At 73.5% G+C, this 57671-nt stretch carries 41 protein-coding genes and 1 tRNA gene (2 of these 42 running past the window's edge); 14 read left to right on the forward strand and 28 right to left on the reverse strand.

Annotated elements, in window-relative coordinates; translation table 11 throughout:
* Positions 1-470 carry the 3' end of an ATP-binding protein gene (locus tag ACSRUE_RS04735; protein WP_437762860.1) on the forward strand. Its footprint begins 1168 nt before the window's first position, so only the last 470 of its 1638 coding nucleotides appear in the window; its start codon lies off the left edge, out of view; it ends in the stop codon at positions 468-470.
* A gap of 6 nt (positions 471-476) precedes the next feature.
* Here the strand turns inward: ACSRUE_RS04735 and ACSRUE_RS04740 are convergent, their stop codons facing one another.
* The 11 genes from ACSRUE_RS04740 to ACSRUE_RS04790 form a co-directional block, all read right to left on the reverse strand.
* Entirely contained in the window at positions 477-1100 is a 624-nt protein-coding gene (locus ACSRUE_RS04740; RefSeq protein WP_437762861.1) for a methyltransferase, read from the reverse strand.
* Complete coding sequence (locus ACSRUE_RS04745; protein ID WP_441289980.1) at positions 1097-4291, reverse strand: efflux RND transporter permease subunit; 3195 nt, start codon at positions 4289-4291, stop codon at positions 1097-1099. The genes ACSRUE_RS04740 and ACSRUE_RS04745 overlap by 4 nt, the downstream gene beginning before the upstream one ends.
* Before the next feature lie 16 nt (positions 4292-4307).
* On the reverse strand, positions 4308-5666 hold the full coding sequence (locus ACSRUE_RS04750) for an efflux RND transporter periplasmic adaptor subunit (protein WP_441289981.1): 1359 nt from the start codon (positions 5664-5666) through the stop codon (positions 4308-4310).
* Entirely contained in the window at positions 5663-6919 is a 1257-nt protein-coding gene (locus ACSRUE_RS04755; protein ID WP_441289982.1) for a TolC family protein, read from the reverse strand. The genes ACSRUE_RS04750 and ACSRUE_RS04755 overlap by 4 nt, the downstream gene beginning before the upstream one ends.
* 164 nt (positions 6920-7083) lie before the next feature.
* Positions 7084-7473, reverse strand: coding sequence for a hypothetical protein (locus ACSRUE_RS04760; protein ID WP_441289983.1), 390 nt, complete (start codon positions 7471-7473; stop codon positions 7084-7086).
* 637 nt (positions 7474-8110) lie between these two features.
* Positions 8111-8192, reverse strand: a tRNA-Leu gene (locus tag ACSRUE_RS04765).
* A gap of 226 nt (positions 8193-8418) precedes the next feature.
* Positions 8419-9651 (reverse strand): ATP-binding protein, encoded by a 1233-nt coding sequence (locus tag ACSRUE_RS04770; RefSeq protein WP_441289984.1) that lies wholly within the window; start codon positions 9649-9651, stop codon positions 8419-8421.
* 57 nt (positions 9652-9708) lie between these two features.
* Positions 9709-11484, reverse strand: a complete 1776-nt coding sequence (locus ACSRUE_RS04775) for a carboxypeptidase-like regulatory domain-containing protein (RefSeq protein WP_441289985.1) — start codon at positions 11482-11484, stop codon at positions 9709-9711.
* Positions 11485-11967: 483 nt separating this feature from the next.
* Positions 11968-19884, reverse strand: a complete 7917-nt coding sequence (locus ACSRUE_RS04780; protein ID WP_441289986.1) for a hypothetical protein — start codon at positions 19882-19884, stop codon at positions 11968-11970.
* A 161-nt stretch (positions 19885-20045) separates the two neighbouring features.
* The gene (locus ACSRUE_RS04785) at positions 20046-21905 is read right to left on the reverse strand and encodes a S49 family peptidase (RefSeq protein WP_441289987.1); all 1860 of its coding nucleotides are present in this window, start codon (positions 21903-21905) and stop codon (positions 20046-20048) included.
* A complete protein-coding gene (locus tag ACSRUE_RS04790; RefSeq protein ID WP_441289988.1) occupies positions 21898-24039 on the reverse strand; it encodes a zinc-ribbon domain-containing protein in 2142 nt (713 codons plus the stop codon). The genes ACSRUE_RS04785 and ACSRUE_RS04790 overlap by 8 nt, the downstream gene beginning before the upstream one ends.
* Before the next feature lie 523 nt (positions 24040-24562).
* Between ACSRUE_RS04790 and ACSRUE_RS04795 the strand changes: the two genes are divergently transcribed.
* The 3 genes from ACSRUE_RS04795 to ACSRUE_RS04805 all read left to right on the forward strand — a co-directional run bounded on the left by ACSRUE_RS04795 (position 24563) and on the right by ACSRUE_RS04805 (position 26897).
* Positions 24563-25684 (forward strand): hypothetical protein, encoded by a 1122-nt coding sequence (locus ACSRUE_RS04795; protein WP_441289989.1) that lies wholly within the window; start codon positions 24563-24565, stop codon positions 25682-25684.
* A 190-nt stretch (positions 25685-25874) separates the two neighbouring features.
* Positions 25875-26192, forward strand: coding sequence for a YtxH domain-containing protein (locus tag ACSRUE_RS04800; RefSeq protein WP_437762872.1), 318 nt, complete (start codon positions 25875-25877; stop codon positions 26190-26192).
* A 294-nt stretch (positions 26193-26486) separates the two neighbouring features.
* On the forward strand, positions 26487-26897 hold the full coding sequence (locus ACSRUE_RS04805) for a hypothetical protein (protein WP_441289990.1): 411 nt from the start codon (positions 26487-26489) through the stop codon (positions 26895-26897).
* 207 nt (positions 26898-27104) lie between these two features.
* On the opposite strand, the gene ACSRUE_RS04810 is transcribed toward ACSRUE_RS04805, so the two are convergent.
* The 3 genes from ACSRUE_RS04810 to ACSRUE_RS04820 all read right to left on the reverse strand — a co-directional run bounded on the left by ACSRUE_RS04810 (position 27105) and on the right by ACSRUE_RS04820 (position 30447).
* A complete protein-coding gene (locus ACSRUE_RS04810) occupies positions 27105-27416 on the reverse strand; it encodes a hypothetical protein (RefSeq protein ID WP_437762874.1) in 312 nt (103 codons plus the stop codon).
* A gap of 526 nt (positions 27417-27942) precedes the next feature.
* Positions 27943-28656, reverse strand: a complete 714-nt coding sequence (locus ACSRUE_RS04815; RefSeq protein WP_441289991.1) for an HAD family hydrolase — start codon at positions 28654-28656, stop codon at positions 27943-27945.
* Positions 28657-28659: 3 nt separating this feature from the next.
* On the reverse strand, positions 28660-30447 hold the full coding sequence (locus ACSRUE_RS04820; RefSeq protein WP_441289992.1) for an AMP-dependent synthetase/ligase: 1788 nt from the start codon (positions 30445-30447) through the stop codon (positions 28660-28662).
* A gap of 179 nt (positions 30448-30626) precedes the next feature.
* On the opposite strand from ACSRUE_RS04820, the gene ACSRUE_RS04825 reads away from it, so the two are divergent.
* Positions 30627-32618 (forward strand): serine/threonine protein kinase, encoded by a 1992-nt coding sequence (locus tag ACSRUE_RS04825; protein WP_441289993.1) that lies wholly within the window; start codon positions 30627-30629, stop codon positions 32616-32618.
* Positions 32619-32641: 23 nt separating this feature from the next.
* Here ACSRUE_RS04825 and ACSRUE_RS04830 read toward each other — a convergent pair whose 3' ends face one another.
* From ACSRUE_RS04830 to ACSRUE_RS04845, 4 genes are all read right to left on the reverse strand, one after another.
* Positions 32642-33337 carry a hypothetical protein gene (locus tag ACSRUE_RS04830; protein ID WP_441289994.1) on the reverse strand — a complete coding sequence of 232 codons (696 nt, stop codon included), beginning with the start codon at positions 33335-33337 and terminating at the stop codon, positions 32642-32644.
* 117 nt (positions 33338-33454) lie between these two features.
* Entirely contained in the window at positions 33455-33814 is a 360-nt protein-coding gene (locus ACSRUE_RS04835) for a YXWGXW repeat-containing protein (protein WP_441289995.1), read from the reverse strand.
* Positions 33811-34773 carry a prepilin peptidase gene (locus ACSRUE_RS04840; RefSeq protein WP_441289996.1) on the reverse strand — a complete coding sequence of 321 codons (963 nt, stop codon included), beginning with the start codon at positions 34771-34773 and terminating at the stop codon, positions 33811-33813. Before ACSRUE_RS04840 ends, ACSRUE_RS04835 begins: the two co-directional genes overlap by 4 nt.
* Positions 34774-34783: 10 nt before the next feature.
* The gene (locus tag ACSRUE_RS04845; RefSeq protein WP_441289997.1) at positions 34784-35071 is read right to left on the reverse strand and encodes a hypothetical protein; all 288 of its coding nucleotides are present in this window, start codon (positions 35069-35071) and stop codon (positions 34784-34786) included.
* 62 nt (positions 35072-35133) lie between these two features.
* Between ACSRUE_RS04845 and ACSRUE_RS04850 the strand changes: the two genes are divergently transcribed.
* Positions 35134-36420, forward strand: coding sequence for a formylglycine-generating enzyme family protein (locus ACSRUE_RS04850; RefSeq protein ID WP_441289998.1), 1287 nt, complete (start codon positions 35134-35136; stop codon positions 36418-36420).
* A 42-nt stretch (positions 36421-36462) separates the two neighbouring features.
* Here ACSRUE_RS04850 and ACSRUE_RS04855 read toward each other — a convergent pair whose 3' ends face one another.
* The 5 genes from ACSRUE_RS04855 to ACSRUE_RS04875 all read right to left on the reverse strand — a co-directional run bounded on the left by ACSRUE_RS04855 (position 36463) and on the right by ACSRUE_RS04875 (position 41644).
* Positions 36463-36912, reverse strand: a complete 450-nt coding sequence (locus tag ACSRUE_RS04855; protein WP_441289999.1) for a YbjN domain-containing protein — start codon at positions 36910-36912, stop codon at positions 36463-36465.
* Between the two features lie 90 nt (positions 36913-37002).
* On the reverse strand, positions 37003-38193 hold the full coding sequence (locus ACSRUE_RS04860; protein WP_441290000.1) for a hypothetical protein: 1191 nt from the start codon (positions 38191-38193) through the stop codon (positions 37003-37005).
* Positions 38190-39254, reverse strand: coding sequence for an alpha/beta fold hydrolase (locus tag ACSRUE_RS04865; RefSeq protein WP_441290001.1), 1065 nt, complete (start codon positions 39252-39254; stop codon positions 38190-38192). The genes ACSRUE_RS04860 and ACSRUE_RS04865 overlap by 4 nt, the downstream gene beginning before the upstream one ends.
* A 42-nt stretch (positions 39255-39296) precedes the next feature.
* The gene (locus tag ACSRUE_RS04870) at positions 39297-39527 is read right to left on the reverse strand and encodes a TIGR04563 family protein (RefSeq protein WP_012241296.1); all 231 of its coding nucleotides are present in this window, start codon (positions 39525-39527) and stop codon (positions 39297-39299) included.
* A 134-nt stretch (positions 39528-39661) separates the two neighbouring features.
* The gene (locus ACSRUE_RS04875) at positions 39662-41644 is read right to left on the reverse strand and encodes an aconitase family protein (RefSeq protein ID WP_441290002.1); all 1983 of its coding nucleotides are present in this window, start codon (positions 41642-41644) and stop codon (positions 39662-39664) included.
* 229 nt (positions 41645-41873) lie between these two features.
* Between ACSRUE_RS04875 and ACSRUE_RS04880 the strand changes: the two genes are divergently transcribed.
* The 4 genes from ACSRUE_RS04880 (at position 41874) to ACSRUE_RS04895 (ending at position 47065) form a co-directional block, all read left to right on the forward strand.
* On the forward strand, positions 41874-43223 hold the full coding sequence (locus ACSRUE_RS04880; RefSeq protein WP_441290003.1) for a protoporphyrinogen/coproporphyrinogen oxidase: 1350 nt from the start codon (positions 41874-41876) through the stop codon (positions 43221-43223).
* On the forward strand, positions 43220-43963 hold the full coding sequence (locus ACSRUE_RS04885; RefSeq protein WP_437762888.1) for a glycosyltransferase: 744 nt from the start codon (positions 43220-43222) through the stop codon (positions 43961-43963). Before ACSRUE_RS04880 ends, ACSRUE_RS04885 begins: the two co-directional genes overlap by 4 nt.
* A gap of 94 nt (positions 43964-44057) precedes the next feature.
* Positions 44058-45839, forward strand: coding sequence for a glycerol-3-phosphate dehydrogenase/oxidase (locus ACSRUE_RS04890; RefSeq protein ID WP_441290004.1), 1782 nt, complete (start codon positions 44058-44060; stop codon positions 45837-45839).
* The gene (locus ACSRUE_RS04895) at positions 45818-47065 is read left to right on the forward strand and encodes an FAD-binding protein (protein ID WP_441290005.1); all 1248 of its coding nucleotides are present in this window, start codon (positions 45818-45820) and stop codon (positions 47063-47065) included. The genes ACSRUE_RS04890 and ACSRUE_RS04895 overlap by 22 nt, the downstream gene beginning before the upstream one ends.
* 45 nt (positions 47066-47110) lie before the next feature.
* Here ACSRUE_RS04895 and ACSRUE_RS04900 read toward each other — a convergent pair whose 3' ends face one another.
* Entirely contained in the window at positions 47111-48448 is a 1338-nt protein-coding gene (locus ACSRUE_RS04900; protein WP_437943574.1) for a S41 family peptidase, read from the reverse strand.
* A 385-nt stretch (positions 48449-48833) separates the two neighbouring features.
* On the opposite strand from ACSRUE_RS04900, the gene ACSRUE_RS04905 reads away from it, so the two are divergent.
* From ACSRUE_RS04905 to rpsT, 4 genes are all read left to right on the forward strand, one after another.
* A complete protein-coding gene (locus ACSRUE_RS04905; protein ID WP_012241290.1) occupies positions 48834-49421 on the forward strand; it encodes an RNA polymerase sigma factor in 588 nt (195 codons plus the stop codon).
* The gene (locus tag ACSRUE_RS04910; RefSeq protein WP_441290006.1) at positions 49418-50914 is read left to right on the forward strand and encodes a hypothetical protein; all 1497 of its coding nucleotides are present in this window, start codon (positions 49418-49420) and stop codon (positions 50912-50914) included. The genes ACSRUE_RS04905 and ACSRUE_RS04910 overlap by 4 nt, the downstream gene beginning before the upstream one ends.
* A 497-nt stretch (positions 50915-51411) precedes the next feature.
* Positions 51412-51600, forward strand: a complete 189-nt coding sequence (locus ACSRUE_RS04915; RefSeq protein WP_044967265.1) for a hypothetical protein — start codon at positions 51412-51414, stop codon at positions 51598-51600.
* 13 nt (positions 51601-51613) lie between these two features.
* Positions 51614-51898 (forward strand): 30S ribosomal protein S20, encoded by a 285-nt coding sequence (gene rpsT / locus ACSRUE_RS04920; RefSeq protein WP_012241287.1) that lies wholly within the window; start codon positions 51614-51616, stop codon positions 51896-51898.
* A gap of 385 nt (positions 51899-52283) precedes the next feature.
* On the opposite strand, the gene polA is transcribed toward rpsT, so the two are convergent.
* From polA to ACSRUE_RS04940, 4 genes are all read right to left on the reverse strand, one after another.
* The gene (gene polA / locus ACSRUE_RS04925; protein ID WP_441290007.1) at positions 52284-54986 is read right to left on the reverse strand and encodes a DNA polymerase I; all 2703 of its coding nucleotides are present in this window, start codon (positions 54984-54986) and stop codon (positions 52284-52286) included.
* Between the two features lie 33 nt (positions 54987-55019).
* Positions 55020-56369 (reverse strand): carboxypeptidase regulatory-like domain-containing protein, encoded by a 1350-nt coding sequence (locus ACSRUE_RS04930; RefSeq protein ID WP_441290008.1) that lies wholly within the window; start codon positions 56367-56369, stop codon positions 55020-55022.
* Between the two features lie 19 nt (positions 56370-56388).
* Positions 56389-56595 (reverse strand): hypothetical protein, encoded by a 207-nt coding sequence (locus tag ACSRUE_RS04935; protein ID WP_441290009.1) that lies wholly within the window; start codon positions 56593-56595, stop codon positions 56389-56391.
* Between the two features lie 86 nt (positions 56596-56681).
* Positions 56682-57671: the 3' portion of a S8 family serine peptidase gene (locus tag ACSRUE_RS04940; protein ID WP_441290010.1), read on the reverse strand. The gene runs 948 nt beyond the window's last position; 990 of the gene's 1938 nt are visible here — the last part of the coding sequence; the start codon falls outside the window, past its right edge — the gene reads right to left on this strand; the stop codon is at positions 56682-56684.

Genomic DNA, 57671 nt, shown 5'->3' on the forward strand with positions numbered 1-57671 from the left:
GGCGGCTCGTGGTGTCGCCGAGGGTGGAGCGCGGCGGGACGCTCGTCCGCGAGGCGCTCGACGCCGCCACGTCGCTCGCGGAGGCGAAGGGCTGCCGGGTGACGCAGGGGCCGCTCGACGCGGGCCTGGAGGTCCTCGCCGACCGGGATCGCGTGCTCCAGGTCTTCTCGAACCTGCTCGGCAACGCGCTGAAGTTCACGCCGAGGGGCGGCATCGTGAGCGTGGCGCTCTGCCGGGTCGCCGACAGCGCGCGCTTCTCGGTGGCCGATACGGGCCCGGGCATCCCGCCCGAGCACCAGCCGCACCTCTTCGATCGCTACTGGAAGGCCGCGCAGGAGTCGCGCACCGGGGCGGGGCTGGGCCTCTACATCGCGCGCGGCATCGTCGAGGCGCACCACGGGAACATGGCGGTCGAGAGCGCCCCGGGCCAGGGGACGACGATCCACTTCTCGCTGCCCCTGGCGAGCTGAGGGGCGTCACGGCGACGGCGGCGAGCCCCCTCGGCCGACGCCGGGCAGGAAGCGGCCGACCTTCGCGCAGTAGGCCGCGTACGCGCCGCCGTGGGCGCGCAGGAGGTACGGCTCCTCGACCAGGCGGACCTGCAGCTCGATCGCGATGACCAGCGCGACGAGCGAGGCGAGCGCGGCCGCGTTGGGGAGGACCAGCAGCAGCCCGAGCGCGGCCAGCATCATGAAGCTGAAGACAGGGTTCCGCACCACCGCGAACGGGCCTCCGGTCACGAGGCCCGTGCGCTCCGCCTCGCTGACGCCGATGCGCCAGGACGCGCCCATCGCGCCCTGGGACCAGAGCGTGCCGAGCGTCCCCGAGATCGTCATGGCCGCGCCGAGGCCGGCGAGGGGCAGGCCGGGATCGGCGAGGGGCCCGATCCAGGCCGCGAGCTCCGCGACGGGGGCCAGCGCTCCCAGGACGAGCGCGATCACGAAGAGCACGCCGCCGAGCCACGGCAGCGACCCGGGTGGCCCCGAGATGCCACGGAAGCCCGCCGATCCCGTCGCGCGGAGCTGCCTGAGCGAGCGCCATCCGAAGGCGAGCGCGAGGTAGATCCCGTAGAGAACGAGGGCGAGCCAGGGTCGGTTCATGTCGCGCTTTCCTGTCGATGGGTCAGCCGGTAGAGGACCGGCAGGACGAGCAGCGTGAGCGTGGTCGAGGAGAGGATCCCGCCGATGACGACCGTCGCGAGCGGGCGCTGCACCTCGGAGCCGGTGCCGGTGGCGAGCGCCATCGGGACGAAGCCGAGCGCCGCGACGAGCGCCGTCATGAGCACGGGGCGGAGCCGCGCGATCGAGCCGTGGAGCACGGCGTCGTCGAGCGCCTCGCCGCGCTGCCGCAGGTTCTCGATGAACGTCACCATCACGAGCCCGTTCAGCACGGCGACGCCCGAGAGCGCGATGAAGCCCACGGCCGCCGAGATCGAGAGCGGGAGCCCGCGGCCCCAGAGCGCGAGGACGCCGCCGGTGAGCGCGAGCGGGACGCCGGTGAAGATCAGCGCGGCGTTCCTGAGCGTCCCGACGGAGAGGAAGAGCAGGCCGAAGATCAGCCCGAGCGCCGCAGGGACCACCACGGCGAGGCGCCGCTGGGCGGCGAGCAGGTTCTCGAACTGGCCGCCCCAGGACATCCAGTAGCCCGGCGGGAGCTTGATCTCGGCGTCGATCCGCGCCTCGGCGTCGGCGACGAAGCCGCCGAGGTCGCGCCCGCGCACGTTGCACTGGACGACGACGCGGCGCTTGCCGCTCTCCCGGCTGACCTGGTTCGGGCCCTCCTCCACGCCGATCTTCGCCACCGCGCCGAGCGGCACGAACGCCGCCCGATCGGGCGCGCCGGCCGCCGCGGCGATGGTCGGGCCGCTCGGCCCGGTGGCGTGGCCCCCCTTGCTCCGGAGCGGGATCGGGAGCCGATCGAGCGCCCCGATGTCGCGGCGGATGGAGTCGGGCAGCCGGAGCACCAGATCGAAGCGCTTGTCCCCCTCGAAGACCTCGCCGGCGCTCACGCCCCCGATCGCGGCCTCGACGACCGCCTGCACGTCGGCGACGTTGAGCCCATAACGGGCCACCATGCGCCGATCCACGTCGATGGTCAGCACCGGCAGGCCCGTGACCTGCTCCACCTTGACGTCGGCGGCGCCCGGCGTCGCCTTGAGGAGCGCGCCGATCCTGCTGGCCTCCTTGAGCATCACGTCGAGGTCGTCGCCGAAGACCTTGACGGCGACGTCGCTCCGCACGCCGCTGATGAGCTCATTGAACCGGAGCTCGATCGGCTGGCTGAACTCGTAGTTCTGCCCTGGCAGCTCGTGGATGACCGCCTCGATGGCCTCGGCGAGCTCCTCCTGCGTCTTCGCCTTCTTCCACGCGCTCCGCGGCCGCAGCATCAGGTAGGTGTCGGAGACGTTCGGGCCCATCGGATCGGTCGCGACCTCGGCCGTGCCGGTCCTGGCGAAGACGTGCTCGATCTCGTCCGGGAACCGCTCCCTGAGGAGGCGCTCGAGCTGCGCCTGCATGGCCACGCTCGTCGTGAGGCTGATCGACGGGATGCGCGCCGGCTGGAGCGCGAGCGCCCCCTCGCTCAGCTTGGGGGCGAACTCGCTGCCGAGCCCCGCGGCGACCAGGCCGGAGGCGGCGAGGGCGACGCCCGCGATCGCGACAACGATCGGCCTGTGGGACAGCGCCCAGGCGAGCGCCCTCCCGTAGGCGCGCTTCGCGTGGTGAAAGAGGAGGTTCTCCTTCTCCGACACGTTGCCCCTGAGGAACAGCGCCACGAGCGCCGGGATGAACGTCATCGACAGGATGGTCGCCCCCGCGAGCGCCAGGACGACGGTCTGCGCCATCGGCCGGAACATCTTCCCCTCGATGCCGGTCAGCGTGAGGATGGGCAGGTAGACGATCGCGATGATGAGCTCGCCGAAGATCGTCGCCTGGCGGACCTCCTGGGACGCCTCGTAGGCGAGGCCGAGCCGCTCTTCGCGGGTGAGCACGCGGCCGAGCCGGCGCTGCTCCTCGGCGAAGCGCCGCACGCAGTTCTCGACGATGATCACCGAGCCGTCGACGATGAGCCCGAAGTCGATGGCGCCGAGGCTCATCAGGTTGCCGCTGATCTTGCTCTCGACCATGCCGGTGACGGCGATCAGCATCGAGAACGGGATCGCGAGCGCGGCGATGAGCGCGGCCCGGAGGTTGCCGAGCAGGAGGAAGAGCACAACGACGACCAGCGCCGCCCCTTCGAGAAGGCTGTTCCTGACGGTGCTCAGGGTGGCGTCGACGAGGTAGGTGCGGTCGTAGACGGTCTTGACCGTCACGCCCGCGGGCAGCGACTTGTTGACCGCCTTGATCTGGTCGTCCACCCGCCTGGAGACGGCGCGGCCGTTCTCCCCGACGAGCATGATGGCCGTGCCGATGACCGCTTCTTCTCCGTCCTCGGTGGCCGCCCCCGTGCGGAGCTCCTGGCCGACGCTGACCTCGGCGACGTCCTCGATCCGGATCGGCGCCTCGCGGTGGTTGCCGACGACGATGCCCCGGATGTCGTCCTCGCTCTGCACGAGGCCCGTGGCGCGGACGAGGTACTGCTCGCCCTTGTGCTCGATGTACCCTCCGCCCGCGTTGGCGTTGTTGGCCGCGAGGGCCTCGAGCACGTCGCGGAACGAGAGCCCGTAGCCGACGAGCTTCGCCGGATCCGGCGAGACCTGGTACAGCCGCTCGTACCCGCCGATCGAGTTGACCTCCGTCACCCCCGGCACGGTCCGGACCTGGGGCCGCACGATCCAGTCCTGGATCGTGCGTAGATCGGTCAGGTCGTACGGCTTGCCGTCGGGCCGCCTGGCGTCCGGCGCGGCCTCGAGGGTCCACATGTAGATCTCGCCGAGGCCGGTCGCGATGGGGCCCAGCTGCGGCTCGCCGAGCCCTGGCGGCAGGCTCTCCTTCGCGGCGCCCAGGCGCTCGGCCACGAGCTGCCTCGCCCAGTAGATGTCGGTGCCGTCCTCGAAGATCACCGTCACCTGGGAGAGCCCGTAACGGGACAGCGAGCGCACCTGCTGGACGCCCGGGATCCCGCCCATGGCCCACTCGATGGGGAAGGTGATCTGGCGCTCGACCTCCACGGGGGAGAGCGCCTTGACCGACGTGTTGATCTGCACCTGGACGTTGGTGATGTCCGGGACCGCGTCGATCGGCAGGCGGGTGAAGTTGTAGGCCCCGAGCGCGCCGACCGCGAGGGTGATGGCGACGACGAGGAAGCGATGGCGGATCGAGACGGACAGGAGCCGCGAGAGCAAGGTGAGCATGGGGTCCTCGCGCTCCTCAGTGCTGGTGTCCGGCCTCGGATTTGCCGAGCTCCGCCTTGAGGATGAAGCTGTTCTTGCCGACGTAGCGCTCGCCGGCGGCGACGCCGGCCTCGATCTCGACGACCGGCGCGCCGCGCCGCGGCTCGGCGGCGGGCCGCCCGCCCCCGCCCTCCGCCCCGCTCGTGCCACGGCGCCCGATCTTCACGGGGCGGGCCTCGAAGGCGTCGCCCTCCTCGACGAAGACGACGTCCTTGCCCTCGACCCGCTGGAGGGCCTCCTCGGAGACGACCACGGGCGCGGCCGCCTCCTCGACGGCGATGTCGGCGGTCGCGAAGAGCCCGGGGCGCCACGCAGCGCCCGGGCTCTGGAGGACGACGCGGGCCACGGCGGAGCGGCTCTGCTCATCGACGACCTGCCCCAGGTACGCCAGCGTGCCCTGCGCGCTCTGCTCGATCCCCTCGGCCTTGACCCAGGCCGTCTGGCCGATCCGCGCGCGGCTGAGGTCCTTGGCGTAGACGGTGACGTTGACCCAGATGGTGGACAGGTCGGCGATCACGAAGACCTGGGTGTCTTCCTTGAGCACCTCGCCGATGGCGATGTGCTTCTCGATGATGGTGCCGTCGATCGGGGCGATCAGCGCGTAGCCGCTGCCCTTGCCCGCGCCCGAGCCTGCGGCGGCGCTGAGCTTCTGGGCGGCGCTGCGGTGCTCGATCCGCGCCTCGGCGACCGCCTGCCTGGCCGCGAGGTACTCCTTCTCGGCCGAGATGCGCTCCTTCCAGAGCGCCTCGTGGCGCGTGAAGCTCGCCTCGGCGAGGGAGAGGCGCTCCTTGGCCGCCAGGAGCTCACGCTGGAGCTCGGCGAGCTCGCGGCTATCGAGCACGGCGAGCACCTCTCCTCGCGTGACCGTGTCGCCGAGCTGCTTCTTCACCTCGCGCGCCGTCCCCGGCACGCGGGGCGTGACGTGCGCGATGGCCTCCGCGTTGAGCGCGACCTCGCCGGGGAGGGTGACCGTCACCGCGACGCTGCCGGGTCCGGCGGTGAGCATCTCGAGCCCGGCGTTCTGGATCATCGCGGGCGACAGCTTGAGCTTGTCGCCGTGGGCGTGCGCCTCCCCGGGCTCGTCCGGCGCGTGCTCCTCCGCGTGGTCGTGGTCGTGGTCGTGATCGCGGTCATGGCCATCGCCGTGCGCTCCGTCCTCCTCGCCGTGCGGATGCCCGTCGTGCGCCTCATGGCCGGCCTCGCGGTCGTGCCCGTGGCGTCGATGCTCGAAGCGCACCGTGATGGCGACGGCCGCGGCGACGAGCGCCAGGACCGCGGCGGCGATCGCGGCGATCACCTTCGGGGAAAGCTCTATCTTTCGCGGAGGCGCGCTCATCGGGGCGCCCTCCCCGCGGCGACCAGGAGCTCGATCTTGGCCGCCGCGTGGGCGTGCTCGGCCTCCAGCAGCGCCGCCTCGGCGTCGATGACCTCACGCCGCACCAGGAGGACGCTCGCGAGATCCTTCTCGCCGAGCTCGTACCCTCGCGCCGAGATCGCGGCCGCCCGTTCCATCAGGGTGGCCGTCGGCGCCAGCGCCTGGAGGGCCTCTTTCGTCGCCTTGTAACGCGCGTAGAGCTGGGTGACGTGGCCCGCGGCGCCGGTCCTCGCGGCCTCGGCGCGGGCCTGGGCGACATCGATCTCCGCGGCGGCGGTCGCGGCGCCGGCGCGGTTGGCGTTGAGGATCGGCAGCGGGATCGCGAGGCCGAGCATGCCGATGTTCGCGCCGTCGTCGTGCTCGACCTGGGCGACGACGTTGACGGTGGGCCACCCGGCCGCCCGCTCGCGCTCCGCCCTGGCCCGCGCGGCGTCGAGCGAAGCCTCGGCGGCCCCGACATCGGGGCGCCGTGCCAGGTCCCCGAGGATCGACGCGAGCGGCGGCGGCTCGTCAGGCGGCACGAGGGGCCCCTCCACCGGGGGCAACGGCTGCGCTGCCCGCAAGGGGAGGCCGAGCTGGCCGAGGAGCGCCGCCTCGTCGGCGTCGCGTGTGCCTTCCGCCGCCTTCGCCGCCGCCTGGTCGCGCCCTTTCTGGAGCGACGCCAGGGCGACATCGACCTCCGGCACCTCGCCCGCCTTGCGCTGGCGCTCCGCGGCGGCGTGGAGCCGCTCTGCGAGCGCGACGCGGGCGCGGGCGAGCTGCACCTGCCGCTCGCCCCGGAGCACGAGGGCGTGCTGGAGCAGGGCGGCGAGCAGGACGCGGCGCCGGCCGTCCTCGGCGTTGATCTCGGCGGCGCGCTGCTCGGCCTTCGCGGCTGCGATGCGCTCGCCTCGCTGGCCGCCGAGCTCGATCGGCCATGCGAGGGACGCCGAAGCGGCCGCCGGCTTGCTCCCGTCGGGGTTGAGCCGAACGCCGCCCATGCCGGTCAGCACGGGGTTCTCGAGGGAGATCACGCCTGCAGCCGAGGTCGCGGCGCGGGCGACGCCCGCCTCCGCCGTGGCCACGCGCGCGCTCGGGGCTGCGCGGGCGAGGTCGGCGACGCGGGCGCGGGTGAGGGGCGGCTCTTCGGCGAGGGCCGCGGGCGGCGCGATCGACAGGACGTGCAAGGCGAGCGAGGCAGCGACGAACAGACGACGCACGGGGGAACGGAACATGGACGGACAGCCCTCGAGCGCGTGGAGCGCTCGCGCGAAGAACCGCGGTTGTGCCCGGTCAGGATCGCGTGAGAGGGCCGAGCTCACGGCGGCGGGGCGCAGGGGCGCTCAAACGCCTGTGCGCTGCTGCCGTGCTCGCGGGCGCGACACCTGACGCGGGCGCCTCAGGCGCGCGGGCGTCGGGGTGGCCGTTCGAGGCGGTGAGGGAGGCTGCGCCCTGGCATTTCCGGCAGCGCCGACGCGGCGATCTCGTACGCCTCCAGGAGGATGTAGGGCAGCGCGGCGCCGACGGACAGCGTCATGGGGATACGGCCACAAGCGCAGTCGCTGCAGCCGGGCGGACAGTCCTCGTGGGAGCTGTCCGGCGCCGCGTCCTCCTCGTGATGGGCCGACGACGCCTCGAGCATCGGGTGCTCGCAAGCGATCGCCATGCCGAGCGCCTGGAGGGTGTGGCCCTGCGCTATGAGACCGACGACGAGCAGCACCGGGAGCGCGGCGCGGATCCAGCGAAGGATCGCGCTGCGGTCACGATGGGGTCGCCGGAGGCGGAACATCCGATGTGAGCGTGGGGGAGCACGAGACGGGCGTCAAGGAAGGCGTTCGCGCGAGCCCGACCAGGCCGCTCGGCGACCGATGCAAGCCTGCGTATGCCGTCGACGCGCGCCCGAACGGAGGATTGAGCAGGAACGCGCACGACACGGTCATCGTGGCACCCTGGACTCCACGCTGGAACATGCGGAGTGGACCCTCCACGAACAGCGTGGCTCCGCCTTCAAAGCCCCCTGCCGCAGGCACCTCGCGCGCACAACCGATGGTTCGATTGGCGCCAACGCCCATGCGATAGGGACATGAACCATCGTCCGTATCGAGCGAGTCTGCGAGGATCCCCTGGACCGGACGGCCAGCGAGAAGCCTCGGGGGCAGCCGCCGAAACAACACGCTCGGAGGCGCCCTGAGGGCGCCCAGGCGCGCTCCCGCATGCATCGCCGCGCGTCCAGCTGGGCGCAGACGAGCGCTCAGCGGTGCCAGGGCAAGCCGTCGAGACGCAGACGCGCGCTCCGAAACCGGGCGGCCCCGTCAAGACACAAGGGCGGCACCACCGGTACCGCACACGGGCTGAGGGAATGCGCTCAGCCAGGTGTGCACAAGGAGTGGAGGACGAGGCGTCGAGAGAGAGAGAGAGACAGGGAGTGCGAAGGGGGGGACTTGAACCCCCACGGTGTTACCCGCTAGCACCTCAAGCTAGTGCGTCTGCCAATTCCGCCACCTTCGCGAGCGCGGTTGCGGGACGGAACCTACCCAGCTGGCCGGGGAAGTCAAGCTAATCCTCACAACGTCGTCGCACGGCGCAGCGCCTGCGCTGGTCAGCCCGGCGCGGCGGCCTCGCGGCCTCGGCCGATCGCCGGCTGCCGCGGCGGCGCGCGCACGATGTGGCGCGCGCGCCAGAGGAGCACGCCCGCATCGCGCGGAGCGCTGCGCGCACCTCGCCCGCGGGCGCTTCAGCGGACGAGCGCCTCGACGATCTCGCGGATCTCGAACGGCTTGCGCACCCAGGAGACGCCGGAGTTCGCGGGGAGAGGGTCGGCGCCGGCGCTGCCGGACATGACCACGAGCCGCACGTCCGGGTTGGCCCTGCGCACGGCGGAGACGGTGCCGAGGACGTCCTGCTGGATCGGCGAGATGTCGAGCAGCGCAGCCTGGAACGGCCCGGAGGCGAGGGCCCCCGGGAGCTCGACCGCGCTCTGCACGCTGACGATGCTCGCGCCGCGCGCGGTGAGCGCCGTGTCGAGCAGATCCACCACCGCGTCGTCGTCCTCGACCACCAGGATCCTGACGCCATCGAGGATCGTCCCGTGGTGAGGCGGCGACGTCATGTTCCGCGGCACGGGCGGCCTTTCCTCGGCCCCTGCTTCGCCGGGCGGGGCGTCGGCGGGCGGCGTGTCCTCGATGGGCCAGCGCAGCTCGAAGCGAGCGCCTTCCTCCGAAGGCACGAGCGCGAGCGCGCCGCCGGCAGCGCTCGCCAGCGCTGCGGAGTGGCGGAGGCCGATGCCCGCTCCGCCAGGCCGCGTCGAGACGCCGGAGCTCAGCAGCGTCGCTCGGCGCGCCGGCGGGACGCCGGGCCCCTGGTCCGCGACGCCGATGACGACCGCGGCGCCCTCCAGCCTGGCATCGACCCGGACGGACGAGCCGCGAGGCGACAGCGCCACGGCGTTGAGCAGGAGGTTCGTCAAGATCTGCACGACCGCAGCGCCGTTGCTCACGCCGGTGCGCGCGACCGCGGGCGCGATCGCCGCGCGGAGCGCGATCGCCGAGCGGCGCGCCTCGGGCTCGAGCCCCATCACGGCGTCGTCGATGACATCGGCGATCAGGCGCACCGGCTCCCCCAGCGGCCTCGACGCGACCTCGCCGTCGCCGGCCGGACGCCCCTCGGCGCCGATGGCCCGCCGGATCAGGCGGCGAGCGTCGCGCGCGCGGGACGCGGCGACGCCGAGCGCACGGCCCAGCTCGGGGCCTTGCTCGCCCTGCGCGCGCTCGATGCAACCCACGATGACGGTGAGCGCGTTGGAGACCTCGTGCAGCGCGATCGCGAGCTCCTGCGCAGACGGAAGCGAGGTCCCGGTCGCGCGCTCCTCGTCGGCGCGCTCGCCCAGGTCGCCGCGCAGAGGAGGCGCGAGGGTCAGGCCATCCTCGGTTGAAGGCTCCGATGTCCCACCGCGCGTCGGCTGCGCCACGGGCGTTAGCCTATCTCGCTCCGCGCTGAGCTGGTACCGCCCTTTTTCGCTCCGACTTCACCGGGACATCGATGGAGGGAGCGGCAGTACATAGGAGCCATCGGCCGCCGACCGGGTCTCGCCGATCTGGATGCCCCTCGTCTCCTGCGCGGTCGCGCCCTGGACCGGCAGCCAGGCCACGACCGTGGCGTCGCCGAGCCGGGCGCCCGACGCGTCGCGGACGACGCCCTGGAGCACGGCCGGGAACGAGATGGCGAGCTCGAGGTCGGTGACCGCGGCGTCCATCGCAGAGACCGTGAGGCGCGGCCTGACGAGCCACGGGTAGGCGGAGCCGGGCGTCGGGCGGACCGAGAAGTCGAACTCCCCTGGATCGATGCCGATCGAGAACGCGCCGTCACGGAGGACCCCGGACGCCTGCCGGGGCAGCAGCGGCCCCGGCGTCAGCACCTGGCCGATGTAGGGCGTGACCTGGCCGCGGGCAGGGACCGCGAACACGCTGGCGCCGTCCATCAGCTCGCCCAGGGGCCCCTGGACGTGGCCGCGCAGCGTGCCGGCGTCGGGGATGACGACCGACTGGCCGCAGTAGCAGTCGTCGCCGGCGGCGAACTTCAGCGGCTGCTTGACGGCCGCCTTGGTGGTGTCGTTGATCGGCTGCGCGAAGAGGACGTACTCGCCTGGCGGGAGATCGGCACGGAAGAGGCCGTTCGCGTCCGTCTCGGTGTCCAGCTTGTAGGCGGCGGTGGGCGCCCTGTCGATGATGGCGCTCTGGATACGGACGGCGGAGAGCACCGGGTTGCCGTTCAGGTCGAGCATCTGACCTTCCACGCGGCGCGCCGCCGCGTCGAGCTGGAGGAGCGACAGGTCCAGGTTCCCCGTGGAGCCCTGGAGCGCGAGCGCGGCGAGCTCCCAGTAGACGGTGGGCCTCGGCACGCCGTCCTTCGGACGCAGCCGGATGAGCGGGCTCCTGTCCTTGTCGGTCCAGTAGAACTTCACGCTGAACCCGACCTGCGTCGCGGTCGCCGGCGGGTCGGGCTCGGCCTGTTCGAGGAGGCCTACCTGGGAGAGGACGCTGCCGGTCACCGGGTCGACGAGATCGAGCTTCCACCCGCCGACGTGCACGCGCTCAGGCACCTGCAAGCTGCCCTGGAGCACGGCGGGCGCCTCGGCGTTGATGCCGAGCGTCCACTGCTCGGGGACCACCTGGTTCGGCAGGAAGATCGGCGGGGGGATGTCGTCGGGGCAGTCGGCGCGCGCCTGCGGCATCAACGAGATGTGGTAGTCGCCAGCGGGGATCGAGAGCTGGAATCGCTGGCCGTCGGTGCCGTCCGGCTCCGAGAGCGTCGAGTAGCTCTGGGTGGGCAGGCCCAGGATCGGCGCGATGCGCCGGAACTCGACCTTCACGGGGAACTGCCCGCCGGTCAGGGGAGGCAGCCCGCCGGAGCGGCCCTCGCAATAGGAGCCGCCGAGGCGCACGGTGGCCTTCACGCGCGCGGGCATGGGGATCGTGAGATCGACGGAATGCACCTGCCCGCCAGGGTCCTGAGGAGGGAAGCCGCTCGCTGCATCGATGGCGAGGAGATGGGAGACCTCCGCGCCCAGCTCGGGCGAGGCGCGCGGCCGGATCTCGAGGATGAGCCCCTCGAGGTTCGCGCTCGTCGAGACGCACGCGCGTTGCCCGCTGACATCGGCGCAGATCGCCCCCGGGCCGCACTCGACCGACCCGTCGCAGGCGTTCATGGGGGCGGAGTCCGCCATTTCGAGGGGAATGCCGCAGGCCACCAAGGTCGGTACGCAGGCGAGCAGCGCGGCGCACACGACGTGTCGCGCGCTCACGACGCCCTCCTCGCCAGGGACGCAGCGCGCGCAGCGCGGAGCAGAGACCGCCCCCGTGGCGGTGCGGCGGGAGAGCGCCGCGGCCCCGCGGAGACGCCGGCGACCGGTGGTCGCCGAGCTGATGAGAGCGACGCGCGGAGCCCGAACGGGTCCGCACCCGAGCAGGCGCAGGGGAAAATCACACCCGAATGAGAAGGCGATGTTCGTGCCAACCGACAGACGGCGTTCCGGGCAGCGTGCGGCGTGCATCCGCTCGACAGGGCGCCGCGCAACCAGCGGCGGCGCTGTGACAGCGCTGTCGCGTCGAGACGGATGCGCCGATGCGGCCACCCCGCACTCATCGCGGCCAGGCGAAGCACGGACATGCACACGGGAAAGCTCGGGTGAGACGGGATACGACCGGGCTCCGGTCGGCGCTGCGGGGGCGCGAGGTCTGCGAGGAACATGACGCCACCAACGTCCGCGCAGCGGGTGCCGCGGCGCCTACGTGCCTGCACGGAAGCGCGAGCTTCCCGTGTCGACCCGCCGGAGTGAAGGCACCGTACCAGGCTGCCATCGCGCTTCGGCGTACTCCATCCGCGTCGCGAGGCGTACGAGATCGGCGATCTCGGGGACCGACGCGCAGGCCGCGGCGAGCCCTTCGGGGTCGGAGAGCGGGACCGCCAGCTCCACGCCGCGCTCCTTGAGGGTCGCGCGCACGGCCGTGGCGATGTTGCCCGCGGCGAAGAGGCCAGCGCGGCGCATCGCGGTGCGGGTCGTCTTGACGGCCCCCTCGTAGGTGATCTTGTCGGCGCTGTCGCAGATCTCGCGGAGGCGACGCTCTGCGCGCGGGGGGATGAGCTGCCAGAGGTTCTGCTCGAGCCGCACCACGGCCGGGTTGCCGCGGGCGCTGTGCGCGGTGGCCTCCAGGGGCCCGAACGCGGCGACGATGGCGGAGAGCAGCGTGCGGAGCTCATCCTCCGAGCTGGTGTTCACCAGGACATGGTCGGGCATGGCGCCAGCGAGCTGAGCGCCGAGCAGGTAACGCAGCTCGGGGGTGTCCTCGCGGACCTCGCCCCGCAGCAGCACGGCCGGCGGGTTGACCCGGACGACCTGCGCCTCCGGCGGCGACGGAGCAGGCAAGGGAGCGCGCTGGTGGAAGAGCGCGGTGCGCAAGAGGCCGAGGTGAGCGGCCATGACGCCGTAGATCTCCCCGAGGAGGGTCGGCGATGTCGGCTGGATCCGCTCGGAGGGGACGAGCCCGGACTGGCCTGCGTCGCGGCGGTAGAGGCCTGTCTCCCAGACGATCGCGAGCGCCTCGTTGACCGGCGACTCCAGATCGCGGAAGAGCAGCGCGCTCACGAGCTCCGGCGCGTCGCGCTGCGTGACGAGGGGCGGCGGCGTGACGACGCCCTCGCCGGGCCGGTCGGACGGCTCGTCACCGTCGAAGGCGCGCAGCACGTGCTCGATGGCGCGGGCGTAGGTCATGTTCTTGTCGGCGATCGCGGCCGCCTGGAGGCGCTCCAGGGTGCCCCGATCGCCGAGGCGCAGGTGGGCCTGCATCCGTCGGACCGCCAGCGCCTCCCGGGAGCGATCGTCGCGCGGAGCGAAGCTCTTGATGAGCCGCTCGCCAGCGTCGTACGAGCCCGCGGCGAGCTCGCGGAAGAGCGCTGCCTCCTCGAAGCTCTCGGCCGCGGACGGCGACCACGCGGCCACGAGCCGCGTCGCGGAGGAGGGCGGCTGGATCGACGCCGGGGCGGAGACGGGGGGCCCGGGCTGCGGCGCGCCGGCGCCGGAGCGGCCCGACGCGGCGCCGCCGCGCGCGGCGTTGCTCTCCGCGGCACCTGACACAGCGCTCGGTGACGACGTCGGCGAGGCGGCGGAGCTCGCCGCCCCGTCGAGCAGATCGTCGTCCGTCACCGCGGGAGAGGTGGATTGCGACGGGTCGTCGGTGATCAACCCCTCGTCGAGCGGGTCGTTGAGCTCGACGAGATCGATGTGCGGGTTGCTCGAGGCCGGCGCGCCGCCGCTCGACGGCGCGCGGCTGCTCGCGGGCCCGACCCCGCTCGACGGCGCGCGGCTGCTCGCGGGCCCGACCCCGCTCGACGGCGCGCGGCTGCTCGCGGGCCCGGCGCCGCTCGACGGCCCGCGGCTGCTCGCAGGGCCGACCCCGCTCGACGGCGCGCGGCTGCTCGCGGGCCCGGCGCCGTTCGCCGCCGACGCAGCGCTGGGCGGCGCCTCTGGTGCCGCCTGGGCCGGCTCCGCAGCGGCAGTCCGGAGCGTCGCAGCCTGGGGCACGTCCTCGGGAGGCAGGGTCGCCCGCTCGCTGGCCAGCTCGGCGTTCAGCTCGGCGATCTTCAGCCCCAGCGAGCGATCCGAGCCCGCGAGCACCGTGGCCTGCGAGAGGATCTTCGCCGCGCGATCCGGGTCGCTCGGCGCGTGCAGGCGCGCGAGCTGCATCAGCGCGCGGGCGCGATCGATCCCCGAGCTCTGCGCGGCGAGCTCCTCGAGCGCCTTCCGGGCGGCCTCGGGCTCACCTCGCGCGGCCGTGAGCTCCAGCTGGCGGCGCAGCGCCAGCGTGCGCGTCTCCGGCTCCGCCGCCGCCTCCTCGAGCAGGCGCGCGGCCGCCTCGAGATCGCCGGCGTTCTGAGCGGTCTCGGCGGCGGCGAGCGCGACCCGACCGCGCGCGCGCATCCCCTGGAGATCGCCGCCGAGCGCGCGATCGAACAGCGGGAGGGCGGCAGAGAAGTTCCGCTTCAGGGCCAGGCGCTCCGCCATGCCGAGCGCGACCAGCGTGCTCGGGCCGACCTCGGCGTGGCGCCGGGTCAGCTCCCGCATGCCGGCGCCGTGGCCCTGGATGACGTCGAGCGTCTCGGCGAGCAGGAACGCGTGCAGGTCGACGTGCGCCGGGCGCAGGCGCGGCGCGATGCGGCCGAGCTCCTCCACCGCGGCCTGCGCGTCGCGCGGCGTCCCGGTCCCGCGCAGGCGATACTCGATGCGGCGCGCCTCGAGGACGGCGTCGGGCGACTCCGGGGCGAGCTTCACGGCGCGGCGAGCGCGCTCGAGCGCCGTCGCGTCGTCCCCGAGCATCGAGGTGGCGCGCGCCGCCTCGACCAGCAGCTGCGCGCGCCGCTCGGGGGCGTCGCGCGACGCGCTGGCGAGCTGATCGAGCGCCGCGGCGAGCGCGTGGCCGTCCCCCTCGCGGCGGGCGATCTCGACGCGGAGCTCGATCACGGCCTCGCGCGGCGCGATGCGAGCGACGCTCTCCAGCGCGTCCTTCGCGGACTCGACGTCCCCGCCGCCGAGGTAGCTGCTGCACGCGCGGAGGCTGTACTCGGCCCGCTCGTCGGTGGTCGTCGCGAGATCGCCCAGCCTGCACCAGAGCGGGGCGGCGCGCAGCGGCGTCCCGAGCCGCTCGTGGATGTCCGCGAGGAACCTCAGCGCGCTCACGTCGTCGGGCGACGCCGCGAGCAGGGCCTCCAGCTCGGCGCACGCCTCGTCGAGGAGGCCGAGGCGCTGCTCGAGCAGCGCGGCGCGCCGGAGCCGCAGCGCGCGCCGCGTGTCCGGCAGCGGAGCCGCCTCGATGCGGCGCGCGAGGAGGGCGGCGACCGCGGCGTGATCGCCGCGGTCGCTCGCGTCCTGCTCGAGGACCTCGACGGCGTGCATGTCGGTGAGATCCAGCCGGGCGATCGCCTCGTAGAGCGCCACCGCGGCGCCGCGATCGCCGATCTCCTGGGCCAGCGGCGCGAGCTCGCGGAGCACGAGCAGCCGCTCCTCGTCGCCGGTCAGGATGCCCTGGAGGCGCGTGAGCACGTCGAAGAGCCGCTGGCGATCGTCGGTGCTCCGCGCGAGCCGGATGAGCTCGTCGATGTGCGCCTTGTCGAACGGCGTCCTCTGGGCGGCCTCCAGGAGGAGCTCCACCGCGCCATGGAGATCGCCGCCGGCGGCGAGGATGCCGGCGTGCTCGCGCGTCAACCCGAGGCGGACGGCATCCGGCAGGTCGATGCGCGCGAGCTCGGACTGCACGAGCGTCTCGAGATCGGCGCTGCGACGTTCGGCCGCGTACAGCCGGCGCAGCCGGGTGACGACCTCGTCGCGGATCTCGCCCACGAGCTGCCCGCCGGCGAGCGCCCGCTCCAGGGCGACGGTGGCCTCGGCGCGCTCGCCCTCGCGCTCGTGTTTGTCGGCGAGGTGCAGCAGCGCCTCGAGGCGCCGCGCGACCGGCAAGGCGTCGTCCAGCGAGCGCTTCAGCGCCTCGTCCCCGCTGCCCTCGACGGCCGCCTCCGCCTCGTACGCGAGCGCGTCGTCCTCCGGCGCGCGCCGGGCGGCCTCCACGAGCAGCGCCGCGGCGACCGGCGGCACGTTCAGGGCGCCAGCGAGCTTGCTCGCCCACCTGAGCAGGCCGGGACCGACGCTCGAGTGCGGCCTCATCGCTGCGGCGTACACCGCCGCGACGAGGTGCGACGCCGGCTCGGTCTGCCGCGCGAGCTCGCCGACGATGTCGAGGAGCGTCTCGAACTCGTCGACGTCGCCGTCGGCGAGCATCGCGCGCTCGATCGCGGCGAGCGCGAGCGCGGGCGCGTCGAGGACGGCGACGGCGATGCGCGCCATCGCGAGCCCCGCGCGGGCCCCCTCGGGGCCGTCGAGCTTCGCGATGCTCGCCTTGACCGCGCGGTCGAAGCGGATGGCCTCGACCTCCGGCTGCCCCGTGCACGCGATGAGATCGCGGATGGCCGCGCCGACGTCCTCGACGAGCGCCGCGTCCGGACGCACGATCATCGCGCGGAGCAGGATGTCGAGGCGCAGCCGGAGGCCCTCCTCCGTGCGGCCGGTGAGGGCCGCGGCGCGCTTCAACCACGCGTTGCGCGACGCCGGATCGGCCGTCGTCGCCACCCGCTCGAGCGCGCGCACGGCGTCCGACGGCTCGCCGACGTGCTCGGCGAGCCGAGCGAGCAGCACGTACGAGGTGCCCTCGGTCGGGACCGCCTCGAAGCTGGCCACGGCGTGCGCGAGCGCGAGCTCGAACGCGCCGCGCCTCTCCAGCTGCCGCGCCGCGCGGTAATGGGCGGCGCGGCGGCCATAGCAGCCCAGGGCCGCGTCGGCGAGCAGCCGGTAGGTCTTGTCGAGGACGACGATGCCGCCGTCGGCGTCCGCCGATTTCTCGACCAGCGCGACGGCGTCCGCGCGGAGGGGATCGAGCTCGATCGCGCTCGCCGCCGCGGAGAGAGCGCGCTCGGGCAGGCCGTGCTCGTGCGCCAGGTTGGCGGCCTCGATCAGCAGGTTGGCGCGCCTGCGCCGCTCGGGCCCGACGTCGCCCGACCACCTGTTCTCGTCCGCGGCGGGCCGCGCTCCCCCCTCGCTCCGCGCCTCCGCGGCGCGCGCGACGATCGCCTCGATCGCCGCCTCGACGCCCGCGAACTCGCACATGTCCCGCGCGTAACGCTCGGTGCCGCCGCTCGGCGCGAGCTCGCTCGCGCGGAAGAACGCCTCCTCGGCGCCCCGGTGATCCTCCGCCAGGTCCCAGCGCAGGCTGCCGAGCTCACGCCACGCGGCCGCGGCCTCCGCCGCCGCGCCGGCGCCCTGCGCGGTGAACGCCCGGGCCTTCGCCTCGACCAGCGCGATGGTGCCGTCGGAGCTGAGCCCCTTCGCGTCGAGCAGCGAGGACTCGAGGCGCTGGACCCGCGCGAGGATCTCGTGAGGATCCGCCTGCACCGCGGCCGCGCGCGCGAGCTCCTGCGCCGCGCCGTCCGGATCGCCGCCGTCGAGCCGGCAATCGGTGAGCATGAACATCAGCTCGGGGGCGTGCGCCGCCGTGATCTCGACGGCCAGCCACCGCTCGAGCACGGTCACCGCGAGGTGAGGGTCGCCCGCCCGGCGCGCGAGCTCCAGCAGCCGCTCGCGCAAGAGCGGGTTCTGCGGGCCGAAGACGTCGAGCGAGCGCCTCGCGAGCGCCGTGCCGCGCTCGGGATCGAGGTCGTAGAGGGCATGCAGCGCGCTCGCCAGCGCGGACGCCATCTCGCCGAGCGGCTTGGGCTGCGCCAGGATCCACGCGAGCGCGTCCGAGAGCCGGGCCGCGTCGCCGGCGGCCGCGGCGCGGCGGATGAGCTCCGCGGTCGCCTGGGGGCACCCTGGCCGCAGCGCGAGCCAGCGCTGGGTCCACGCGAGCGCGAGCGGCAGCTCGCCCAGCGCCTCCAGCGCCCTCGCGAGGCCGTCGCAGAGCGCGCCGCGCGGGAACACCGTGGTGATGGAGCGCTCGATCGCGGCCGCCACCGCCCGGTCGACCTCGAACGGCGGCGCCTCGCCGGCCTCCGCGGCGGCGGCGAGATCCGCCGTGAGGATCGAGGCCAGCGTGGCCACGGCGCGCGCGGACGACGGATCGGCCTCGCAGGCGAGCAGCGCGACCTCGCGCGAGAGCGCCGCCTCGCGCGCCCGCTGCGTCCGGTGGTAGAGCGCCGCGGCGACCGAGAGCAGCACCGCGCGCAGCGCCGGCCAGACCGGCGCGGCGAGCTGCACGAGCGCGTCGGCGCGCTCCCGCAGGCGCCCGGTCCGCGTGGCCAGCACGAGCGCGGCGCTCGCCGCGCCGCGGTGCCCCGGGGCCTCGCCGAGCAGCGGCAACACCTCGTCGAGGGCGCGGGCGTCGTGGCCTTGCCGCCGGGCGATCGCCGACAGGAGGAGCCTTACGCGCACCAGCTCGACCCGCGTCAGCGAGGCCGCGCGGATCGCCTCGGACCTCGCGGAGCGCGCGCCCTCGCCCTCCGAGGGCGCCCGCGTCGCCTCGGCCAGCCGCGCGCGGAGCAGGGCGTCGAGCGCGGCGCCTCCCCCGGTCCGCCGGCTCAGCCGATCGAGCGCCAGCAGGCAGCCGCGGTCGGCCGGCAGCGCCCGCGAGAGCCCCACGAGCGCCTCCTCGTAGGCCGCGCGCTCCTTCGGGCGGCCGCGGTAGATCACGACGAGCCGGCGGAGCGCGTCGATCCGCCCCTCGGCGGTGTCCGCGCCGCGGAGCGCGCGCTGCGCCGCGGAGAGCGCCTCGTCCTGGCCCTTGAGCCGATCGGCGATCCGCTGGAGCCCTGCCTCGGCGTCCTTCGGGTCGCCGCCGGCGTCTCTCAGCGCCTCGAGCGCCCAGCGCGCGAGGCCGGGGTCGCCGATCTTCTCTTCCGCGAGGCGCGCGAGCTCCGAGAGCGCGTCGATCCGCCCCGCCGCGTCCTCCGTCGCCCTCGCGTCCGAGCCCTCGCCGATGCGGATGAGCGCCTCGACGAGGGGCGCCATGTCGTGCAGCGTCGCCGCGTGGTCGCGCAGCGCGGAGCGCGCGGCGGCGCTGCCGGAGTCGCTCGCCGCGGCCTCGATCCAGGCCTCCACGGCGCGATCGGGGCTCGCGAGCGGGCCAGCGTGGAGCCGCGCGAGCGCCACGTACGCCTCGGCCCTCGGCGCCCCGACCCGCTGCTCCGCCCTGAGCTCGATCCGCGCGGCCACGACCTCGTAGAGCCCCGCCTGCTCGAGCACCTCGTCGATCGCGCGGGCGGCGTCGCCGTCGATCGCCCCGTCGAGGCCCGCGTCGAGCACGCACCCGACGGCGCGCGCCCAGTCGCCCTCGTTCGTCGCGCCCTGGAGCCGGTGGCCGTGCACCTCCAGCGCGCGTCGCAGGGCGGAGGGGCCAGGGGCCTCGCCCTCGCCGCGAGGCGCCCGCGCCGCGAGCGCGTCGGCGTGCGTCCGGAGCACCTCGTCGGCCGCGCCCTGCCGGCTGCGCAAGAACAGCGCGGCCGCCATGGCCTTGGCGGCCATGTCGTCGTGAGGCGCGATCTCGAAGGCGCGCAGGCGATCCTCGAACGCCGCCTCCCGCTCCCGCGCGGCTTCGCGCCGCTTGGCCGCGTCCAGGTACGCCTTCGCCGCGGCCGCGGGGAACACCTCGTCCGACGCCCAGGCCGCGATCGTGCCGAGCAGCTCGCTCGCCATCGCGTCGTCCGGGGCGAGCGCGCTCGCCTCTTCGAGCGTGTCGACCGCGCCCGCGACGTCGCTGGCGCGCGCGAGGAGCACGGCGATCTTCACCAGCATCCGCGCCGTCGCGCCGGGCGGCTGCGCGTCGTCGCGGAGGCCGCGCAGCGCCGCGGCGGCCAGGGCTGGCTCGCCCAGCCCGGCCAGCCAGCCGGCGAGCTCGCTCCTCATCGCCGGGTCGTCGCCCAGCGAGAGCGCCCGGCGCGCCAGCGCCGCCGCCTGGTCCAGCTCGACGCCGCGCGCGGCGAGGATCCTCGCGAGGGCGAGGGCTGCCTCGCGCTCCCCTTGCGCGTCGCCGGCGGCGCGGCGCTCGTCCACCCGCGCGCGCCAGTAGGCCTCTTCAGCCCGCGGGCCGCGGTGGCGCGACACCGGCGCGATCGCCCGGGCCCCTGCGAGGACCAGCTGCCCCGCAGAGGCGGGCCCGGCAGGCTCCATCAGCTCCGGCGAATGCAGCGACCTCCTCGCGCCCGACGCTGATGCTGCCCGATCCGGAGGTGAAGAGCTCATTTCGGCGACCCGCTTCGGGTATGCTGAACCCGCTCAGCCTACCAGAACGACCGAGGTACAAGGCCAATCTTCCGGTGCAATCTCGCGCTTCACCGGAGCGTCACCGCGAACGGTAACACCGTGAGCGCCCTCTCTCCGGCCAGGAGAGGCGCCATGGAGGCGGCGAAGGTCCCGACCTCCGGCGCGACGCCGAGCCACTCCGGCAGGAGGACGGAAGCCATCGCCTCCCGCGCGCGCTCCCTGAGCGCTGCGCGGTCGGGAGCCCGAGCGCTGCCCTCGCTGGCTTCGTCGCCCGTCGCCAGGAGCTCCAGCAGCCCGCCGTCGTCCTGCTCGATCTCGACCGGCGCGTCCGCCGGCAACGCCGCCAGCTCGCGCGCGAGCGCGATCGCCCGCTCCAGGCCGCCGATCTCATCGACGAGCGAGCGCCCTGCGGCCTCGACCCCGCCGAAGATCCGTCCCTCCGCCGACGGCGCGATCGTCTCCAGCGGGAGGTTCCGTCCCGCCGTGATGCGCTTCAGGAACAGATCGTACACCGCCTCCATGGAGGCGAGCACACGGGCGCGTGTGGGCTCGTCCCAGGGTGTGAGCGCCGACATGTACGCGGCGCGCGCTGCCCGCTGAGGATCCGGGTTGGCCGCGACCGTCTCCGCGTTGATCCCGATGTCCGCAAGCGCCTTCCCGACGGCGAATTTGCCGCCCACGACGCCTATCGAGCCGATGATGCTCGTCCGCTCGGCGACGATCTTGGTGCCAGCGCAGGCGAGGTAGTAGCCGCCGCTCGCGGCCATCCCGCCGATCGAGACGACCAGCGGCTTCTTCTGCCGCAGCCGCATCAGCTTCTGCCAGAGCAGATCCGAGGCCAGCGCCGAGCCGCCGGGCGAGTCGATCCGGAGCACGACCGCCTTCGCGCTCTGATCCTCGGTGAGGCGCGTGATCGTTTGCCCGAGCTCGCGCTCGCCGATCCCGTCCGACGAGCCGATGGGCATCCCCTTGGCGCTCATGCTGATGCCGCCGATCGCCGGGACGACCGCCACATGCGGCGCCCCCAGCGAGCTCGCCCCGGAGACCGAGCGGAACACGTCCACGAGGCTCCGGGAGAAGCTCGAATCACGCGGAGCGCCGCCGAACCGCGGCACGGAGCGCTCGGTGCCGGCGAGCTTCTTCGCGTCCTCGGTCGCGGACTCGAGATCGCCGATCTCGTCCACGAGCGCCCTCGCCTTCGCCTCCTCAGGAGCGAACGGGCCGTCCTCGAGGGCCTCCCGGAGCTCCTCCTTGCCGCGCCCCTCCACGATGGCCGACAGCCACGCCTCGCGGACCCCGCCGAGCGCGGACTCGAGCGATCGACGCGCCTCGGGGCTCGCCCCTTCCCGCGTGAACGGCTCGCTCGCGCCCTTGAACTTCCCCACCTGGAGGAAGTCGACGTCCACGTTGAGCTTGTCGAGGAGCCCCTTCGCGAACACCAGCTGCGCCGCGATCCCCACCGTGTCGACCTGTCCGGCAGGGCTGAGCCAGAGCTTGCCGCAGCCGATGGACGCCAGCAGCATGGTCGCGTTGTTGTACTCGTCCGCGTGGCACACGACAGGTCGCCCCGCCGCGCGGACATCGCCGAGGATCCGGCCGATCTCGTGGGCCCGCGCGAACGCGAGGCGCGCGCTCCCGAGCCGCACGAGGAACCCCTTCGCGCTCGCGGACTCGGACAGCGCTCGCAGCGACTGCACGAGCTGCGCGTGGGTCCTGCCGCTCGGCGGGCCGAAGAGCGACGCGGACGCGCTCTCGGGGAGCCCGCGCGAGAGATCGATCTCGACGACCGCCGGCTCGTCGAGGCCCGCCGCGGCGCGCGCCGGCAGCGCCGCCGCCCGCTCCCTCCCGGTGCACCCTGCCATCGATGCCGCCACGGCGAGGGCGCCGACGCAGGTCCACCGCACCCCTCGAGCTCGGCGCTTAGTCATGCTTCATTCCAGGCAGATCCGAGGTGTCGATCGGCGGCGCCGTCGCCCCGGGCGCGGCGGTCGGCGGCGGATGCACGCCGGGCAGATCGCTCGTATCGATGGTGCCGCCCGGGGCGACGTAATCGTCGGGCACGCGGCCGTCGTCCGGCTCCGGCGCGCGGCGAACGCGCACCGGCGCGGCCGGCGCGGCCGGCGGGCTCGCGGGAGGAGCGCTCGCCGCGGCCTGTGGGCTCGGCGGAGGAGCGCCCGGCTGCGGGCTCTCCGCGCGCGCGCTCGACGCCGGCTCGGCGACGCTTCCCGGCTCGCTCTGCGCCTTCTCGAGCCGGTCGATGAAGGCCCGGAGCGGGCGCGCGAGCGGGTGCTGCCGGCTCGTCGCCAGCAGGCGCTCGTTCTCGGCGCGCGCGGCCGCGAGATCGCCGGACCTCGCGAGCGCATAGACGAGGAGCGCCCGCGCTCGCCCGGGGCTCTGCTCGATGCTCGCCGCCGTCCGGAGCCGCTCGACGACGGCGGCCCAGCTCGGATGAGCCTCCGCGAGATCGAGCGCGGCCAGCGACAGCGCGCTCTCCGGCTGCGCGCTCTCGGCCGAGATCGCGCCGACGAGCTTCCGCGCGGAGGCGAGGTCGTCCTGCATGCGGAGCAGATCGATCGCCGCGCGGGTCACCTCGGCGTTCGCCGGCGCGACGCGCCGCGCGTGCTCGACCGCCTTGCGGGCGCGCACGATCGCGACGTCGAGCTCGTGCCGCGCCGTGTCCAGATCCGCGTCCCCTGCGGCGAGCAGCTGCAGCCGCAGCCACCGCACGTCCGCGTTCACCGTCTCGACCCGGGCCAGCGCCGCCGCGACGCGCGGGTCGTCCTCGGCGAGCGCGCTCGCCTTGACGAGCTTGTCCCTCGCCGTCTCCGGATCCCCTTCGGCCAGGCTCCTCTCGCCGTCGGCGAGCAGCGCCGAGACGCGATCGTCGCTCGCCGCCGGCCGGGCCTGCACGGCCGGCTTGAGGTACTTCGGCCCGAGGGTCGCCGCGCTCACCACCATGAGGCCGACGACGATGAGGCCGACGACCCACCGCGCGATCCCCGTCCTCCTCGAGGGCAGCGACGTGATCCCCGCGTCGCCGTCGCCCTCGTCGACATACGAGGGACGCCCCTCGGGCTCCGCGGGTGCGGTCGGCGCCCCCGACGTCGCTGCCCGCCGCGACGCGTGGTCCTCGCTCGCCGCGCGCGGCGCCCCGCGCCTCGCCACGGGGGCTTCTTCTCCCGGGCTGTCGGCGGGCGCGGCGGCGCGCTCGATGCGCGGCGGTGGGACGCTGTTCGGCATCCGCAGCGGAACGACGCCTGCGGCGCGCCCCTGCCCCTCGCCGCCGGCGTCCGCGGGCCCAGGCTTGACGGCGCCCTGGCGCGCCTCGGCGACCCCCGCGCCGCGGAGGGTCCGCGGCTCCTGCCGGCGCGCGGGGTGCCCGTCCGGCAGCGGCGGCGCCTCTTCCGGCGGCACCACGACCCCGGGCAGCGCGCCCGGCTTCGTCATCGCCCGCGCGGGGGCGCTGGCCTCGGAATCGTAGGCCGCTGTCTGCGCCCCGCGGCGCGGCGACGGGCGCTCCCTGCCCGACTGGACCTCCCGCACATCCCGGACGACCGTCTCTGCGTCATGGATGGACTCGGGGGCGATGTCCGCGTCGCTCTCCGCCCGCGGGAGCGGGATCGCGACCGAGCCCTCGGTCTGCGCCGGCGCCGGACCGCCGAGCCCTGGAGGCGTCAGCGACCTCGAGCGGCCAGGGAACGGCGAGGGCCCGCCGATGCCCAGCGCGGTCCCGGCCATGACGATGCTGCCTGGCCCCTTGAAGAACGGCTCCAGCTCCGCGATCGACCCGAGCCGCCGCGGCCTCGCGTTGCCGCGCGAGATCACGTCGTCGCGGGTGATCTGGCCCTGGGCGATCGCCGCCTGGAGCTCCCGGAGCATCTTGAACTCGAGCTCCCGGCCGCCGAGCGTGCGCACCAACCACTTCTCGGGGAGCGCGCCGTCGGTGCGGCGGACCTTGAACTGGAAGCCGCAGTTCGTGCACTTGACCGTCGTGCCGCGCTCCGACACGAGCGCGTCGTCGAACTCGTACTCGGTGCTGCAACGCTCGCAGGTGACATCCATCTGCTCGACCGGTCCCCGTGTCCTCGCGAACGGCTGGCCCCCCAGGCGCGAGCCTGCCGGGGTTCCTCGTTCGGAGGTAGCCGCCCGGAACTCGGCGGAACGGTAGCACGGGTTCCCCTGTACGCCCCAAAGGCTCGCGCCGCGCCGCGCCGTCCGCCGCTTTCCTCCGGGGTTCAGGGTTCACGGTCCCCTGCGGTCCCCCCTCTCCCCTGCGGTCCCCCCCTCCCCTGCGGTCCCCCTCCCCTGCGGTCCCCCCTGCCCCCCCGATGTCGCGGCCGCCGCCGCGTGACCCCTCCGCGAGGCACGGCACATCGGGGCCGGGACGCGCCTCGCCTCGCCTCGCGCGGGCCACATGTCGACGTGAACGCGGCTTCACGGCGAGCGCGCGATCGGCCCAAATACGCCGCGACTTGCCAGGCTTGTGTGGGGCATGTCGCTTGCTACGATCGTCCGGTCGCGACCGTCACGCGCGAGGGCGCGGCTCCTCGACGCCGGGCGGCCGAATGCTTTCGGGAGACGGTGAATGAAGCGACTTACTCTGCTGGGTCTCGCGAGCGTGCTAGCGCCCCTCCTCGCGGGTTGCCCCATCTACGACGACGACGCCGACAGCCACTTCTGTGATGCAGAGGACTGCCGGCCCGGCATCCCGAGCGGCTGTAACGAGCCAGCCGACTGCGGGATCAACGAGACCTGCGGCAAGGACAACGAATGCCACGTCGGCGACTGCACGACCTGGGGGTGTAGCCGGGGCTTCGAGTGCGTCATCGCCGACGACCACACCGCCGCCTGCGTCGCGAGCGGCTCCTCCGGGGAGGGGGGCAGCGGCGGGGCCCCCGGCGGCGTCGTGTACTGCGGCAACCCGGACGACTGCGCCGATGGCGAGACCTGCGCGCCGGATGGCACGTGCCAGCCCGGCGGCTGCGATCAGGTCCTTCCGAGCGGCGAGCCGCTCGGGTGCATCCACGGCTATGTCTGCGAGGGCGACGGGGCCGATGCGACCTGCGTGCCGGCGACCCCGGCCGCGTGCGGCGCCGACGTCGACTGCGCCCGCCTCGGCGCCGGCTACCTCTGCGTCAGCGGCATCTGCACCGCGCCTCAGGACCAGTGCTTCGATCAGACGCAGTGTCCGGTCAACGACAAGTGCGTCGAGGGCAAATGCACGCCCGCCTGCCGCGAGGACGCGGACTGCCCCGGCAGTTACCGTTGCGACACGACCCTCGGCATCTGCTCCCGCCCTGCGCAGCCCTGCGTCATCACCGACGACTGCGGCGGCCCCTCCGCCGTCTGCGTCGACGGCGCCTGTGTTCCGAGGAGCGACGGCGCCGCCTGCCCCGAGGGCGACGTCTGGGTCGAGAACGGCTGCATCCCGAATCAGTCGAGCAACTTCGTGTGCGGCGAGGATGGAGCGCAGGACGTCTGCGCGCCTGGGTCGATCTGTCTGCACCACAGCTGCTACATCTCGTGCGACCAGCCGAACCCGAACGCCTGCGACAACCAGTCGCCCTCGCTGAGCGAGTGCAGGACGGTGGCGACGTTCTCCGGCGAGCACCAGGTCTGCGGGTCGAGCGAGAACCTCGGCGGCGACTGCGATCCCGAGACGCCCTGCAGCGAAGGCAAGATCTGCATCGACGGCTTCTGCCGGTAACGCCGCGGCGCTCCTCCGCCGCGATCGCCCCTCGGGGCAGGGCAGCCCCCTGCCCTGCCCCCTCCGTGCGCAATATGCCCTTGGCATGCGCGCTGCCTCACGTCCCGCCGGTCACTGTTCCAGCCACGTGAATCCACGCTGAGGGATACGCGCCACGCGCCCCCACGCGATACGAACCGACGGAGCCACAATGAAGGCAAACGATCTCGTCAATTACATGGCCGACATGTTCCCCTACAGGAGAAGGAGCTCACTCGATTGGATCGTTCCCCTGTCGGCCGGGCTCGGCCTCGGCATCGCCATGGGCGTCGGGGTTGGCGTCCTGGTCGCGCCGACGTCAGGCGACGAAGCTCGCCGCCGGCTGCGCGACAGCACGAGCCGGCTGCGCGAGCGCGCGGAGAAGGCCAAGGAGCGCGCCCTGGGCGCTGCGCAGCGGACCCAGAGCCAGATCCAGGAGAAGCTCGAGGAGAGCACCGGCTCGTACTCCAACGAGCTCGGCGCCCGCTGAGCGAGCTCCAGGGGGGCGCGAAGGCGCCGCACCGCGTACGCGCGGAGCGGCGCCTTCCATCATTTCCCGGGATGTGCTCCAGCAGCCGAGCGACATCTGCGCAGCCGGAGCGGCACAAGCGATGCTTTTCCGAGAGCAGATGGATTGAACGAGACACCTCGCGAACCGCGGCACAGGGGCACTCGTCGAATGATGTATTACCGGACGCTCACTGCATTCTTCCCAGGTCGCACGGAAGCCGCGGGCGCACTTGGCCGCCTCCTCGCCCTGGGCGTCGCGGCCGAGGACATCAGCATGGTGCCCAGGCAGCACTCCCGCCTGGACGAGCTCGAGCTCACGATCCACAGCAAGGCGTCCGAAGGGGCCGCCCTGGGCGCTGTGATCGGAGGGCTCGTCGGGGGTACGCTCGCGGCGATCACGGCGGGAGGCGCGCTGATCATTCCGCGGCTCGACGCGTTCCTGGCGGGGCCCATCGTCGCGTGCCTCGCGGGAGCGGGCGCCGCTGGCGCGGCCGGCACCCTGCTCGGCGCCGTCCTCGGCGCGCGCCTGCCCGAGTACGAGGCGCGCCGGCTCGACGACGGCGGCGCCGGCGGCGGCGCGTTGCTCTCCGTGCGGTGCTTGCCCGACGTTTCCCGCAGCGTCGAAGAGGTGCTGAGCGAGAGCGGCGGTCGCCGCATCCGCAAGACCTGCAGCCGCAGGACCTGAAGGAGGACGTGCGCCCGGCGTGGCCCAGCGATCTCGCGAATGAGCAACGAGCGAGCCGCGAGCCACGTGCGGACGCGGCCGGGACGCGCCCGTGATGAAACCGCCAAGGGCGCCAAGAAACCTCAAAAATCTTGGCGTCCGTGGCGGCTTGGCGGTTCAAACGACCCCACCTTCAGCCAAGGGAACGCGCAGCAGGTGCCCGCTGGATCAGGGCGACGAGCCGAGGTGGCTCTGGGACCGCGTCTGCTCATCGAGGACGAGCTCGACCGCCTGGGCCAGCGCGCTCTTGACGTAGCTGCGCGTCGCGAGCGACCCGAGCCTGCTGAGCACGCGCGGCGTCAGGCCCCCGCCGAGCAGGAACCCCAGCCCAGCCGCCGCCGCGATCGCCACGTGCGGGTTGTCCCGCGCGAACGCCGAGACCGCCCGCGTGACCTCCGCCGCGTCGAGCCGGCTGAGCGCGTCGTTCACCACCTCCCGCGCGTCGCGATCCCGTTCGGCCTCGACCTCGCGTACCGTCATGATGACCTCCTCAACTCAGCCGTGTAACGACCCGCCCGATCAGGTAACCCACAGCGGCCACCGCGAGGAGCGTGGCCACAGGGCGCTCTTGCACCAGCGAGACGAGCCGCTCGTCCGCGCGGCGGACCTCGCCGAAGAGGCGAGGGACGGCGGCGGGAACGTTCGCTCTCCGCTCCCGGCGTCCGGACTCTTGTTCGACGTCTGCATCGTTGGCGATCATCGTGAACCGGTCTCCAGCAATGCCCGAACCACCGCGCGACGTGCATCGGCTGCACGATCCGGAGATCGACCCACCGGCGCGGGGCAGCGAGGCGAGGAGAGCCAGGAGAGAAGCGCGCGCGACGAGCGCGGGCGGAGCGCCTTCCGGGACGTTCGTGCTCACGGACGGAAGGGCGAGCGCGCGGCGCGCGCGTGGACCTCGCGACCTCGCGCGCGAGCGCCGCGCCGACGGGCCGCGCTCGCCAGGTGACGGGCTCACGGAGATCGCTTCGCTGGCCGCACGACGGCGCGCGGCGCAGCGCACGCGCTAGAAGCGGACGCCGAACGCCCGGAGCGCGCGGCGCAGCGTCTCCGCGCCGTCGCACACCGCCACCCGCTCGGCCTGGGACACCTCCGCGGCCCGCGCCGGGTCCCCCTTGAACCAGACGGCCCGCATCCCCGCCGCGAGGGCGCCGACGACGTCGGCGGCGAAGGAATCGCCGACGTGGACCACCGCGGCGAGCGGCGCACCGAGGCGCTCGGCCGTCCACGCGAAGATCTCCCTGCCCGGCTTCTCGAACCCGAGCCGCCCCGAGTCCGCGACCGCCACGAAGTGCGCCGCCCAGCCGAGCTCTTCGATCAGCTCCTCGAGCCGGCCCTCCGAGTTCGACAGCACCGCGACCGGCACGCCGGCCTGCCGGAGCTCGATCACGACGTCGATCATCCCCGCGATCGGCCTGCGCCAGAGGTTCTTCCGGGGCTGCTCCGTCCAGAGCCAGTCGACCGCCGCGTCGAGCGCGCTGGCCTCGACGCCGCCCACCTCGAGCAGGCGGCGCATCATGATCTTCCACGGGTGGCCGCCGAGCCCGCGCTGGATCGCCTCGTTGTACGCGCGCCAGCTCTCGTCCACCGCCCCGTCCAGCCGCTCCCGAGGCGCGGCGATGCCCCGCTCGGCGAGGCGGGCGGAGAGCAGCCCGGTGTCGAGCTCCACCAGGGTCTGGCCGAAGTCGAAGGAGACGGCTGTGGCAGGCTCGTTGCTCATGGATTACTCGGCGTACATCGCCTCGATCTCGCGCGCAAAATTCTGGCTCACATTGCGCCGCTTGATCTTGAGCGTCGGCGTCAGCTCGCCGTCCTCGATGGTGAAGCCGCGCGGCAGGATCGAGAACTTCTTGATCGTCTCGACCTGCGCGAGCTCGCCGTTCACCGCGTCGACGGCCCGCTGCACGGCCTCCCTGATCTCGGGCGACGCGTGCGAGAGATCGCGGCCGAGCCCGCGCTCGGCCGAGAGGCGCTCCACCGCGTCGGGGGCCAGCACGAGCAGGGCCGTGAGGAACTTGCGCCCATCGCCGACGACCACCGCCTCGGCGATGAGGTCGTGGCGCTTGAGCGCCTCCTCGATGTTCTTGGGCGAGATGTTCTTTCCGCCGGCCGTGATGAGGATCTCCTTCTTCCGCCCGGTGATGTGGAGGAACCCTTCCTCGTCGAACCGGCCGAGATCCCCCGAGTGGAGCCAGCCGCCGACCAGGGCCTGCGCGGTCGCCTCCGGCTCCTTGTAGTAGCCGAGGAACACGGTCGGCCCCTTCACGAGGATCTCGCCGTCGTCCGCGATCTTCACGTCCATGCCTGGCACCGACGGCCCCACGGAGCCGAGCTTCGTCCGGCCCGGCACGTTGTAGCTCGTCGCGCCGGTCACCTCGGACTGGCCGTAGACCTCGGTGATCAGGATGTCGAGCGACGCGAAGAACTCGAGGACCTCCTTCGCGATGGGGGCCGCGCCGCTGCTGAACGCGTGCGCCCGGCCGAGCCCCACGGCCGCCTTCACCTTCGCGTAGACCAGCCTGTCGAAGGCGCGGTGCTGAAGCGCGAGCAGCGGCCCCGGCGGCTCCCCTCGGGCGCGGAGCTCGCTGTGCTGGAGCCCGACGCGCCTCGCCTGATCGAGCATGATTTTCTGCACCCCCGTCGCGCCGGAGAGCTTCGCGTCGATCCCGGCCCTCAGCTTCTCCCAGACGCGCGGGACCCCGAAGAAGGCGGTAGGCCGCACCTCCTTGAGGTTGTCGGCGAGCGCCGCCATCGACTCGGCGAAGTACACGGCCGCGCCGACCGAGGCCGGGATGTGGATCGTGAACATCTGCTCGGCGACGTGCGAGAGAGGCAGGTACGAGAGCGCGATGTCCCGCGACGAGCACGGGATCAGGCGCGCCGCCATGTCCGCCGAGCGCGTGAGGTTCTCATGGCTCAGCATGACCCCCTTCGGCGGCCCCACCGTCCCGGAGGTGTAGAGCAGCGTCGCGAGGCCGTTCGGCTCGAGCGCGTCGAGCCGCTGCTCGAGCAGCTCATCCGAGACGCGGTCGCCCCGCGCGAGGAGCTCATCCCAGGCCAGGATCCGCGGATCGCGCGGATCGCCCGCGAACTCCGCGCCCCGCATCAGCACCACCCACGAGAGCCGCGGCAGCCGATCCCACTGGCTCAGCACCTTCTCCAGCTGGGCCCTGTCCTCGACCAGCACCACCTGCGACCCCGCATGCCGCACGACGTGGCGCACCTCCTCGGGCGAGCACGTCGTGTAGATGCCCGCGGGAGCGCCCCCGATCGCCATGCAGGCCACGTGGAGCACCACCCACTCGGGCCGGTTGAAGCCGAGGAGGCTGACCGTGGCGCCGGGCTCGAGGCCGAGCGCGAGCAGCGCCTTGCCGGCGCGCCGCACCTCGCCCGCGTACTCCCGGAAGCTGGTCATCCTCCAGAAGCCCCCCTCCTTGACGTAGTGGGCAGGAGCCTCGGGACGCGCCTTCGCCTGGCCTAGCAGGCGCCGCGGGATCGAGTCACAGGGCATCGGGCTACCTCGTTCACGGGCAAAGATGCGCAATCACAGGCGAATTTTACTGCACCCGCCCGGCGTCCGGGACCGCCTGGGGGAGTGGCGTCCCGCACAGTAGCAGCAGACGCCGCGGCGTTGCTGGCCCGCGCTGTCGTCAGCTTGACGGCACGTCTTTGGATCAGGACCATTCGGCGGTGGGCGAGCGCAAAGGGACGACCGAGGAGGCTGACTGGGCGGCGGACTCCGCCCGCAGCAACGAGCTCGCCGCCTCGGGCCCGCCGGAGCGCCTGCGGGCAGCGATCGACGGCGGGACCCTGGTCTCCAGGCAGGGGCTCGTCCCCGCGCCCGAGCCCCCACCCACCGTCCAGGTGCGGCGCGCGGATCGCGACGCGCCGACCACGGTCGGCCGGGATGCGCCGCCGGACGCGCCGCCGTCGCCCTCGGATCGGCACGCACGGAGCTTCGGAAAATACCAATTCATCGCGACGCTCGGGCACGGGGGCATGGCGGACGTGCACCTGGCGGTCGCGGTGGGGCCGGCGGGCTTCAGCAAGCTGCAGGTCATCAAGCGCCTCCGGCCCAACATTGCCGACGAGCCCGAGTTCCGGGACATGCTGCTCGATGAGGCCCGCCTCGCCGCCCGCCTGAACCACCGCAACGTGGTGCAGACCAACGAGGTCGGCCTCGCGGACGGCGAGTACTTCATCGCCATGGAGTACCTCGACGGGCAACCGCTCAGCCGGGTGATCTCTCGCGCGCGAGAGCAAGCGCGGGCGATCCCGTTCGCCATCCAGTTCTGGATCCTCAGCGAGGTGCTGGCCGGCCTCCACTACGCCCACGAGCTCGTCGACTACGACGGGGCGCCGCTCAACGTCGTTCACCGCGACGTCAGCCCCCACAACATCTTCGTCACCTACGACGGGCAGGTGAAGATCGTCGATTTCGGGATCGCGCTCGCCGCGCACCGCCTCGTCGAGACGCAGACCGGCACGATGAAGGGCAAGGTCGCGTACATGGCGCCGGAGCAGGCGTTCTCGCACTCTTCCCAGATCGATCGGCGCGCGGACGTCTTCTCGGCCGGCGTCATCCTCTGGGAGATGCTCGCCGGCCGCCGCCTCTGGCGTGGGCTGTCCGATCCCCAGATCATCTCGCGCCTGATGCGGGACATCCCGGACCTGCGATCCGCGCGCCCCGAGGTGCCCGTCGAGCTCGCGCGCATCTGCGCCAAGGCGCTCGCGCACTCGCCCGACCAGCGCTATTCGACGGCCGCCGCCTTTCGCGCGGAGCTCGCTCGCTACACCGAACGCCTGGAAGAGCAGGTGACGGCCGAGCAGCTCGGCGCGCTCATGCGCGAGCTGTTCGCCGGCGAGCGGTCCGAGATCCGGGCGATCATCGATCGCCAGCTCAAGCAGCTGCAGGAGCACGGCGCGGAGGCGGGGAGCGCAGGGCTCGCCGGCCGCGCGCCGAGGCTGCCGTCGCTGCCGGGGCGCGAGCCGCTCGACTCGGATCCTCCCGCGCAGGAGGAGGGCGCGACCACGGGCTCTTCGCCGCCTTCGCCCACGCGTGCCCTCCACCGCTCGAGCCCTCCGCAAGCGACGCTCCACGCCGTCGTGCGGACCGAGCCGGCCACGGCCGTTCAGCCCGCGCCGGCGCCGCGGCGCTCCCGGTTGCCGCTCGTCGCGTTCGCGGCGGTCATCGCGCTGGTCGGCGCCGCGACGCTGTACCTGAAGCTGCGCGATCCGGTCCAGCAGAGCCTCCGCGTGACCCCTCCGCCGGCCCAGAGCGCGCTGCCCGCGCCGGAGCCCTCGCCGCCCCGCGCCGAGCCCTCGCCGCCATCCGCCGCGAGCAGCGCTCCACGCGAGCAGACCGACGCGTCGCTCCTCCGCGCATCGATCAAGGCGAGCCCCGCCAGCGCGAAGATCTTCGTCGACGGGGTGGAGCTCCCGTCGAACCCGTTCGACGGCAAGCTCATCAAGGACGGCGCGGCGCACCGGATCGAGGTCTCCGCGCCAGGCCACGCCGCGCAACGACGGATGCTCGTGTTCGATCGGGACATCGAGCTCGAGGTGACGCTCTCCCACGCGCAGAGAGGCCCGGCCCCCGTGGCCACGGCGACCCCGAAGATCGTCAAGCCCCCCGTCGAGGCGGATCCCACCGTCCCGCCGCCGAAGCCCGATCCCTACTGACGCGCGGGGCGCGCGGGCGGCCGTTACAGATCCTGGTAACCGATCGGCGGCTCGACGAGCTTCGCCGCCTTGGCGACGCCGCGGAACACGTAGTCGGAGTAGCTGTAAGGCCCGTCCGACCACACGAGGAAGTCGTCCGCGAGCACCCCGCTGGGCGCTCCCTCGCAGAGCTCCGGCGCCGCCATGACGGGCCCTTCGTTGTAGATCGGCGCCGACGCGTTGACGGCCTCCTCGGCCTCTTCCATGGCGGCCAGCGCGCCGGCGTGCCGGTCGGCGTCGAGCTCGTCGACGGGGTAGAGCTCCCAGTCGAGCAGCACGAGCTCCGGGTGCGGGGGCTCGTTCGGGGCCGACGCGAAGGGGGCGTGCGCGGCAGCTGGGAGGCCCGTCCGCGCGAGCGCCTCGATCAGGCGGCTCCGGTAGCGCAGCGCCGCGTCATCCGGGGTCCAGAACGCCGTGAGGGCCGCGATCACGTCCTCGGTCTTCGCCTCGCGCCACAGCGAAGGGTCGCGCGAGCCGAGATCGAGCGCGCGCTCCTTCCGGAGGCGCGCCTGGAACGCCGACGCGTGCGGCGCGAACTCCGGCAGCTCGGCCAGGGCGTGATCGACGGACCAGTGGAGCCGATGATCGACCTCGCGCACGTACCGGTGCTTGCCGAGGGCGCGGAGGAGTCGGGCGATTTCGTCGGGTGTGCGCGCTGCGAACGACCAGGCAAGCATCATGGGGCAAGGCTCATCGATCCGTGCAGGGGATGGCACGCCGAGCTGGCTCGCCGATGCCGATCGGGCGGCGGGCACCTCGGCACGAGCTGAATTCCCATCGCTCGGCCGCGGTGTCGATCACTTCTTGCCGGGGAGGTGCCACACGCCGGCGAACCACACCAGGGATCCGTCTGAGCGGCGCACGGTGGTGGCAGGCGCGAAGTACGCGCCCGGCGGGACGGGCTCCCATCGTCCCTGCTGCCACGCCCAGCGGCGGCTCCGCCACTGCCACTCGCCGTCGATCCACACATCGCCCGGCCGCTCGGACGGCGAGATGATCTCGACCCGCGCAGGCGGCGGAGGGTACGGCACGACCACCGTCGTCTCGCTCGGCAGGTGAGGGCCGGTCGGAGGCAGCGGGAGCGAGCTGCCGCAGCCCGCGAGCACGAGGAGCGACGCGAGCGGGATCCCGAGCGCGCGGCGCAGGGCGGCGTTCATCCTGCGTCGATCCAGGAGAGGTACGCGTCCAGGACGTCGCGGCCGACGAGCAGGCACTCCAGCGTCGCGAGCGCGAGGAACGGGCCGAACGCCATGCGGGCCTGGCCGAACCCTTCGCGAGGCTCCTCCGCGAGCGGATCTTGCGCCAGCTCTTCCTCGGCGGCGGCCCGCTCCTCGGGGGACATGGCCGCGAGCTCGGCGCGGATCTGCTCCCGCTCGAGGCGAACCGCCTCGGGCTCCTCGATGCTCCCGCGCAGGAGCAGCGTGGCGATCGCCATGATCGAGCCCTGGATGGCGCCGGCGCCGAGCACGAACAGGGCGCCCCCCCAGCCGAACCACGCGCCCGCCAGCATGAGGAGCTTGGCGTCGCCGAGGCCCATACCGACGCGGCCGCCGCGGATCCGCGGGTAGAGCACGACGAACGGCAGCCAGACGATGCCGAAGCCGACCGCCGCGCCGACGAGGGCGTCGACGAAGCCCATCGACCGCAGCGACGCGGTCGCGACGCCGAGCACCGCGCCGCCGAGGGTGATCGAGTCGGGGATGAACATGTGCTCGAGGTCGATGAACGTCGCCGCGAGCAGCCCGAGCGCGAGCGCCAGGTCGGCGGTGTACGTGGCGAGCGCGTGGAGGGCCGGCGTCGTCCCGGGGAGCCGGAGGAGGATGACCTCGATGATCGCGAGCGAGAGCACGCCGCCCGCCGCCTCCACCAGGGGATACCGCGGCGACACGGGCGCCCCGCAGCAGCGAGCGCGGCCGCGCAGCAGCAGGTAGCTGAGGACGGGGATGTTGTCGTAGGCGCGGATCGGCGCGCCGCACGCCGGGCAGCACGAGCCCGGACGGACGACGCTGAGCTCGCGCGGGACGCGGTGGATGACGACGTTGAGGAAGCTCCCCCACAGCAGGCCGAAGCAGAGCCCGAAGGCGCGCAAGAACCACGGCGAAAAATCGGCGAGCATCACCTGGGGCTCATGTCCTCGGGCTCGACGCGGCGAGCCGGAGCATCATCGTGAGCGCCTGCTCGAGCTCCGCGATCGTGGGTTGCACGGGGCTCTCGGCGAGCGCCGCCTTGAGGTCGACGAGGCGGCCGCCGAGCTCCTGGTAGTGACGGCGCACCCCCTCGGTCGGCGCCTCGGCGACCCACCGCCCCACGATCTCGCGCAGCTCGTCGAGATCGCTGCCAGCGAGGAGCTGCGCCATCTGCGAGGCCATCGGATCCGGTGCGCCGCTCACGCCCTGCCCCATCCCGGCCAGCATAGCGCGGGCACTTTGACGGGCGAGGGGTCCTGCGACATAAGGCGTGGCGCTTTCGAGGAACCGTGCCGACGAGGACGCCTGCCGTTGCCCTGATCCTGCTCGCCGCCGGCATCGCCGGAGGGGCCAGCTGCAGCCGCGCCGAGCAGCGAGAGCCCGAGGAGAAGCGCGCGGACGGAGGCGCCCCGCAGGCGCCCGCGCCGCAGGGGAAGGTGCTCGAGGCGGCCGAGAACGAGTCGCCCGCTGCGAGCGCGGCGCCGCGGGCCGGCGCCGCGGCGGCCGGGCCCGCGCGGATCGAGATCCCTGCAGGAAAGCTCGTCGCGGGCAGCACGCCCGGCGACAAGGGGCGCGATCCGACGCTCGAGCCGGCGTTGCTCGACGTCGAGCTGGGCGGCTTCACCGTCGATCGCTCCCTGTACCCGAACGATCCTGCGCAGGCCCCGCTCACCGGGGTGACGCGGGCGCGCGCCTCGGAGCTCTGCCAGCAGGCCGGCGGGAGGCTGTGCACCGAGCTGGAGTGGGAGCGCGCGTGCAAGGGCCCCGAGGGGACGCCCTACGCGGGCGGCGCGGCGTGGGATCCGGCGTGCGCCAAGGCGCCCGCGTCGTGCGCGTCCGGGTTCGGCGTCGTCGGGATGGGCGCCGCGCTGCGCGAGTGGACCGCGAGCGACATCGCGCCGATCGAGAACCTCCAGCCCAAGGCCGCCGCCGTGCGCGGGGCCACGGCGAGCGCGAGCGCCGTGGATCACCGGTGCGCGCGCCGCGCGGCGGTCGATCCGGCGGTGACGGGCGACGACATCGGCTTCCGGTGCTGCCACGGCGCGCCGAACGCGGCGTCGATCCCGTCGCCGCAGTGGCAGCAGACGTTCCGGCGCGCGGAGATCGGGCCGCAGCAGGTCGCAGAGCTGCTCGCGTCGGTGCCGCAGCTGCGCGACCTCGGCGGGCGGATCTCTTTCTTCAAGGAGCCCGACGACACGAACGCCGTGCTCAACCGGGGCCGGACGCGGCTCGCGCCGAGCGGCGCTCCGGCGAGGCAGCCCGAGGCGGGCCCGCCCCCGAACACCACGCTCACGACGGCTCCGCTGCTCTGGAACCCGGTCCCGGGCGAGGAGGTGCTCGTCGTGACGGGGAAGGCCGACGACGACGCGTTCATCGTCGCGTTCCTGAAGCTCCCTGGAGACCGCTACCGCATCGCGTCGTCGCTGCTGCTCAAGGACGACCCGGGGCCGCTCGCGCTCGGGTTCAACGGCTACGTGCGGCGACGGCTCGCGTGGGCGACCTGCTGGGACTGCCGCGGCGAGTCCGGCAACATCACCTACCGCGACGACAACCGCGTGGTGATCACGCAGAAGTGACCCCGCCGCGGCGCGGACCGGACACCGACGCGCCCCGGCGCCTCAGGTGTCGGCGCCGAGCAGGGTGTGCTGGTAGGTCGTGCCGTATTCGATGATCCGCTCGACCGCGTCGACGAACTCCGAGCGGTCGAGCGACTCGGTGGGCAGCTCGGCGCACAGCAGGATCTCGTTCCGATCATCGAGGGCGAACTTGGCGACGCGCATGTCGCGGTTGGCCTCGAGCAGATGGCGGAGCAGGCCGAGCACCTGGCCGGTGTCCTCGGCCAGGGTCGGCATCGCAGCGCCGTCCTGGGCGTCGCGTTCCGCGTCGAGCAGATCGAACACGCCGAACATCGAGAGCACGACCCAGTTCTCGGTGCACTGGACGTAGAACGGTGGGAGCTCGACGATCCCTTCCTCGCGCGGACGGATGCGCAGGGTCGACGGCTTCGTCAGCTCGGCGCTGTAGCCGATCTCCTCCGTCCAGCCCTGCAGGGTCGCCACGTCGATCACGGATGACGTGATCGCCCTGCCGCCGCCGGAGATCAAGATGCGGCGCGCCGGAAGCCCCTTCGCAGGGGCAAGCGACGGAGGCGAGGGGCGCTAGAGGCTGAGGACGGCGTCCTCTCCCCGGTCGGCGACCTTCGCCGCGATCAGGCTGAGCAGCGCTTGCCTCCGCTCCTCGAGCTCGACGAGCGCGCGCGGCGGCACCAGCTCCTCCTCGATGCCGCCAGGGCGCAGCGCCGCGGCGGCCTCCTCGGGGCCGAAGCGCGCGAGCGCATCGCGAAGGGCCCGGGGGAACCGCGCCGCCTCCACGAGGCGCCCGAGCTGCCGATCGAGCTCGTGCGCCTTCACGTGCAGCGGGAAGGCGCTCGCGTTGGCCTCCAGGCTGAGCGCTCCCGCGTGCACGTCGATGACGATCTCCTTCCGGAGCCCGTTGCCCGCCAGGTAATCGAGCACCAGCACCTCCAGGTAGCCGCGGAGGATGGGCGCGCGCTCGCCGCGCACTGGCGACGGCGAGCGCGCCCAGCGCGCCCACACGTCGAGCTCGGGCGCGTCGTCGAAGCGTACGGACCGCCGGCGAGGCGAGAGCCAGCGCGGGCCGGGCGGACCGGGAGCGGGCGCGAGGACCAGCGCGTCGACCGTCCCGTCGTTCATGACGGCGAGGCGACGCAGCAGCTTGCGCGCGTTCGGCTCCCGGCCGATGAGCGCCGCGAGCTCGCCGATGCCGAAGCGCCGCGCCGCCGCCGCGGGCACGACCTGCGCGCCGAGCGCCCTCGCCATGCGGTAGAACGCGAGCGGGCGCCGGAACGCGAGCGGGGCCTTCTTCTGCGCCGGCGCGAGCTTCACCTTCACCTCGCGCGGCGCCGCTCCCTCCGCGGGTGCGCCCAGCAAGAGCGTCGCCTCGAACCGGCCGTCCGCCACCTTGCCCGTGAGCCGCAACGCGCGCAGGGGCGAGCGCTGGAGTGCGCGCGCGACGCGCGCGTCCCCCGCGGCCCAGGCGCTCGACGCGAGAGGCGAGCGCTGCTCGGCCGGCGAGCGCGCATCGACCGGCGGGCGCGCATCGGCCGGCGGGCGCGCCGTGGGCGCGCCGATCGCATGCGCGCTCTCCTCGTCGACGAGCGCAGCGATCGCGCCGACGGACCCGTCGCTGCGCTCGGACGACGGTCGCGCGCACGAGACCGCGAGCAGCGCCGCCGCGACGAGCATGCGCGGCGCCCCCGCGCCGCCGAGGCGCCGCAGCGGTCCGCGCGCCGATCCGGGGGCGCGCAGGTCGCGCGCGCACCGGCTCATCCGTCCTTCGCGAGCCCGCGCGGATGGTCCGGCGAGGGCCCGCCCTCGGCGAGACGCTGCGACGACGCCTCCTCGGCCAGCGGCCGCGAGCGCCCGTCATCCGTCGCAGCCTGCGAGCCTGACGCCCGCGCGCTCGCCCCGAGCGACGCGCCGCCGATGACGCGCTCCAGGAGGAACTGCTCCACGCGCTCGATGACCATCTTCTTGCGCTCCAGCGGGACGATGTGCGTGCCGCCGCTCACCATCATCAGCTCTCCGCGCGGCAGCGCCGCCGCCATCTCCTCCGCGAGCCGAGGCGGGGTGAACGTGTCGCGATCGCCCGCGATCACGAGCGCGGGCACGTCGATCTGCGGGAGCAGATCGAGCGTCGAGTGCTCGCCGGCGCTGCGCAGCATGTGGAGGAACATCGAGAAATCGATGTCGACCATGTGCCGCATGTACGGCAGCAGATCCGCCGGGGTGACCGCGCTCGCGTCGACCTCCCGCGTGAGCAGCGCGATCCGCAGCGCCATCGGCGCGGGCACGCGGCTCCAGAGCGCGCGCGCGATGTGCGGGTGCGCGTCGACCTGCTCGATCAGCCGCGGCAGGAGCTGCGCGAGCACGTCCGTGCCCTTGAAATGGTGCGTGATCCTGCCGGACGAGCCGCAGATCAGCACGAGCCCGCGCACCCCCTCGCGGTGGGTCCGCAGGTGCTCCAGGATGACCTGACAGCCCATCGAGTGCCCGAAGAGCACCACGGGGCCATCTCCGATCGACGCGCGCACCGCAGCCAGATCGCTGGCGTGATCGCGCAGCTCGACCGCCTGCGGATCACCAGGCAAGCTGCTACGACCATGGCCGCGGTAGTTCCAGTGGGCGACGTTGACCGTACGGGCCAGGTCGTCCCACAGGTACTTCCAGATGAAGCCGTCGCACGCGATGCCGTCACAGAGCACCGCGGTGAGGCGTCCCGAGCCCGCCCCTACCCCGCTGGCCAAGCTTCCGCTGCCGCCGGGACCTTCCCGGTAGCGGACGTAAATCCGCGTACCGTCCTTCCCGGCGGCGAAAAGCTCTCGACCCATCGATCCCCGAGCGACGCGGCTTACGCGAGGCTCGCGGCGATGTTAGTCGCCGCTGTCCTCGTCGTCAGCCACGTCATTGACACTCGGAAGCTTTTTGATGTCTATCCGCGCCAGCTTCCACGCGCGCTGCACAACCCAAGAAAGCGAGCGATCGAGCCGCGCCGCTTCCTCCTTGATTTCCTGCAGCATCGACTCCGGAAAGTAGAGGCTCTGCTTCCGCTTGTCCGTCTTCGAGGCTTCGTTGTTTTTCGCCAGCGTGTCCTTGTCGGTCATACGCTCTTGGGGCTCCTCCCGATCCGCCACAGAAGAGCACCTTAGCGTACGGTGCACTTCCGTGGAAAGCATTCGTTTTTCCATGATGCCGATTGCGGCCACTATGTATGTATTGCCGCGATAGGCGCTCTGCGTCATGATTCCGGGAATGCGATCTTCCCCGCAATCGCGCTCGCCGCGACGATGAGGGGACTGGCCAGGTAGACCTGGCCGGGCCCGCTTCGCCCCGGGAAGTTCCGGTTGATGGCCGAGACCGTGACCTGTTCCTTGCGGTCGGATACACCGGGCCCGGCCTTGATGCACGCGCCGCAGGAGGGGTCGACCAGCTCGGCGCCGGCTTTCTCGAAGATCTCGAGGTAGCCCTTGGCCTCGGCGTAGCGGCGGATGTCCTGCGAGCCGAACTGGATGTAGAGGTGCACGCCGTCCGCGACGCGCTTGCCCCGCTCGACCGCCTGGCGCAGCACGGACGCGTACATGTCCATGTCGGCCTTCTTGCCGCCCGTGCACGAGCCTCCGTACGCGATGTCGATCTTCACCGGACCGCCGGCGGCCTCATCGAGCGACCGCAGCGGCACGCCGTTCCGCGGATCGCCAGGCGTCGCGACCATCGGCTCGACCGACGCGAGATCGACGTCGAACGTCGCCATGTACTCGGCGCCGGGATCCGCGCGCACGATGCGCGCGCGCACGTCCTCCGCGGCGAGCCCGCGCTGCTCGACGAGGTAGCGCACGATCTCCTCGTCGGCCTCGATGATCCCCGTGAAGCCGCCCGCCTCGACCGCCATGTTGGTGAGCGTCGCCCGCTCGTCGAGCCCCATCGCGCGGACGCCATCGCCCGCGAACTCGAGCACCTTGCCGATGCCCTGGCCCGTCTTCCAGAACGGCTGCGAGAGCAGGAACAGCATCACGTCCTTCGCCGTGACCCCCGGCCCGAGCCGCCCGGTCAGGTTGAAGCGCACCGACTGCGGCACCGCGACGCGGACGTCGCGCGTGAGCCACGCGTTCGCCATGTCCGTCGAGCCGACGCCGAACGCGAAGCACCCGAGCGCCCCCGCCATGCAGGTGTGCGAGTCGGTCCCGGCCACGATCTGCCCTGGCAGCGCGAGCTCCTCGATCACCTTGTTGTGGCAGATGGCCTCCGAGCCCACGGTCCTGCCGTCGCGCTCGACCTCGCCGTACAGCTTGATCCCGTGCCGCTCGGTGAAGGCCTGCTGCACCGTCGCGAGCGAGGCCGCCTGCTCGCGCAGGCCGAGCCTGAGGTGCGCCTCCGGCATCACGCGATCGAGGAACGTCAGGTGATCCCGGAAGGCGAAGACGCTCTCCGGCTCGGTCACGACCGCGTCCGACCCGACGCCCGCCCGGAAGAGCGACTCGGCCATCGGCGTGACGTACTCGTGCGAGAAGCGCACGTCGATGCGGGCGAAGAGCGCGTCTCCAGGCTTCACCGCGGGGACGCCGATCTTCCCTGCCCGGGCGTCCACGATCGCGTGCGCGGCGATGATCTTCTCGCACAGCGTCATCGGCCGCGGCGGCGTGGCCAGGGTGGGCGGCGAGACCTCGCCGGCCATCCGCGCCTTGTTGTAGGCGAAGAGGCCACCGTACTCGACGACATCGGCGCTGATCGGGTCGAGCCCGCGGGTGAACTCGCCGATCGGGATCTCGTCGCCCCGCGCGATCCGGTCGAGGAGCGAGAAATCGGTCGTCGTGAGCAGCCCGATGTTCTGGCAGTTCTGGCCGTAGATCTTCTCGATGCTTCGCGCGACGACGATCTGGATCCCCGCCTCGCGCTCCGAGTACGGCGCCGTCTCGCGCGAGCTGCCGCACCCCTTCGAGCGCCCGCTGACGATGACGCCGAAGCCGCCGTTCTTGATGGCGTCGCGCTCGATGTGCCCACCGCGCAGCCCGACCAGGCAGTAACGGGCGAGCGTCTCGTCGTAGTAGTAACAGACCCAGCCCGGCGTGAGCTCGTCGGTCGAGATGTTGTCGATCAGCGCGTGCTGCTCGGGATCGAAGCGAAGCTCGCCGCCCGCCAGCTGCTGCTTCAGGAGCGCCGGGTCCTCGGTCAGGTAGAGGGCCCTCCCGGTGACTTGAACGGACTTCCGGCGGGGGATCGGCATCTGCACCTCGGACGCCCCGGGGCGCGCGGCGCGCGCTGGGACCTCTCCACACCTAGTCGCTCTGGGCGGAGGCGCCAACGGCGGTCTTTGCGCGGCGCGCGCGGAGCTCCGCGCGCCTTACGTCGAAGGCGGGAAATCCAGCATGCGCTGAGGAGCGCCTGGACGGCAGCGTGCCTTGACGACGCACCAGGGAGATGGTGTCTTCGCGGCCGCGGCCGGGCCGCGAGCGATGACCCGACCCACGATCTCCAGCGTTCCCGTCGCGATCCTCGGCGCCGGCCTGACGGGCATGGCAGCGGCGTACCACCTCGGACGGGCCGGCGTGCCCCACCGGGTGTTCGAGCGCCTGCCGCGCCCGGGCGGCCACGCGATCACGCTCGAGGACGCCGGCTTCCGCTTCGATCGGACAGGGCACCTCCTCCACCTGCGCGACCCCGCGACCCGGGAGCTCGCGCTGGGCTGGCTGGGCCCCGACCCGCTCGAGATCGAGCGACGTTCGATGATCTGGTCGAACGGCACGTACACCCGCTATCCGTTCCAGGCGAACACCTTCGGCCTGCCGCCCGCGGTGGCCTACGACTGCCTCCGCGGCTTCATCGAGGCGCACTTCGCCAGGGACAGACCTCCGCCGAGCAACTTCGAGGAGTTCTGTCTGGCGCACTTCGGCGAGGGGATCAGCCGCCACTTCATGATCCCCTACAACAGCCGCCTCTGGGGCGTGCACCCGAGCGAGATCACCGCCGACTGGTGCTCCCGCTTCGTCCCGATACCGAAGCTGGAGGACGTGCTCGCCGGAGCGGTCGGGCTGAACGACCGGGAGCTCGGCTACAACGCGAGGTTCCTCTACCCGCGGCTCGGCATCGGGCAGCTGACGCACGGGCTCGCGCGGGCGCTCGCCGAGCAGCGGCCGCGGGACGCGGGAACGCCGGCGATCGAGCTCAGCCGCTCTCCCAGGTCGATCGACTGGCGCGCGCGCGAGCTCGTGTTCGACGACGAGATCGTCCGGTACGACGTGCTCGTCTCGTCCGCGCCGCTGCCCGCGCTCGTCAGGCTCCTCTCGGACGCGCCTCGCGCCGTCGGCGAGGCGGCTTCCCGGCTGCGCTGCACGCACCTCTACTACCTCGACGTGGCGCTGGACACCCCGTGCGGGCAGCCGCTGCACTGGGTGTACGTCCCGGAGGCGAAGTACCCGTTCTACCGCGTGGGCTGCTACTCCCACTTCTCCGCCGCCATGGCCCCGCCGGGCAAGGCCGGCCTCTACGTCGAGCTCGCCGATCGCGCCGAGCCCGATCTCGCGGCGCTGCTCCCCCGCGTCGCCGAGGGCCTCGTCGAGATGGGCCTCATCCCCGCCCCGAGCGCCATCCGCTTCGCCCGCCTGCGCCGCATCGATCACGCGTACGTCGTGTTCGATCACAGCTACTTCGGCTCGCTGGAGGCGGTGCGGCCGTTTCTCGAGGGCCAGCGCATCCTCTCGTGCGGGCGCTACGGCGGCTGGAACTACTCCTCGATGGAGGACGCGCTCCACTTCGGGCGCGACGCGGCGCACCGCGCGCAGGCGCTCCTCGGAGGCGCGCCGTGAGCACGGCCGAGCCCGATCGCGAGGATGCGGGCGGATCGCCGGAGATCTCCATCGTCATCCCCGTTTACAACGAGGAGGCGATCCTCCACGCCGCCGTCGTGGATCTGCGCGAGCGGCTCTCGTCGTTCGGCTGGCGCTGGGAGCTCGTGCTCGCCGAGAACGGCTCGTGCGACGGGACCCTCGGCATCGCCGGCGAGCTCGCGCGCAAGTACCCGGAGGTGAGGCACTTCTCGATCGGCGAGCCGAACTACGGGGCCGCGCTCCGCGCGGGCATCGAGCGGGCGCGCGGGCGCTTCGTGCTCTGCGACGAGATCGACCTCTGCGACGTGGATTTCCACCGCCGCGCCATCGCGATGCTGCGGGCAGGCGGCGTCGACATGGTGATCGGGTCCAAGCTCATCCAGGGGGCGCGCGACGATCGCCCGTGGGCGCGGCACGCGGCGAGCCAGGTGTACAACGGGCTCCTCCGCGCCACGCTCGGCTTCCGTGGGACGGACACGCACGGGCTCAAGGCGTTCCTGCGCGAGCCGCTCCTCGGGGTCGCGCGCGACTGCGTCGTGGACAGGGACGTCTTCGCCAGCGAGCTCGTCATCCGCGCCTACCGCGCTGGCCTGCGGATCGAGGAGATCCCCGTCCGCGTGCTGGAGAAGCGGCGCCCCTCGATCAACCTCACCCGCCGCGTCCCGAACGTGCTGCGCAGCCTCGCGAAGCTGACCTGGGCCATCCGGGTCCGCGGCTGACGGCCGGCTCCTCCAGCATTCGCGCACCATTCGCAGCGCCACGCGCGAGGCCGCGCCCGCTCGTGGAAAAATTCTGGCATGCTATACGCCGCAGGTGACGATCCTCCTCTCGAGCGCCGCAAGACCGGCTCGCCGCGCGGACACCGACGTGGACGTCGTGGTCATCGGCGGCGGCGTGAACGGCGTGGGGGTCGCGCGGGACGCTTCGCAGCGGGGCCTGAGGGTCGCCCTCTTCGAGCGCAACGATCTCGCGTTCGGCGCGAGCGGCAACTCGAGCGGCATGATCCACGGCGGGCTCAGGTACCTGACCAGCGATCCGCAGGTGACCGAGAAATCGTGCCGCGACTCGGGCCACATCCAGGCGATCGCGCCGCACCTGCTCTTCCGGATCCCCTTCCTCGTCCCGTTCGAGGACGCGCGGCACGGGCGCCTCCTCTACCCGCTCGCGGACGCCTTCTTCGAGGCGTACGACAACTACCAGCCGCTCAAGCGCGGCAAGCCGCACGCGCGCCTCACCCCCGACGAGCTCCGCCGGCTCGAGCCGGGGCTGCACGGCGACCTGGTGGGCGGCTTCAGCTTCGACGAGTGGGGGATCGACGGCGCGCGGCTCTGCGTCGCCAACGCGGTCGACGCGATCGAGCGCGGGGCCAAGGTCTACGTGGGGCACACGGTCGAGCGGATCGAGCGCCGGGAGGACACCGGCGAGGTCGTCGCCGTCCGTTACCGGGACCGCACGACGGGGGGAGGCGGGCGGCTCCGCACGAGCACGGTCGTGAACGCGACGGGCGCGTGGTCGCCGATCACGGCGTCCCTCGCCGGCCTCCCCGCCGCGAGCTCGCGGGTGCGGCCCGGCAAGGGCGTGCACGTCGTGTTCGACCGGCGCCTCACCAATTACGCGATCATGGCGAGGACGATCGACGGCCGTCAGATCTTCCTCGAGCCGTGGGAGAACATGAGCGTCATCGGCACGACCGACGACGATTTCTACGGCGATCTCGATCAGGTCCGCGCGACGAGCGAGGAGGTCAGGTACCTGGTCCAGGGCATCGCCCGCGTGTTCCCGCAGGTCCGCGAGGCGCGCGCGATCGGCACGTTCGCGGGCGTGCGGCCCACGCTCTACGCGTTCGGGCCCACCGAGGACGCCCTCTCGCGCGAGCACCAGATCGTCGATCACGCGGCGCACGGCGCGCCGGGCCTCTACTCGATGATCGGCGGCAAGCTGGCCAGCTTCCGGCTCTTCGCCGAGGAGATGACCGACGTGCTCTCGCGGCGCTTCGACCTCGGCGCCCGCTGCGCGACGCACACGACCGCGCTGCCCGGCGGCGATCGCGCGGTGGACGCGCTCGCGCTCTCGCGGCGGATGGAGATCGACGCGGTGGCCGCCCGGCGGCTCGTGTACCGGCACGGCTCGCGCGCGCTCCGGATCGAGGAGCGCGTGCGGCAGCGGCCGCGCGAGGCCGCGACGGTGTGCCCCTGCGAGCCCGTGATCGAGGCCGAGGTGCGTTATGTCCTCCGGCACGAGCTCGCCCGGAGCGTCGCCGACGTCGCGCGCCGAACGCGCCTCGGCCTGGGCGCGTGCGGGGGCATGCGCTGCGCGGCGCGGTGCGGGCAGATCGTGGCGCAGGAGCTCTCGCTCCCGCCGCGCGACGGGATGCGGCAGGCGGCGACGTTCCTCTCGCGGCAGGCGGTGACGCGCGCGGTCGCGCTCGGCCCGGCGCAGGCGCGGCAGGAGGCCCTCGCGATCGCCAGCGTCCGGTCGGAGCTCGGCGCGCCCGCGGACGACGAGGCGGCGGCGGCGTGCGAGGACGCCGATCGTCGCGCGCAGCGCGCCGCGCGGGAGCCGGAGGAGAGGGCGTGGCGCGATCGATCCTCGTGATCGGCGCCGGCGTCGCCGGGCTCGCCGCCGCGTGGAGCGCGCGGCGGCGCGGGGCCCGGGTCGCGGTGATCTCCGCGGGCGTCGGCGAGACGGCGCTCGCGGGCGGCGCGGTGGACGACGTGCCGTGGGAGCAGGTCGAGCGGGCGTCGCGGCTGCTCGGCGGCGACCTGCCCGCGAGCGATCTCGCGCCGACGGTGAGGCAGTTCGCCGCGGAGCTCGGCCTGTGGGAGCTGCCGCAGGCGGCGGGCGTGCGCCTCGCGACCGTCGCGGGGCGGATCCGCCCCGCCCGCGGCAGGGATCGCGCGCTGCTCGACCTCGGCCCGCTCCGTCGCACGCGCGTCCTCGTCCCGCGCGCGGCGCGCGCCGCGTGGGACGCGGACGCGCTCGCGGAGGCGCTCACGGACGAGCCGTTCGCCCGCGCGCGGGGGCTCCGCTTCCTGCCGGTCGACGCGCCGGTCCTGCGCTTCGACGACGAGCGGCACATCGCCGACGGCGATCTCGCGGCCCGGCACGACGACCCGGCGCGGCTCTCCTGGCTCGTCGATCGGCTCCGCCTGGCGCTCGAGGGCGCGGGCGGCGCGGGGGCGATCCTGCTCGGCCCGTGGCTCGGCGCGCGCGCTCCGCGGGCCGAGGCGCTCGCGGCCCGCCTCGGCGTCCCGGTGGGCGAGGCGCTGATGGGCGCCGGCTCGCCGGCGGGGCTGCGCTTCGAGGCGGCGCGCGACGCGCTGCTCGCGGCGATCGGGGCGGCTCAGCGCCACGGCCGCGTGCGCGCGGTGGGCGGCGGGCACCGAGAGCCGGGGGCGCCGGACGAAGGCGTGACGATCCACGTCGAGGGGGAGGACGTGCCGCTCGCGGCGGACGGGGTGATCCTGGCGATCGGCGGCCTCGTCGGCGGCGGGATCGCGTACACGCCGCCCGAGAGCGGCGCCGGCGCCGATTTCCCGGCGCGCGGCGCCGCGCCGTTCGCGCTCTCGATCGCCGCGCCCGTCACGATGGGCGACGATCGCGGCGCGCTCGGCGTGGTGAGCTCCATGCAGGGCCCGGAGCTCGACGTCGTCGCGTGGCCCCGCGGCGAGCGCCTGGGCGCGCTGGAGGCGGTGGGGGTGCGGTGCGAGGGCGTCCGCGCCGCCCCCGGGATCCTGGCGGCCGGGGCGACCATCGCGGGGAGGGCGCGCACCGTGCTCGACGCGGTGACGACCGGGCTCCGCGCCGGCGCCGAGGCCTGACGCGCGTCGCGCGGCGCCCGGCGCAGGGCGCTCGACGCGCGATCCTCAGCGCTGGCGGATCGCCGGGATGGCGCGGAGGAGCTGCTGGTACCCGACGGAGAGCGCGAAGTCGCTCCCGCGGGTGGGATCGGAGGGCATGTCGCCCTCGGGGCCGGCCGCCGCGGCCGTCTCGGCGCGCTTCTCCACGAGCACGGCCCTCGGCGAACGGTCGCCGATCGCCCCTTCGGCGGGGAGGTGTCCCTCGAGGTCCTGCTCGCGGAGGATGGCGGCCGGGGCCTGCTGCGCCGCGCTCTCGATGACGACGTCCGGCCGGATGCCCTGGGCCTGGATCGAGCGCCCGTTCGGCGTGTAGTAGCGCATCGTCGTGAGCCTGACCCCGGCGCCGCCGGGCAGCTCGTAGATGGTCTGCACCGACCCCTTGCCGAAGGTCCTCGCGCCGACGAGCACGGCGCGCCCGCTGTCCTGCAGGGCGCCCGCGACGAGCTCGGCGGCGCTCGCCGAGTACTCGTTCACGAGCGCGACGATGGGCAGCGCGGCGAACGCGCCGCCGTCGTGCGCCTTCGCCTCGTCGACGACCTGGTTGCGCTGGCGCGTCGAGTAGATCGTCCCCGAGGAGAGGAGCTCGTCGGCCACGGCCTCCGCCTCGTTGACGAGGCCTCCGGGGTTGTTGCGCAGGTCCAGGATGACGCCGGCCAGCGGCGCCTTCGATGCGGCGCGCAGCTTCGCCGCGGCGCGGAGCATCTCTTCGTGGGTGCCCTCCTGGAACTGCTTCACGCGGACGTACGCGATGTCCCGGTCGAGGCGCTTCGCCGCGATGCTCGTGACGTGGATCTGCTCCCGCGTGAGGTCGAACGAGAGGGGCTCAGGCGCGCCCTGCCGCCGGATCGTGAGCTTCACCCGCGAGCCGGGCGCCCCGCGCATGATCTTCACGAGCTTGTCGAGGCGCTCGCCGCGCACGGGGCGGCCGTCGATCGCGAGGATCTGATCGCCGGAGCGGATGCCCGCCCGCGCCGCCGGCGAGCCCTCGATCGGCGCGATGACGGTGATGTTGTCGTCCTTGGCGTCGACCTCGATGCCGACGCCGCCGAACGTCCCCCCCGTCTCTTCCTGGAACTGGGCGAACTCCGAGGAGTTCATGTACGCCGAGTGCGGGTCGAGCTCCGCGACCATCCCCTTGATGGCGCCGTCGAGGATCTTGCTGCGCTGCGCCGGCTCGACGTAGTTGTTCTCCACGAGCACGAGCACGCGCGCGAGCTGCTCGAGCGGAGCGTAGGGGCTCTGCGCCTGTGTGCTCGCGCCCGCGAGGTGGGAAGTCGCCGCCCCTCCTGCGAAGGCCGCAGCGATGAGCCCCAGGGTGCGCATCCAGCTCGAGAAGCGTTGCATCCGCCGACCATAGCAGCGGTACGGGCGGCGGCGCGGTGCGACGGCGACGGCCGCGCTCGTTCACGCGCCTGCGCGGCGCCCTGTGGAGCGGGGCGCCGCGCAGGCTTTTCGATGTGCCAGCGCGGGCGTATCGCCCGCCAAGTCGACGAGATCACCACGGCGCCCAAGCTCCGGGCGCATGGTTTGTCCTAAGAGGAGTGTTCGGCTATCTTCGCGCGCCTGAACGTGGAACTTGCCTCCTCATCGCCCGGCTTCGCGTCCGCGAAGCGGGGCTCGCCGCGAGGGGCTTCTCTCGCCGAGACGGTCGGGGGCCGTCGCGAGGAGGTATCCGCGGCTGCGCTGTCGTCCGTGCGCGGGAGACAACTCGCACCCCGAGGCGGCTAGGATGGCCAAACCCACCGATCGTGAGCTCGTCGATCAAGCCCGGAGCGGAGATGCCCAGGCGTTCGGGGTGCTGGTTCGTCGATATCAGAAGCGCATCTTCCGGCTGGCGTTCCACCTTGTCCGCTCGGGCGCGGAGGCAGAGGACGTGACGCAGGAGACCTTCGTCCGGGCCTACCAGGCGCTCGATCGGTTCGACGGCCGGAGCGAGCCGTTCACCTGGCTCTACCGGATCGCCGTGAACCTCTCGCTCAACATGATCCGGGCCCGCAAGCCGAGCAAGAACTCGACCCCCGCGGACGATCCGCGGATCGAGGCGCTGCTGCTCGAGACGCGCCCGAGCCACGGCGTCGATCCGGCCGCGTCGACCCAGCGGCGCGAGCTCGCGGCCGCGCTCTGCGACGGCATCGACGCGCTCTCGGACACGCTGCGGACGACGCTCATCCTCGTGTGCATCGACGGCGTGCCCCACGAGGACGCCTCCAGGATCCTGGGTTGTCCGGAAGGAACAGTCGCCTGGCGCGTCCACGAGGCGCGCCGCAAGCTCCGTGCATACCTCGCGGAGCGCGGTTTCGGAGGGGACGCCGAATGAACGTCACCGACAAGCTCGACCTCGACGGGATGCTCAACGATTGGCCTGCCCCCGCCCTCGAAGACGAGGCGTGGGAGACGCGGGCCGCTCACATCGTCGAGCTCGCCATCTCCCGGCGCTCGGAGGACACCGCGGTGGCAGCCGGCCTCCTCGCCCCCCCCGACCTCACCGCAGCGCCAGGCGAGGAGCAGACGGAGGACCCTTCGCGCGAAGAACGCGCGTCAGGAGAACGCAGCACCATGGGGGACGGATCACAAGCAGCCAGGGCCTCGAAGCCTGAGGGCCTGTCGGGCGGCACCTTGTCGCGGCCGCCGGAGAAAAGACGCCAGTCGCTGAAGGAGATCGCCGAGCGGGTCAGCCAGGCGCCGGGTCGCGCGAGCGGTATCCCCGCGATGAGCGGCGCTGCGCTCTCGACGCCGCTGCCGGCGTCGGGACGCAGCTCGGCGCCGCCGGGGCGTGTGTCCCCGCCGCCGGGGCGCGGCTCGCTCTCCGGCGGCGCCCGCGCGTCGTCGCCGTCCCTGCGGCCGGCGGAGGGGGTGCCCGAGGACTCCGGGGTCATCGATCTGAACCGGCTCAACGCGTCGGCGCCCTCGGAGGTGGAGGCCTTCGAAGCGGCGCAGCACGGCGCGGCGGATCGGCTCGGGGACGCGAAGGCCGCAGCGGTCATGCCGGTGGCGGCGCGCCGCGCCCCGTCCGCGCCCGTGGCCTCGGCTCCAGCGAGGAAGCGATCCGGCGGGATGATCGCCGGCGCGGCCGTCGCGGCCCTGGGGCTGGCCGCGGCGGTCACCGTCATGGTGAAGACGACGGCGCCGCAGCAGCAGGAGATCGCGGCGCCTGCGGCGCCTGCGCCGACCACCGTCGCGGCGCCCGCCGCGCCGCGCGGCGACACGCGGGTGGAGCCGGCGGCTCCGGTCGCCGCGGCGCCGGAGGAGCGCGCCGTGGTCGAGCAGCCCGTGCAGGCGGAGGAGAAGCTCGTCGCGGCGCCCAAGGCGCAAGCCGCCCCTGCCGGCGGCGGCGCTCCTGCGCCGGCGGCCGTCGAGGCGCCGGCCACGCCTGCCGTCTCGCCGAAGCCCGAGCAGGGAAAGACGGCGGCTGCGCCGCCGGCGGCTGGCAAGCCGGGGGACCTCCCCTCGGCCATGCAGGCGGCCGTGGGCGACAACGGGGAGCGGCAGCCGTCGGTCGTCTCGGAGGCGCCGGTGCCGGCGTCGGGTCCGCTCCGGCAGCAGAACATCCCCGAGCAGCCGTCGCAGGGCTCGGTCCAGGCCGCGCTCGGCTCGGTCATGGGCAGCGCCAAGTCGTGCGTCGCGGGCGCGAACGACGTGTCGCGCGCGCAGATCACGTTCTCGTCGACAGGCCAGGTGAGCAAGGTCAGCGTCAGCGGGTGGGCGGCGTCGAACGGCCAGTCGAGCTGCGTGCAGTCCGCGCTCAAGGGCGCCAACGTGGGTCCTTTCTCCAAGCCGTCCTTCTCGGTCAGCGCGACGATCCGACCCTAGGGCCTCTCCTCGAAGTCGCCGGCCGGGTTGTCGTGCGGCGCGCCGAGGGCGGCCAGCCGCCTCTGGCAGACCGTGTCCGGTGCGCCGAGGGCTGCCCAGCTGCCTCCGGAAGACCGTTTCCGGTGCGCCGAGGGCTGCCCAGCTGCCTCCGGAAGACCGTTTCCGGTGCGCCGAGGGCTGCCCAGCTGCCTCCGGAAGACCGTTTCCGGTGCACCGAGGGCTGCCCAGCTGCCTCCGGAAGACCGTTTCCGGTGCACCGAGGGCTGCCCAGCTGCCTCCGGAAGACCGTTTCCGGTGCACCGAGGGCTGCCCAGCTGCCTCCGGAAGACCGTTTCCGGTGCGCCTGGGGCTGCCCAGCTGCCTCCGGAAGACCGTTTCCGGTGCGCCTGGGGCTGCCAGCTGCCAGACTGAGGTTGAAGACACGAGCCGCCACAGGAGCGCGACGCCGGGCTGTCGTGATTGACACGAGGGGGCTCGCGGGTAGAATGCGCGCCCCCATGGTTTCCGCAACTCAGCAAACCCAGCGCATCCGCCGGCGCAAAGCGCGCACGGCGGGCACCCGCCGCAAGCGCTTCGAGCGCGCTCACGGCACCCCCGCGTTCCCGATCCATCCGGCGGGTTACGACCAGAACGCGCCGGACGCCCTGCGCGCTGCCACGCCCGCCGAGGCGCAGGCGAAGAAGTAGGAGAGCTTTTCTCATGGCCAATCACGCATCCGCCGACAAGCGCAACCGTCAGCGCATCACGAGGACCGCGCGCAATCGCGCCATCAAGTCGGAGCTCCGCACGACCGTCAAGAAGGCGCGCACCGCGCTGAAGGGCGTCCCGCAGGAGTCCGCCGCGCCGGTGACCGCCGCGGTGAGCGCGCTCGATCGTGCCGCGTCGAAGGGGACGATCCCCGCCAAGCGCGCGTCGCGTGTGAAGAGCCGCCTCGCCCTCGCCCTTCACAAGGCGAGCGTCGCTGCCAAGACCGCCGCGAGCTGAGAACAACCCTTCCGCACGTACGCCCCGCTCACCGCAAGGTGAAGCGGGCGTCGTCGTTTTGTCTCCCCGGAACACCGTAGACCCCCGTTGCCGTGGACCTTCGCTGCCGTTCCACCGCCGCCGTCACAGCTCGTGGCGCTTCCGCCCCTCTCCACCCCGTGACGCCAGCGGCAGGCACCCGCACAGGAGACGGTCCGCCCCTCTCCAACCCATGACGCCAGCGGCATGACGCCAGCGGCGTTGACGGCAACGGCGTGACGCCAGCGGCGGGCACCCGCACAGGAGACGGGCCCAGATCGGCGTTTTCGGCGCGGAAGCGTACTCCGGTACGCTGAGCACCGAAAACGCCGAGATGGGCCCGTATCCGAAGCGGGTGCCCGCCCCTTCAATGAGCGTCGGCCCAGGTGGGTCCGTGACCTACGTCGACGACGAGCGGGACGTCGAGCGGGAAGACCGACTCCATGGCCTCCCGCACCTTCGCCTTGGCCTCGTCCACGGCCTCGGCCGGCACCTCGAACGCGAGCTCGTCGTGCACCGTGAGCACCATGCGCGCGCCGGGGACGACGGGGCGCGGGACGCGCACCATCGCGAGCTTCAGGAGATCCGCCGCCGTCCCCTGGATCGGGGTGTTCTGCGCGATGCGCTCCGCCTGGGCGCGGCGCATGCGGTCGCTGCTGCGCAGATCCGGGAGCAAGCGGCGCCGGCCGAGCAGCGTCCGCACCGACTCGGAGCGCTTCGCCTCGGCCATCGTCCCCTCCATGAACTCGTGCACGCCCCGGTAGCGCGCGAAGTAGGCGTCGATGAAGCGCGCCGCCTCCGCCCGCGAGATGTCGAGCCGCTTGGCGAGCGCCGACTCGCCCATGCCGTAGATCACGCCGAAGTTGATCGTCTTGCTCCGGCGGCGCATCTCGGCGGTGACCCCCGCCTGGTCCACGCCGAAGATCTCCATGGCCGTGCGCACGTGCACGTCCTGCCCGGTGCGGAAGGCATCGACGAGCACCGGGTCCTTCGAGAGGTGCGCGAGGACGCGCAGCTCGATCTGGGAGTAGTCGGCGCTCACGATCACGCTCCCGGGCGGCGCGACGAACGCGCGCCGGATCATCCGGCCGAGCTCCGTGCGGATCGGGATGTTCTGCAGGTTCGGGTCCTGCGACGAGAGCCGCCCGGTCGCGGCCACGGCCTGGCCCCAGCGCGTGTGGATCCGGCCCGTGCCCGGGTGCACGAGGCGCGGCAGCGCGTCGACGTATGTGCCCTTGAGCTTGGCGATGGCGCGGTGCTCCAGGACCACCCCGGGGAACGGGTGCTCCTCCGAGAGCGCCTCGAGCACGTCGGCGTCGGTCGAGCGGCCGGTCTTCGTCTTGCGCTGGGAGCGCAGCTTGAGCTCGTCGAACAGGACCGCCTCGAGCTGCTTCGGCGACGCCAGGTTGATGTCGTGCCCCACGATCTCGCGCGCCTTCTGCTCCAGCGCGGCGAGCTCGGTCGTCATCTGCGCGCCGAGCTGCGCGAGCGCCTGCGGGTCGACGAGGACGCCCGTGAGCTCCATCTCCGCGAGCACGGCGGAGAGGGGCAGCTCGATCTGCACGAGCAGGTCCTCGAGCTTCTCGGCGCGGAGCCGCGGGCGCAGCCGATCGGTGAGCGTGAGCGCGACGTCGGCGAACGCGGCCCCGTAGCTCGACGCCTCGCCGAGCTCGATCTCGTCGAGGGCGCGCTGCGCCTGACCGCGGCGCTTCGGGGCCACCTCGTCGAGGGTCTGCATCTTGGCGCCGAGCTCGCGCTCGGCGAGCTCGTGGAGCTGGTTCTTCCCCTCGGGATCGAGCAGGTAGCTCGCCAGCATCGTGTCGAAGGAGACGCCCACGAGCCCGATGCGGTGCCGCAGGAGGATCACCTCGCAGAACTTCACGTCGTGGCCGACCTTCGGGAGCTCGGGGTCGGCGAGCAGCGGGCCCATCACCGCGTCGATGTCGCTCATCGAGAGCTGGGCCGGCGCGCCGAGGTAGCGGTGGCCCAGCGGGACGTACACGGCTTGCCCCGGCTCGCAGGCGAGCGCGACGCCGCAGACGTGGGCGCTCATCGGCTCGCGGCTCGTCGCGAGCACGTCGAGGGCAAGGCGGCCGGCCGCGCGCGCCGACCTGGCGAAGGCCTCGAGCTCCTCGCGCGTCGTCAGGACCCTGTAGGTCGCCGCGCGCGCGGTCGGCTCGGGCGCGCGGACGGCCTTCAGGAAGCGCGAGAAGCCGAGCTCGGTGAAGAGCTCGCGGAGCCTGCCGGTGTCCGCGCCGCCGTAGCGCAGCGTCTCGAGGTCGAGCGACACGGGCGCGCCGCCGTCGAGCGTCACGAGCTTCTGCGAGAGGCGCGCGTCGGCCTCGTTCTGCTGGAGCGACTCCCGGATGCGGGGCTTCTTGACCTCGCCGATGCGCTCGTAGATCGCCGACAGCGAGCCGAACTGCGCGAGCAGCTCGGCGGCCGTCTTCAAGCCCACGCCGGGGACGCCGGGGACGTTGTCCGAGGTGTCGCCGACGAGCGCGAGCAGGTCGCGCACCTGCTCCGGCGGCACCCCGAACTTCGCGACGACCTCGGGGTGCCCGTAGACCTTGTCGCGCATCGCGTCCCAGAGCATCACCTGCTCGCCGTCGACGAGCTGCATCAGATCCTTGTCGCTCGACGCGATGACGACGCGCAGCCCCCGCTCCCTGGCGCGCGCGACGGCGACGGCGACGAGATCGTCCGCCTCGAGCCCCTCCTGGATGAAGATCGGGATGCGGTACGCCTCGACGATCTCCCGGCACCGGCTCATCTGCACCCCGAGGTCGGGCGGCGGCGGGGGCCGGTGCGCCTTGTAGCGGGGGTCGAGGTCGTCGCGGAACGTCTTGCCCGGGGAGTCCATCGCCACGCCCAGGTACGCGGGCTTCCGCTCGTCCACGAGCTTCGTGAGCATCGCGACGGTGCCGTACGTCGCGTGGGTCGGCTCGCCGCTCGGGCTCGAGAGCGGGCTGATCGCGTGGTAAGCGCGGAAGACGTAGCCCGACAGGTCGACGAGGTAGAGGACGTCCGGAGCTCCGGCCGGGGGAAGCGCGGTAGGGCGCGTGGACATGGACCGACCCTTAGCACCTCGGCGCGCGGCCGTTCACCGAACCACGACGTCGCGCCGTATCGTCACGTCGAGGGTGCGCCCTTCCCGCTCCACGCCGACGGTGACGACCGTCCCCGCAGGGCCGCGGAGGCGCTGGATGCAGTCGGTGAGCGGGAGCTCCGTCGTGGGCCGGCCGTCGATGCGGGCGATGACGTCGCCCGCCATGAGCCCGGCGGATGCCGCGGGCCCCCCTTCGACGACGCCCGCGATGATCACGCGGCCCGAGGAGAGCGAGAGCATCGCGCCGATGCCCGTGAGCTCCTCGCGCGCCCCGCCGTCGTCCAGCTGGCGGAGCTCGACGTCGACGCGCGCCGACTGCGCGCCGCGCGCGTCGAGGCCGGACACGATCTTGGCCATGTACTGCTGGTGGCGCACGCGCACCGAGAACGGGCCGCTGGCCGGCACCCCTTCGAGCTCGTAGTCGCCGTTCGCGTCGGTGAGCGCGAGCGAGATCGCGTTCGCGCCCGACGAGGTCGCGGAGTCGAGCTCGACCTGGGCCTCGACGACCGGCGCGCGCGACGCGGCGTCGACGACCCTGCCCCTCAGCGTCGCGCCCTGCGGCAGCACGATCCGCACGCGTGCGGCGGCGCGGCCCGCCTCGACGTCGACGGGCCGGCTCCGCGCAGGCGGGCGTCCGGCCGAGCTCGCCGTCAGCACGTAGCGGCCCGGGGCGAGCGCGTCCCACCGGAAGGCGCCGCCCGGATCCGACACCTTGCGCGCGCGGCCGTTCACGCCCGCGTGCGCGCCGGACCCGGCCGGCGTGAACGACTCGATCGCCAGGAGGTACGCCTCGACGGGCCTGCCCGACGGATCCACGACCTCGCCCGCGATCGCGCCCGCGGCGAGCAGGCGAAGGACGTTGTCGCGGCCCGCGGCGACGCGCGTGGGCTCGGCGTCGCCGTACGGAGGATGCGCGGCGGTGGCGGTACAACCGTCGGCCTCGGCCGGCAGCTCGAAGCGCCCCTCGGCGTCGGCGGCCGCAGAGTTGCCCGGCGGTTCGCGGCAGCTGACCACTGCGCCGGCGCTGGGGTGGCCCTCCGGATCCAGCACGACGCCGCGGACCGGCCCCACGCTCGCGGCCGTGATCTCGCGCGGCGGCGGCGAGGGTGGCGCCGGCGGCGAGGGCGGCGCCGGCGGCGCCTCGACGACCTCGCGCGGCGCCGTGAGCTCCGGCTGTGGTGGAGGGAGCAGCGCAGCGGCCGGCTCGCGCCGGACCGGCATCACGGGGCTGGGGCGCGGCAGGAGCAGCCAGACGAGGAGCGGCATGACCAGCAGCGCGACGGAGAGCAGCGCTGCGGAGAGCCAGGCCCTCCGCTGCGCGCCTGCCGTCCGGATGTCCGCCATGCCATCCTCCGCCGCCGGTTCACCGGCCGGCGTCGGCCTCGCTCGCCGGGCCCTCGCCCGCGCCTCGAGGGGCCGCGCCCGGTTCGGCCGGCCCGTCCGGCGGCGCCTCGTCCGTGGGACCGAGCGCGGGGCCCCGTGGCTCCGCGGGCCACGGCGTCTCGCTGGAGGAGCCGCCGCACGCCCCGAGGAGCAGCATGAAAGGTAGGAGCCAGGTGCCGGACCGCATCGCCGGCATCCTAGCTCGTTTTTGCAGGGGGGTCATGACGGCCGGGCGCACCGCCCGGCCATGGAGCGAGCGCGGCAGGCGCCGGCTCAGCGCGTGGACAGGTTCGTCCGGGCGATCCAGAGGCAGGCCGCGGCGTTGACCGCGCACCACACGACGAGGGCCACCCTGCCGAAGGGGCCGGCGGCCTCGCCGAGCAGGACGACCGACGTGAGGTAGGCCGCCGTGCCGACGGCGAAGCCCGCGATCGCCGGCCGGAGCCTCTTCACGCCGAAGAAGAGCGCCGTGAGGCCGAGCGGCACGAGCGCGTTGGCGAGCGGCAGCCAGCGGTGGACCGACGCGCCGATCAGCAGGTCGAGGTCGGCGATCGGCCGGGCCAGCACGTCGACGGCGAGCTCCACGCGCGGCAGGAGCCACGGCGCGAAGAAGAACAGCCCCGGCCCCGCCGCGAGCGCCGGGAGGAGGAAGCTCGCCCGCCACGGGCTCGTGGCGGTCGCGTCCTTCTTGCGGGCGCGGCGCGCGACCCACGTCGCGAGCACCAGCAGCGCGAGCAGCCGCACGACGATGTGGTTCTGCGTCACGCGCACGACCGAGCTCGCGGCGTCGAGGATGCCGGCCCCGTAGAGGAGCTTGCCGCCGTCGGAGTCGTCGACGACGCGCGCGCCTGCGCGGAGCGCGTCCTCGACCGCGCGCGGGTCCGTCACGCCGAGGCTCACGAGCAGCGCCGCCGCGCCGGCCACGTGGGGCGCGGCCATCGAGGTGCCGCTGTACGCGTAGAAATTCTGGCACTTGTCGCGCCCGCGGTTGCAGATGGTCTGCTGGGTGACGTTCACCCCGGGCGCGGCGACGTCGACGCCCTGGCCGCGCGAGGAGAACCGCGCGATCTTGTCGTTCACGTCGGTGGCGCTCACGCCGATGACGCCATCGGAGGCGCCGGGGAACTGCACGCGCCCGCCGGTGTTGCCGGCCGCCGCGACGACGACCGCGCCGCGCGCGACCGCGTCGTCGATCGCGCTCTGGAGCACCTTGGAGTTGCGCGGGCCGCCGAGGCTCAGGTTGATGACCTGGGCGCCGTGCTC

It is taken from the genome of Sorangium sp. KYC3313, assembly GCF_052075895.1.
Classification (GTDB): Bacteria; Myxococcota_A; Polyangia; order Polyangiales; family Polyangiaceae; genus Sorangium; species Sorangium cellulosum_B.

Bases quoted from the DNA above. Each gene is read 5' to 3' on its own strand.
- ACSRUE_RS04930 (WP_441290008.1), bottom strand. From the start codon at position 56,369: ATGGCGGACATCCGGACGGCAGGCGCGCAGCGGAGGGCCTGGCTCTCC.
- ACSRUE_RS04780 (WP_441289986.1), bottom strand. From the start codon at position 19,884: ATGGAGCCTGCCGGGCCCGCCTCTGCGGGGCAGCTGGTCCTCGCAGGG.
- ACSRUE_RS04845 (WP_441289997.1), bottom strand. From the start codon at position 35,071: ATGCTGGCCGGGATGGGGCAGGGCGTGAGCGGCGCACCGGATCCGATG.
- ACSRUE_RS04915 (WP_044967265.1), top strand. From the start codon at position 51,412: ATGGTTTCCGCAACTCAGCAAACCCAGCGCATCCGCCGGCGCAAAGCG.
- ACSRUE_RS04790 (WP_441289988.1), bottom strand. From the start codon at position 24,039: ATGGATGTCACCTGCGAGCGTTGCAGCACCGAGTACGAGTTCGACGAC.
- ACSRUE_RS04760 (WP_441289983.1), bottom strand. From the start codon at position 7,473: ATGTTCCGCCTCCGGCGACCCCATCGTGACCGCAGCGCGATCCTTCGC.
- ACSRUE_RS04835 (WP_441289995.1), bottom strand. From the start codon at position 33,814: ATGAACGCCGCCCTGCGCCGCGCGCTCGGGATCCCGCTCGCGTCGCTC.
- ACSRUE_RS04820 (WP_441289992.1), bottom strand. From the start codon at position 30,447: ATGCCCTGTGACTCGATCCCGCGGCGCCTGCTAGGCCAGGCGAAGGCG.
- ACSRUE_RS04935 (WP_441290009.1), bottom strand. From the start codon at position 56,595: ATGCGGTCCGGCACCTGGCTCCTACCTTTCATGCTGCTCCTCGGGGCG.
- ACSRUE_RS04900 (WP_437943574.1), bottom strand. From the start codon at position 48,448: ATGCAACGCTTCTCGAGCTGGATGCGCACCCTGGGGCTCATCGCTGCG.
- ACSRUE_RS04865 (WP_441290001.1), bottom strand. From the start codon at position 39,254: ATGGGTCGAGAGCTTTTCGCCGCCGGGAAGGACGGTACGCGGATTTAC.
- rpsT (WP_012241287.1), top strand. From the start codon at position 51,614: ATGGCCAATCACGCATCCGCCGACAAGCGCAACCGTCAGCGCATCACG.
- ACSRUE_RS04740 (WP_437762861.1), bottom strand. From the start codon at position 1,100: ATGAACCGACCCTGGCTCGCCCTCGTTCTCTACGGGATCTACCTCGCG.
- ACSRUE_RS04800 (WP_437762872.1), top strand. From the start codon at position 25,875: ATGAAGGCAAACGATCTCGTCAATTACATGGCCGACATGTTCCCCTAC.
- ACSRUE_RS04810 (WP_437762874.1), bottom strand. From the start codon at position 27,416: ATGACGGTACGCGAGGTCGAGGCCGAACGGGATCGCGACGCGCGGGAG.
- ACSRUE_RS04830 (WP_441289994.1), bottom strand. From the start codon at position 33,337: ATGATGCTTGCCTGGTCGTTCGCAGCGCGCACACCCGACGAAATCGCC.
- ACSRUE_RS04860 (WP_441290000.1), bottom strand. From the start codon at position 38,193: ATGAGCCGGTGCGCGCGCGACCTGCGCGCCCCCGGATCGGCGCGCGGA.
- ACSRUE_RS04815 (WP_441289991.1), bottom strand. From the start codon at position 28,656: ATGAGCAACGAGCCTGCCACAGCCGTCTCCTTCGACTTCGGCCAGACC.
- ACSRUE_RS04795 (WP_441289989.1), top strand. From the start codon at position 24,563: ATGAAGCGACTTACTCTGCTGGGTCTCGCGAGCGTGCTAGCGCCCCTC.
- ACSRUE_RS04880 (WP_441290003.1), top strand. From the start codon at position 41,874: ATGACCCGACCCACGATCTCCAGCGTTCCCGTCGCGATCCTCGGCGCC.
- ACSRUE_RS04785 (WP_441289987.1), bottom strand. From the start codon at position 21,905: ATGACTAAGCGCCGAGCTCGAGGGGTGCGGTGGACCTGCGTCGGCGCC.
- ACSRUE_RS04750 (WP_441289981.1), bottom strand. From the start codon at position 5,666: ATGAGCGCGCCTCCGCGAAAGATAGAGCTTTCCCCGAAGGTGATCGCC.
- ACSRUE_RS04840 (WP_441289996.1), bottom strand. From the start codon at position 34,773: ATGCTCGCCGATTTTTCGCCGTGGTTCTTGCGCGCCTTCGGGCTCTGC.
- ACSRUE_RS04870 (WP_012241296.1), bottom strand. From the start codon at position 39,527: ATGACCGACAAGGACACGCTGGCGAAAAACAACGAAGCCTCGAAGACG.
- ACSRUE_RS04745 (WP_441289980.1), bottom strand. From the start codon at position 4,291: ATGCTCACCTTGCTCTCGCGGCTCCTGTCCGTCTCGATCCGCCATCGC.
- ACSRUE_RS04755 (WP_441289982.1), bottom strand. From the start codon at position 6,919: ATGTTCCGTTCCCCCGTGCGTCGTCTGTTCGTCGCTGCCTCGCTCGCC.
- polA (WP_441290007.1), bottom strand. From the start codon at position 54,986: ATGTCCACGCGCCCTACCGCGCTTCCCCCGGCCGGAGCTCCGGACGTC.
- ACSRUE_RS04805 (WP_441289990.1), top strand. From the start codon at position 26,487: ATGGTGCCCAGGCAGCACTCCCGCCTGGACGAGCTCGAGCTCACGATC.
- ACSRUE_RS04905 (WP_012241290.1), top strand. From the start codon at position 48,834: ATGGCCAAACCCACCGATCGTGAGCTCGTCGATCAAGCCCGGAGCGGA.
- ACSRUE_RS04910 (WP_441290006.1), top strand. From the start codon at position 49,418: ATGAACGTCACCGACAAGCTCGACCTCGACGGGATGCTCAACGATTGG.
- ACSRUE_RS04875 (WP_441290002.1), bottom strand. From the start codon at position 41,644: ATGCCGATCCCCCGCCGGAAGTCCGTTCAAGTCACCGGGAGGGCCCTC.